At 63.2% G+C, this 57,042-nt stretch carries 50 protein-coding genes (1 of these 50 only partly in view); 22 read left to right on the forward strand and 28 right to left on the reverse strand.

Annotated elements, in window-relative coordinates; genetic code table 11:
* Positions 1–32 precede the first annotated feature (32 nt).
* The 6 genes from ACB030_RS08520 to ACB030_RS08545 form a co-directional block, all read right to left on the reverse strand.
* Positions 33–1,157: a restriction endonuclease subunit S gene (locus tag ACB030_RS08520; protein WP_371159042.1), complete on the reverse strand. Its 1,125-nt coding sequence runs from the start codon at positions 1,155–1,157 to the stop codon at positions 33–35.
* Positions 1,157–2,731: an N-6 DNA methylase gene (locus tag ACB030_RS08525; RefSeq protein ID WP_371159044.1), complete on the reverse strand. Its 1,575-nt coding sequence runs from the start codon at positions 2,729–2,731 to the stop codon at positions 1,157–1,159. The genes ACB030_RS08520 and ACB030_RS08525 overlap by 1 nt, the downstream gene beginning before the upstream one ends.
* Positions 2,732–2,745: 14 nt before the next feature.
* A complete protein-coding gene (locus ACB030_RS08530) occupies positions 2,746–3,816 on the reverse strand; it encodes a Fic family protein (protein ID WP_371159046.1) in 1,071 nt (356 codons plus the stop codon).
* 125 nt (positions 3,817–3,941) lie between these two features.
* Positions 3,942–7,457 (reverse strand): type I restriction-modification system endonuclease, encoded by a 3,516-nt coding sequence (gene hsdR, locus ACB030_RS08535; RefSeq protein ID WP_371159048.1) that lies wholly within the window; start codon positions 7,455–7,457, stop codon positions 3,942–3,944.
* A 2-nt stretch (positions 7,458–7,459) separates the two neighbouring features.
* Positions 7,460–7,831: a winged helix-turn-helix domain-containing protein gene (locus tag ACB030_RS08540; protein ID WP_371159050.1), complete on the reverse strand. Its 372-nt coding sequence runs from the start codon at positions 7,829–7,831 to the stop codon at positions 7,460–7,462.
* Positions 7,832–7,941: 110 nt separating this feature from the next.
* Positions 7,942–8,805, reverse strand: coding sequence for a YicC/YloC family endoribonuclease (locus ACB030_RS08545; RefSeq protein WP_319913881.1), 864 nt, complete (start codon positions 8,803–8,805; stop codon positions 7,942–7,944).
* Positions 8,806–8,951: 146 nt separating this feature from the next.
* Here ACB030_RS08545 and rph point away from each other — a divergent pair, with 146 nt between their 5' ends.
* From rph to ACB030_RS08590, 9 genes are all read left to right on the forward strand, one after another.
* The gene (gene rph / locus ACB030_RS08550) at positions 8,952–9,668 is read left to right on the forward strand and encodes a ribonuclease PH (RefSeq protein WP_025328763.1); all 717 of its coding nucleotides are present in this window, start codon (positions 8,952–8,954) and stop codon (positions 9,666–9,668) included.
* An 83-nt stretch (positions 9,669–9,751) separates the two neighbouring features.
* Complete coding sequence (pyrE, locus tag ACB030_RS08555) at positions 9,752–10,405, forward strand: orotate phosphoribosyltransferase (RefSeq protein WP_265421894.1); 654 nt, start codon at positions 9,752–9,754, stop codon at positions 10,403–10,405.
* Positions 10,406–10,631: 226 nt separating this feature from the next.
* A complete protein-coding gene (locus ACB030_RS08560; protein ID WP_371159053.1) occupies positions 10,632–13,061 on the forward strand; it encodes a heavy metal translocating P-type ATPase in 2,430 nt (809 codons plus the stop codon).
* Positions 13,058–13,447 (forward strand): Cu(I)-responsive transcriptional regulator, encoded by a 390-nt coding sequence (gene cueR / locus ACB030_RS08565; RefSeq protein WP_005323722.1) that lies wholly within the window; start codon positions 13,058–13,060, stop codon positions 13,445–13,447. Before ACB030_RS08560 ends, cueR begins: the two co-directional genes overlap by 4 nt.
* Positions 13,448–13,582: 135 nt before the next feature.
* On the forward strand, positions 13,583–14,737 hold the full coding sequence (locus tag ACB030_RS08570) for a diguanylate cyclase domain-containing protein (protein WP_371159056.1): 1,155 nt from the start codon (positions 13,583–13,585) through the stop codon (positions 14,735–14,737).
* 30 nt (positions 14,738–14,767) lie between these two features.
* A complete protein-coding gene (locus tag ACB030_RS08575; RefSeq protein WP_025328759.1) occupies positions 14,768–15,031 on the forward strand; it encodes a YihD family protein in 264 nt (87 codons plus the stop codon).
* Positions 15,032–15,228: 197 nt separating this feature from the next.
* Entirely contained in the window at positions 15,229–16,677 is a 1,449-nt protein-coding gene (gene ccoG, locus ACB030_RS08580) for a cytochrome c oxidase accessory protein CcoG (protein WP_371159058.1), read from the forward strand.
* Between the two features lie 85 nt (positions 16,678–16,762).
* A complete protein-coding gene (locus tag ACB030_RS08585; RefSeq protein WP_371159060.1) occupies positions 16,763–17,752 on the forward strand; it encodes a serine/threonine protein kinase in 990 nt (329 codons plus the stop codon).
* A 188-nt stretch (positions 17,753–17,940) separates the two neighbouring features.
* Positions 17,941–18,549 carry a thiol:disulfide interchange protein DsbA/DsbL gene (locus ACB030_RS08590; protein ID WP_371159062.1) on the forward strand — a complete coding sequence of 203 codons (609 nt, stop codon included), beginning with the start codon at positions 17,941–17,943 and terminating at the stop codon, positions 18,547–18,549.
* A 91-nt stretch (positions 18,550–18,640) separates the two neighbouring features.
* On the opposite strand, the gene phnE is transcribed toward ACB030_RS08590, so the two are convergent.
* From phnE to ACB030_RS08615, 5 genes are all read right to left on the reverse strand, one after another.
* On the reverse strand, positions 18,641–20,176 hold the full coding sequence (phnE, locus tag ACB030_RS08595; RefSeq protein ID WP_371159262.1) for a phosphonate ABC transporter, permease protein PhnE: 1,536 nt from the start codon (positions 20,174–20,176) through the stop codon (positions 18,641–18,643).
* Positions 20,176–20,937, reverse strand: coding sequence for a phosphonate ABC transporter ATP-binding protein (locus ACB030_RS08600; protein WP_371159064.1), 762 nt, complete (start codon positions 20,935–20,937; stop codon positions 20,176–20,178). Before ACB030_RS08600 ends, phnE begins: the two co-directional genes overlap by 1 nt.
* The gene (locus ACB030_RS08605; RefSeq protein ID WP_371159066.1) at positions 20,934–21,779 is read right to left on the reverse strand and encodes a putative selenate ABC transporter substrate-binding protein; all 846 of its coding nucleotides are present in this window, start codon (positions 21,777–21,779) and stop codon (positions 20,934–20,936) included. Before ACB030_RS08605 ends, ACB030_RS08600 begins: the two co-directional genes overlap by 4 nt.
* Before the next feature lie 124 nt (positions 21,780–21,903).
* On the reverse strand, positions 21,904–23,082 hold the full coding sequence (gene pncB, locus ACB030_RS08610) for a nicotinate phosphoribosyltransferase (protein ID WP_371159068.1): 1,179 nt from the start codon (positions 23,080–23,082) through the stop codon (positions 21,904–21,906).
* An 89-nt stretch (positions 23,083–23,171) separates the two neighbouring features.
* The gene (locus tag ACB030_RS08615) at positions 23,172–23,807 is read right to left on the reverse strand and encodes a nicotinamidase (protein ID WP_371159070.1); all 636 of its coding nucleotides are present in this window, start codon (positions 23,805–23,807) and stop codon (positions 23,172–23,174) included.
* 74 nt (positions 23,808–23,881) lie between these two features.
* On the opposite strand from ACB030_RS08615, the gene ACB030_RS08620 reads away from it, so the two are divergent.
* Both ACB030_RS08620 and ACB030_RS08625 read left to right on the forward strand, forming a co-directional pair.
* Positions 23,882–24,532, forward strand: coding sequence for a DNA mismatch repair protein MutT (locus tag ACB030_RS08620; protein WP_371159072.1), 651 nt, complete (start codon positions 23,882–23,884; stop codon positions 24,530–24,532).
* A gap of 77 nt (positions 24,533–24,609) precedes the next feature.
* Positions 24,610–25,110 (forward strand): DUF523 domain-containing protein, encoded by a 501-nt coding sequence (locus ACB030_RS08625; RefSeq protein ID WP_371159074.1) that lies wholly within the window; start codon positions 24,610–24,612, stop codon positions 25,108–25,110.
* Here ACB030_RS08625 and ACB030_RS08630 read toward each other — a convergent pair.
* The 3 genes from ACB030_RS08630 to ACB030_RS08640 all read right to left on the reverse strand — a co-directional run bounded on the left by ACB030_RS08630 (position 25,041) and on the right by ACB030_RS08640 (position 28,559).
* On the reverse strand, positions 25,041–26,000 hold the full coding sequence (locus tag ACB030_RS08630; protein WP_371159076.1) for an acyltransferase: 960 nt from the start codon (positions 25,998–26,000) through the stop codon (positions 25,041–25,043). The genes ACB030_RS08625 and ACB030_RS08630 overlap by 70 nt on opposite strands.
* A 9-nt stretch (positions 26,001–26,009) precedes the next feature.
* The gene (locus tag ACB030_RS08635) at positions 26,010–26,909 is read right to left on the reverse strand and encodes an acyltransferase (protein WP_371159078.1); all 900 of its coding nucleotides are present in this window, start codon (positions 26,907–26,909) and stop codon (positions 26,010–26,012) included.
* Between the two features lie 132 nt (positions 26,910–27,041).
* A complete protein-coding gene (locus ACB030_RS08640; RefSeq protein WP_371159080.1) occupies positions 27,042–28,559 on the reverse strand; it encodes a YifB family Mg chelatase-like AAA ATPase in 1,518 nt (505 codons plus the stop codon).
* A gap of 383 nt (positions 28,560–28,942) precedes the next feature.
* On the opposite strand from ACB030_RS08640, the gene ilvG reads away from it, so the two are divergent.
* From ilvG to ompA, 6 genes are all read left to right on the forward strand, one after another.
* Positions 28,943–30,589 carry an acetolactate synthase 2 catalytic subunit gene (gene ilvG, locus ACB030_RS08645; RefSeq protein ID WP_371159082.1) on the forward strand — a complete coding sequence of 549 codons (1,647 nt, stop codon included), beginning with the start codon at positions 28,943–28,945 and terminating at the stop codon, positions 30,587–30,589.
* A complete protein-coding gene (gene ilvM / locus ACB030_RS08650; protein ID WP_307765715.1) occupies positions 30,586–30,864 on the forward strand; it encodes an acetolactate synthase 2 small subunit in 279 nt (92 codons plus the stop codon). The genes ilvG and ilvM overlap by 4 nt, the downstream gene beginning before the upstream one ends.
* A 12-nt stretch (positions 30,865–30,876) precedes the next feature.
* Positions 30,877–31,809: a branched-chain amino acid transaminase gene (locus tag ACB030_RS08655; protein ID WP_371159084.1), complete on the forward strand. Its 933-nt coding sequence runs from the start codon at positions 30,877–30,879 to the stop codon at positions 31,807–31,809.
* A 147-nt stretch (positions 31,810–31,956) separates the two neighbouring features.
* Positions 31,957–33,798 (forward strand): dihydroxy-acid dehydratase, encoded by a 1,842-nt coding sequence (gene ilvD, locus ACB030_RS08660; RefSeq protein ID WP_371159086.1) that lies wholly within the window; start codon positions 31,957–31,959, stop codon positions 33,796–33,798.
* A gap of 101 nt (positions 33,799–33,899) precedes the next feature.
* Positions 33,900–35,432, forward strand: coding sequence for a threonine ammonia-lyase, biosynthetic (ilvA, locus tag ACB030_RS08665; protein ID WP_371159088.1), 1,533 nt, complete (start codon positions 33,900–33,902; stop codon positions 35,430–35,432).
* 235 nt (positions 35,433–35,667) lie between these two features.
* A complete protein-coding gene (gene ompA / locus ACB030_RS08670) occupies positions 35,668–36,807 on the forward strand; it encodes a porin OmpA (RefSeq protein ID WP_371159090.1) in 1,140 nt (379 codons plus the stop codon).
* Between the two features lie 223 nt (positions 36,808–37,030).
* Here ompA and priA read toward each other — a convergent pair whose 3' ends face one another.
* Positions 37,031–39,238, reverse strand: a complete 2,208-nt coding sequence (gene priA / locus ACB030_RS08675) for a primosomal protein N' (RefSeq protein ID WP_371159092.1) — start codon at positions 39,236–39,238, stop codon at positions 37,031–37,033.
* Between the two features lie 147 nt (positions 39,239–39,385).
* Here priA and rpmE point away from each other — a divergent pair, with 147 nt between their 5' ends.
* The 3 genes from rpmE (at position 39,386) to ACB030_RS08690 (ending at position 42,586) form a co-directional block, all read left to right on the forward strand.
* Positions 39,386–39,601, forward strand: coding sequence for a 50S ribosomal protein L31 (gene rpmE, locus ACB030_RS08680; RefSeq protein ID WP_041998072.1), 216 nt, complete (start codon positions 39,386–39,388; stop codon positions 39,599–39,601).
* A gap of 116 nt (positions 39,602–39,717) precedes the next feature.
* The gene (locus ACB030_RS08685) at positions 39,718–41,151 is read left to right on the forward strand and encodes a DUF2867 domain-containing protein (protein WP_371159094.1); all 1,434 of its coding nucleotides are present in this window, start codon (positions 39,718–39,720) and stop codon (positions 41,149–41,151) included.
* Between the two features lie 178 nt (positions 41,152–41,329).
* Positions 41,330–42,586 carry a malic enzyme-like NAD(P)-binding protein gene (locus ACB030_RS08690; RefSeq protein ID WP_371159096.1) on the forward strand — a complete coding sequence of 419 codons (1,257 nt, stop codon included), beginning with the start codon at positions 41,330–41,332 and terminating at the stop codon, positions 42,584–42,586.
* Positions 42,587–42,665: 79 nt separating this feature from the next.
* Here ACB030_RS08690 and ACB030_RS08695 read toward each other — a convergent pair whose 3' ends face one another.
* The 4 genes from ACB030_RS08695 to trmA all read right to left on the reverse strand — a co-directional run bounded on the left by ACB030_RS08695 (position 42,666) and on the right by trmA (position 46,672).
* The gene (locus ACB030_RS08695; RefSeq protein ID WP_166541505.1) at positions 42,666–42,848 is read right to left on the reverse strand and encodes a hypothetical protein; all 183 of its coding nucleotides are present in this window, start codon (positions 42,846–42,848) and stop codon (positions 42,666–42,668) included.
* Between the two features lie 54 nt (positions 42,849–42,902).
* Entirely contained in the window at positions 42,903–44,228 is a 1,326-nt protein-coding gene (rstB, locus tag ACB030_RS08700; protein WP_371159099.1) for a two-component system sensor histidine kinase RstB, read from the reverse strand.
* A gap of 118 nt (positions 44,229–44,346) precedes the next feature.
* Positions 44,347–45,054: a two-component system response regulator RstA gene (rstA, locus tag ACB030_RS08705; protein WP_371159101.1), complete on the reverse strand. Its 708-nt coding sequence runs from the start codon at positions 45,052–45,054 to the stop codon at positions 44,347–44,349.
* A 511-nt stretch (positions 45,055–45,565) separates the two neighbouring features.
* Positions 45,566–46,672 carry a tRNA (uridine(54)-C5)-methyltransferase TrmA gene (gene trmA / locus ACB030_RS08710; protein WP_371159103.1) on the reverse strand — a complete coding sequence of 369 codons (1,107 nt, stop codon included), beginning with the start codon at positions 46,670–46,672 and terminating at the stop codon, positions 45,566–45,568.
* A gap of 169 nt (positions 46,673–46,841) precedes the next feature.
* Between trmA and ACB030_RS08715 the strand changes: the two genes are divergently transcribed.
* A complete protein-coding gene (locus ACB030_RS08715; protein ID WP_371159264.1) occupies positions 46,842–47,978 on the forward strand; it encodes a DUF5610 domain-containing protein in 1,137 nt (378 codons plus the stop codon).
* A gap of 85 nt (positions 47,979–48,063) precedes the next feature.
* Positions 48,064–48,597, forward strand: a complete 534-nt coding sequence (locus ACB030_RS08720; RefSeq protein ID WP_371159105.1) for an ATP--cob(I)alamin adenosyltransferase — start codon at positions 48,064–48,066, stop codon at positions 48,595–48,597.
* Between the two features lie 96 nt (positions 48,598–48,693).
* Here ACB030_RS08720 and malZ read toward each other — a convergent pair whose 3' ends face one another.
* The 9 genes from malZ to ACB030_RS08765 all read right to left on the reverse strand — a co-directional run.
* The gene (gene malZ, locus ACB030_RS08725) at positions 48,694–50,523 is read right to left on the reverse strand and encodes a maltodextrin glucosidase (protein WP_371159107.1); all 1,830 of its coding nucleotides are present in this window, start codon (positions 50,521–50,523) and stop codon (positions 48,694–48,696) included.
* A gap of 31 nt (positions 50,524–50,554) precedes the next feature.
* Positions 50,555–51,403: an HDOD domain-containing protein gene (locus ACB030_RS08730; RefSeq protein ID WP_303808810.1), complete on the reverse strand. Its 849-nt coding sequence runs from the start codon at positions 51,401–51,403 to the stop codon at positions 50,555–50,557.
* Between the two features lie 69 nt (positions 51,404–51,472).
* The gene (locus tag ACB030_RS08735) at positions 51,473–51,892 is read right to left on the reverse strand and encodes an META domain-containing protein (RefSeq protein WP_025328730.1); all 420 of its coding nucleotides are present in this window, start codon (positions 51,890–51,892) and stop codon (positions 51,473–51,475) included.
* 204 nt (positions 51,893–52,096) lie between these two features.
* Positions 52,097–53,461 (reverse strand): molecular chaperone, encoded by a 1,365-nt coding sequence (gene yegD / locus ACB030_RS08740; protein ID WP_371159110.1) that lies wholly within the window; start codon positions 53,459–53,461, stop codon positions 52,097–52,099.
* Positions 53,462–53,728: 267 nt separating this feature from the next.
* Positions 53,729–54,718 carry a 2-hydroxyacid dehydrogenase gene (locus ACB030_RS08745; protein ID WP_025328728.1) on the reverse strand — a complete coding sequence of 330 codons (990 nt, stop codon included), beginning with the start codon at positions 54,716–54,718 and terminating at the stop codon, positions 53,729–53,731.
* Positions 54,719–54,795: 77 nt separating this feature from the next.
* Positions 54,796–55,275: a CreA family protein gene (locus tag ACB030_RS08750; RefSeq protein WP_371159112.1), complete on the reverse strand. Its 480-nt coding sequence runs from the start codon at positions 55,273–55,275 to the stop codon at positions 54,796–54,798.
* Between the two features lie 20 nt (positions 55,276–55,295).
* Complete coding sequence (locus ACB030_RS08755) at positions 55,296–55,742, reverse strand: DUF962 domain-containing protein (protein WP_371159114.1); 447 nt, start codon at positions 55,740–55,742, stop codon at positions 55,296–55,298.
* 114 nt (positions 55,743–55,856) lie between these two features.
* Positions 55,857–56,711 (reverse strand): hypothetical protein, encoded by an 855-nt coding sequence (locus ACB030_RS08760; RefSeq protein ID WP_371159116.1) that lies wholly within the window; start codon positions 56,709–56,711, stop codon positions 55,857–55,859.
* A gap of 187 nt (positions 56,712–56,898) precedes the next feature.
* A protein-coding gene (locus ACB030_RS08765) for a TraR/DksA C4-type zinc finger protein (RefSeq protein WP_025328724.1) crosses the window boundary here: on the reverse strand, positions 56,899–57,042 show its end. Its footprint extends 243 nt past the window's final position; the window shows 144 of its 387 coding nt (coding positions 244–387); the start codon falls outside the window, past its right edge; it ends in the stop codon at positions 56,899–56,901.

Raw genomic sequence — 57,042 nt, forward strand, 5'->3', positions numbered from 1 at the left:
AAGGCGATCCTGACTATAAAGTTAACTGCATATCACAGGCCTATAAGTATTTGTTTTGTAGGCAAAAAACTATTTTTAATTTTTAACAAAATGTTCACGATCTCGCCCTGATTTACCCCCCCAGTTTCTCCCTCAAAGAATTGGCTCCTAAATTCATCTGAACGAACAAAAATATTTAAATATGCTGGCAATACGACTTTACGATTAGGAATAAATCTTCCTACTCGCTGGTTGATTAATAGGTTTTTTTCATTAATTATCAAGCAGCCAAACCCATAATCTTTCTTAAGGCGTGTTCCAGTCATACTCAAAAGTGTATCGCCAGTGCTTGGTGTGAATTTTGAGAATTCCTTTGCAACGGTAGTAGATACATATGCTGGCGAATTATCTAAAGCCAAAAATCCATCTCTAATATTTCCCAATTTTATTACTTGGTACTTCCCCGTTTTTTCAAACCATTCACTTTTGAACGCAAAACCATTCTGAAATTCAGCAACTTCAGTTAATGATGATTGAGTTACAAGCCACTCTGCAGTTAGCTTTCCACTCACCGCAGCAGCGAGCACGGATTGACGGAATTGCTTGATAATATCAGGGATTCTGGCCAGACGGGCTTGAGTGGCCTCCACCTGAGCCAGCAATGTATCAAGTCGGTCAGCAATCTCCTTTTGCTCTGCTTGTGACGGAATATTTAAAGGTAAACATTCAATATCACCTTTTCTAATTGATGGCACTGTTGTAGACCTAGAAGCATCAGTCAAATCCACAGTGTGCATGAAGTGATATATAAATCGCTTTGATATGATCTTTTCAGGTATTACCGCCATCACATTATTATCGGCCAATCCTGCCCTCATAACAAATGATCTGCGATTTAATTTTATTGCTTCCCCTATTTTTGCGAATAGCGTGACCCCTTCACTGAAGACTTCTCCCTTAAGTTCCTTAGCCTCCAGCTCTCCCACGTAACTCCCTGCGAGAAATGCATTTCCTTTGTGGTTGATAACAGCGTTGGATATATCGCCAACTTTATAAACAGGATATATCCCTTCTTGCTTACCCTGATATTTGTGAGGGAAACCCATACCGCTACTCACTCGAGCAACATCGCCAAGAGTAATATGCAACCAAGTTTCTGGGATTGTGGAGGCTGTCATTATTCCATCCCCTCCAGCGCCTTAACCAATTCCTGCAACTCGGCCAGCGCCGCTTCCAACTCTTCTTTGGCCTCATTGGCCAGTTCCAGCGGCTCGGGCAGATCGGCGGTATCGACGCTGTCTTTATCCTTGAGCCAGCTGATATCCAGCGAATCCCCCTTGTGGTCACGGATCCACTCCCGGTCAAAGCAGCGCCAGCGGCTGCGAGCCAGCTCGGGGTCTGTGTTCTGGTTCGCGGCATCCTCGGCCAGCTCGACTTTTTCTACGCCGAAACTGTATTCCCCTTCCGTGCGCAGACCGGTGCCATTGGGGTTGGCACCAAATACCTGCTCAAAGGGGCCCAGATGGGGATCTGTGCCGAACTCGGCATCGGTAAAGCCAATGGCGGCATTGCCAAAGGGGGTGCGCTTGCCAAAGCTCGGCATATTGGTGCGCAGGTCATAGACCCAGACTGCCTGGGTGCAGCCCTCCTGCTGATAGGGGTCGCTGGCGCTGCCCTTCTGGAAGAAGAGCACATTGGTCTTGACCCCCGGGGCGTAGAAGATGCCGGTGGGCAGACGCAAGAGGGTGTGCAGGTTGCACTTGTCCATCAGGTCACGGCGCACCTCGGTGCCGACCCCGGCTTCAAACAGCACGTTGTCGGGCAGCACCACGGCGGCGCGGCCACCGGGCTTGAGGCCACGATAGATATGCTGCAAGAAGGCGAGCTGCTTGTTGCTGGTCTTGTAGGTGAGATCGTCGCGGGTATTGCTGGCCTCGCCCCCCTTGCTGGTGCCAAAGGGCGGGTTGGCGAGGATGATATCGACCTTGGGCAGCGCGGCACCCGCCTGTCCCAGGGCGTTGCCAAGGTGCACCACCCCCTCTTCATCCCCTTCCATGCCGTGCAGCAGGCAGTTCATCAGGGCGAGGCGGCGGGTATTGGGCACCAGCTCGACCCCGATAAAGGCTTTCTGCTTCTGGAAGCGTACCTGTTGCAGCGTCAAGTCGTCATAGTCCGGCTGGCTCTTGATGTACTGGTCGGCCGCGATGAGAAAACCGGCGGTGCCGGCGGCCGGATCCTGAATCACTTCCCCCGCCTTGGGCTGGAGGCAGCGCACCATGCTGTTGATCAGGGCGCGCGGAGTGAAGTATTGGCCGGCGCCGGATTTGGTTTCGCCGGCGTTTTTCTCCAGCAGCCCTTCATAGAGATCCCCCAGGCCATCCTGCTTGGCGCTGAACCAGTCGATCTGATCGAGGGTCTTGATCATCTGCTCCAGATGGCGCGGCTCGCGCAGCCGGGTCTGGGCATCGGCATAGATGGCGGCGATCAGGGGATCCTGGTCTTTGGAGAGATCCACCAGCATCTGGCGATAGTGGTTGAGCAGGTTGAGGCCGGAGCGATTGGCAAGCTCTGGCCAGCGGCAATGCTCGGGCAGGGTGTGGGCGGCCAGAATGCCCGCCTCCTCGTTCTCGTGCACCATCTTGATAAAGAGCAGCAGCACCAGCTCGGTGACATAGTCGGAGTAGTTGATGCCGTCGTCACGCAGGACGTCGCACAGGTTCCACAGTTTTTGAACGATATCGTTGTTGCGCATGGGTATTCCGGTGATCAGCTGTGGGCGGCCAGGAGGGCGCACAGGGGCTGGTTGATGTAGTAGTTGCCGCGACCAATCTTCTGTTTTTGCAAGAATTGCTGTTCGACCAGCAGATCCAGATAGCGGGTGGCGGTGATGCGGGTCACCCCGAGATCGCCCATGACAAAGTCGATCTTGGTGTAGGGGTGGTTGAAGAGGTTGTTGAGCAGATCCTGACTGTAGATCTTGGGCAGTTGTTCGCGGATGCCCTGCTTGTAGCTGGCCATCAGCTCCTTGATGCCGGTGATGAGCGCCATGGTGCTCTGGGCCGTGTCGATCACCGCGTCGAGCATGTAGAGCAGCCAGGGCTCCCAGTCACCGGTATCGCGCACCGCTTGCAGTTCGCGGTAGTAGCGCCCCTTGTCCTGGATAAAGTAACGACTCAGGTAGAGCACCGGCAGGTTGAGCAGCCCCTGAGCCACCAGGTAGAGCAGGTTGAGGATGCGGCCGGTGCGGCCATTGCCGTCATAGAAGGGGTGAATGCTCTCGAACTGGTGGTGGATGATGGCCATCTTGACCAGGGGGTCGGCATCACACAGCTGGTCGTCATTGATATAGCGCACCAGATTGTCCATCAGGGCTGCTATCTCGTCTGCATGCTGGGGCGGGGTATAGATCACCTCGCCGGTACGGGCATTCTTGAGATCGGTGCCGGGCAGACGACGCAAGCCGGCGCGGTTTCTTTCCAAGAATTGCTGCACCGCCAGAATGTCGGCCAGCCGGATCAGCTGCTGATGGCGCACGGTGGCAAAGCCCTGCTTGAGGGCGGCGGCATAATCCTGCACCTCTTTGGTGGCTGGATTGACCGCCTCTTCAAACAGGTTGGCGCGGTAGAGATCATCCTGGGTGGTGATGATGTTCTCGATCTCCGAGCTGTTTTTTGCCTCTTGCAGGGACAGGGTATTGATGAGGATCCCCTCGTTGGGGATGCTGGCCGCTACCCCTTTGAGTTCGGCAAGATAGCGGTGAGCCTCGGCGCTCTTCTTGAGCACGGCGCGGCTCTCGAGCTCGGCGATATTGACCAGCGGCAGCGGGGTGATGGGCATAGAAAGTCCCCTTTTCTGTGTATGGCGGCGATTGTATGTATAGAAATTTTAATTTTCTATACATATCACGACCAACATAGATAAAAGGAGCCCTTTTCTATATCTGTCGGGGCTGCTGCCGTTTGTCAGGCAACTTGCCAGAGCGCGTCACCAAGCTGGTCCAGCAGTTGATCGAGCTGCTTGCCGAGCAGACCGTCTAACCGCTTGGCGCCGCCATCATCGGCGAAGCGCTCGTTGATAAAGTCGCGATCGACGATCACCTCGTGCACCAGCTGCCTGGCTAGCCTGTCCAGCCACTTGCGCTGGATGGGCGTCCAGCCCTGGCTGCGGTAGATCTGCTCCATCGCCAGCCGTACCCGTTCGCTATAGGGGATGAGCGGCTCACCAAGGGCGGCGCGGCGAATATGGCCTATGATGCTGGCGGCAATGTCCTGATTGGTCTGGCTGCGCCAGGCACTCTGCAGGTTGGCCTCCTTGAAACCGGCGCCGTCGAGCAGCAGCTTGACCTCCTTGAGCTGGGCCCGGGAGAGGTTGCGCGGGGCATTGACCACCGCCATCAGCGCGGCATTGCTGTTGACCTGCTGACGGATAAAGTCGGCGAAGCCATCCAGATAATCCTCTGGCCTGCCATAGGCGCCGTAGCTCTGCTCGCGCAGGGTGAGCCTGTCTTGATGATCTGAAATCACCGGCCGATATTCGCTGCCGATCAACTCCTCCACCTGCGCCAGTTCGCCCAGCAGGGTGGCGTGCTGGCGCAAAAAGTGGCTGGCCTGCCTTGGCCCTAGCTGATGGAGGTGCTGATGCAGCTTACCCGGCTCAATACCCCATTCTTCCCCCAGTTCGGCCAGCTTCTGCTTCAAGGCCGGGTAGCGATCCGCCTTGCCTTCGGCCTTGCGCAGCACCCGCATCACCTTCTGGCTGAGCTGACTCAAGATGGTGTCAGCCTGACTCTGGCCCGGCTCGTCTCCCGCCACGTTGAGGGCTTGCTCCAGACACTGTTCATCGCACAGCTCACCGACCAGCTGTGCCAGGGTGATATCGGGGTTCTTGACCAGGGGTTGCATGGTATTGACCTCGGCCAGCGCGGCATAGATATCCACCGGGTCATAGATGCGAAACACCGTCTTGCCTATGTCGTCGCAGCGACGGGTGGCCCGCCCCATCATCTGCTCATAGAGGATCCGTGACTTGACCCGACGCATAAAGACCAGGTTGCAGATGCGCGGCACGTCGATGCCGGTGGTAAGCAGGTCCACCGTGATGGCGATATTGGGGTAGCGTTCGTTCTTGTAGCGGCTGATCAGAGTGCTCACCTTGTCACTCTTGCCGGTGATCTTGGCGACCGCCTCCTGGTTATAGTTTTCGCCGTAGAGGGCTTTGAACTCGGCATCCAGCAGCCGCTTGACCATGTCGGCATGGTTGTCGGTGGCGCAGAAGATCATGGTCTTCTCTTCGCCAAGAGGATCCAGCTCACTGGCCAGCGCCTGACAGATGACCTGATTGAAGGATTCGTTGATTACCCGCTTGTTGAAGGCATCCACCTCGAAATTGAGATCGTCTTCCAGCTCCGCGGTCTCAATCTCGCCGGTACGGGTGTCAATGGCGGTCACCCTCTCGCCCTTGCTGAAGTTGATGCCATGCTCGGTCAGCTCGGTCTGGAATCGGATCGGCGATTCGTGGTCGATCAGCCAGTCATCGGCCACCGCCTCGCGGTAGGAGTAGAGGTAGACCGGCTTGCCGAAAATCTCGCTGGTGTGTTTTGCCGGGGTGGCGGTGAGGCCAATCTTGACCGCATCGAAGTAGTCGAGCACCCGGCGGTAGCTCGACAGATATTGCGCCGCATCGCGGGTGGAGAGCTCCCCTTCGGTCATCTCCTGATCCAGGGCGTAACCCCGGTGGGCTTCGTCCACTATGATGCAGTCGAACTCATCGATCGGCGGTCGGTTATCACTGGCGAAGATACGTTTGACCATGGCCTGCACGGTGGCGACCTGAATGCGAGTCTCGGCTTGCGCCGCCATGTCTCCGAGCTCTGCGATGGTGTAGGCAGACCACAGGGTCTGGTTTTGTTCGAGGCGAGCATCTTTGAACGCATCCAGGGCTTGGCCGCCGAGTGCTGTCCTGTCCACCAGAAAGAGGATGCGGCGAAAACGCTCTGCCTTGAGGAAGCGATACATCAGACCAATGATGGTGCGGGTCTTGCCCGTCCCCGTCGCCATGGCCAGCAGACAGTTGCGTTGATCGCGCTCCAGCGCAGATTCCACCGCCTCGATGGCTTTCTGCTGATAGGGTCTCACTTTGAGGTAACCAAAACCCTCTTGCTTGAGTGTCTGCTCCGCTTGTTCGCGGCTGCGTTTGAGCAGATCCAGCAGCCCCTCCGGCGAGTGGAACTCTTGCAGTGCGCGGGCGAGATTGCTCGGGTGGCGGGCATCGCGAAACCAGATGCCGGATTGCTCGGCCAGCTGTTTGACAAAGGGGCGACCGTTGCAGGAGTAGAGGTAGGGGAGCTGATACTGTTCACCTTGACCATCGGGCCAGGGGGATGCGCGCCCCTCCAGCGCCCAGGGGCTGGCCATCAAACCTGACAGGGCAAACCCCTTGCTGTAGCGCCCCGCCTGAGGGATCTTGCCTGCCACATTGGTGTTCATCTTTTTCGCCTCTACGGCGGCGACCGGCATCAGGCCGATAAAGAGCACGTAATCGGCACGGCCCCTCTCCCCATTATGCTCGGTTGGCCATTCGGCAATGGCCATGTTGCGCCCCTTTTGTGGATGCACACCCTTGCGGTAATCGAGTTGCTCGGAGTCAGCCTCCCAGCCCGCATCCTGCAATTGAAGGTCGATATAAAGGCGGGTGCTGGCTTCGTCGAGCACTAGGGTATCTGTGATCCGTCTGGCCTTGCTGGCAAACCCTTGCAGAGCAAGGGCCGCCTGCTTCCTGGCCTCTTCGCTCTGCTGCTGCAATTGATGTTGCAACTCGGCAAGGCGGCGTTCGAACTCCTGCTGCTGGGCAGCGAGCGCCTGTTGGTGAGTCTTGGCCTGGGAGGCAAGCTCTCTGGCCTCACTGTCCATCAGTTCAGCCAGCTCCTGATACTCCCTTTTCTCCCGCGTCAGCAACTCGGCCAGCTCCTGATTCTGGTCGAGCTGGCTGCTGGTGTTGGTGAGCTCGTCCTTGAGTCTGGCTATCTGCTCCTGCAATTGACGCAGTTCGGCGCTGGGATCTTTGGGGACGATAAAGGGCTCTGGTTTGAAATGCTCGCTCCCCTTGCCAAAGAAACGGTGGTACCAGACCGCCAGGTCTCGAGCGACTTTGAGCCCGGCCAGGGCCTCCTTGTGACGGGTCTTGAACTGATGCACCGCATGATTACCCGCCTTGCGCAGCCCATGGAACAGGTTCATCACTATCGGATCCAGCGACAACTCACGGCCAACCAGATAGAGCAGTTCGGCCTGTGTGGTCTGCGGCTGGGCGGCAATGCCACAGCGCATTGCAATATCTTGGGCCAAGGCTTCACTCAGTTGACGCAACTTGACCAGGGTCGTGTTGGGATCACCGGCGAATGCCCGTTCAGCACCCTGTGCCAGCTCAAGCAGAATGGGGGCATGGGCTTGAAGGAAATAGAAGTTGCTGCTCTCGGTCATGGTCAATCTTCCAGAAAGTAATCCGAATCCAGGGTCTTGATGGTGAGGGGCTGGCGGGTGGTGACGCCGACCCCGTATTCGATCATCAGGGCGGCGAGACGTGGGCCGTCGATCAGGGCGATGGGCTTCTCAATCAGTCCAGCCTTGACCAGATAGGTCTTGGCCCAGCCTACCCGGCTACGAACCTTGGTCTGGCGGCCGCCTGGCAGGGTCGCGGCCAGCTGTTCCGAGGTGAAGGCATAGTGTTGGCAAACCCGCTCGAACACTTCCCTGAGGGGGCGGGAATGGCCATCGGCCAGCACCTTGAGCATCGCAGGCATCATGGCTTCATAACTGGGTTGATTCATGGCGAGCAGGGACTCGGTGAAAGGCAATCACCTATCTTGCCACAAGCGGCCCGACTGGGGCCATGCCGTTGATCACACTGGGGATATGACATAAAAAAGCCCCCGCATGGCGGGGGCTGGTGCATCGATGAGGGGGATCACTCGATGTTTTGAATTTGCTCGCGCATCTGCTCGATGAGGACCTTCAGCTCGACGGCGGACTGGGTCACCTCGGCGTTGATGGACTTGGAACCCAGGGTGTTCGACTCGCGGTTGAACTCCTGCATCATGAAGTCGAGACGACGGCCGCAGGCGCCCCCCTTCTTCATGATCTTGATGGTCTCGCCGATGTGCATCTCCAGGCGATCCAGCTCTTCGGCCACGTCGATCTTCTGGGCCAGCAGCACGATCTCCTGCTCGATGCGGGCGGGATCCAGCTCCACCTTGGCTTCGGCCAGGCGGTCGGTGAGCTTCTGGCGCTGCCACTCGATGATCTGCGGGAGGTGCTCGCGCACCTTCTTCACTTCCACCTGGATGCCGTCCAGACGCTGCTGGATCAGTGCCTTGAGGTTGGCCCCTTCGCTGGCGCGGGAGGCGAGGAAATCTTCCATGGTCAGATCGAAACCGCCGAGCAGCTCGGTGGCGACCGCGTCCATGTCCTGCTCGGCGGCGGCCATGACACCCGGCCAGCGCAGCACGTCCACCGGGTTGAGTTGGCCCTGGCCCGCCTCTTTCATCACCCAGTTGGCGCTGTCGATGATGAGCCTGGCCAGCTCTTCATTGATATGCAGCTGGCTGGCGGCGGCTTGGGCCGCCTCGAACCTCAGGTTGCACTCCACCTTGCCGCGCTGCAGCTTGGCACGGAAACGCTCACGCAGGACCGGCTCCAGGCTGCGCAGTTGCTCCGGCAGGCGGATATAGGTTTCCAGATAGCGCTGGTTGACCGAACGAATTTCCCAAACGGCTGTGCCCCAGTCGCCCTTGAATTCCTTGCGGGCGTAGGCGGTCATGCTGTGAATCATTGATTGTTCCGGGCTTGATGAAGTGTGCGGCCAGTATACTCAGCCAGGCTTGCCCCGTCAGCCGACAGCGTGGTTTTAGCGGCTGATATTTGAGTGGTGATCGCTTATACTCCTGCGCCAATTCAGCCAGCCCAGAGGTCAGTCCCATGTCCCGTCCCAGCGATCGCAGTGCCGCGCAAGTGCGCCCGGTTACCATCACCCGCAACTTCACCAAGCATGCGGAAGGCTCTGTGCTGGTGGAGTTCGGCCACACCCGCGTGCTGTGCACCGCCAGCGTCGACACCAGCGTGCCGCGCTTCCTGAAAGGCAAGGGCCAGGGCTGGGTCACCGCCGAGTACGGCATGCTGCCGCGCTCCACCCATTCGCGCATGAACCGCGAGGCGGCCGCCGGCAAGCAGAGCGGTCGCACCCTGGAGATCTCCCGACTGATAGCCCGCTCCCTGCGTGCCGCCGTGGACCTGACCGCCCTGGGCGAACACTCCATCACTGTGGATTGTGACGTGCTGCAGGCCGACGGCGGCACCCGCACCGCCGCCATCACCGGTGCCTGCGTGGCCCTGGTGGATGCGCTGAACTGGATGGTCGAGAAGGGCATGCTCAAGCAGAGCCCGCTCAAGCAGATGATCGCGGCGGTCTCCGTCGGTATGTATCAGGGCGAAGCCATCTGCGATCTGGAGTATGTGGAAGATTCCGCCGCCGAGACCGACATGAACGTGGTGATGACCGAAGACGGCCGCATCATAGAGGTGCAGGGCACCGCCGAGGCCGAGCCTTTCACCCACGAGGAGCTGCTGGCGATGCTGGCGCTCGCCAAGGGCGGCATCGACGACATCATAGCGCTGCAGAAGCAGGCGCTCTCTTGAATTTCTGATTTGAAAAACGCGGCATTGACCGCGTTTTTTTATACCCACAGACCAGTAAACGACAAGCCAAGCAAGGAGCCAGAATGAAAGCCTACCAGCGTCAATTTATCGAGTTCGCCCTGGAGAAACAGGTTCTCAAATTCGGTGAGTTCACCCTGAAATCCGGCCGCAAGAGCCCCTACTTCTTCAACGCCGGCCTGTTCAACAGCGGCCGCGATCTGGCCCGCCTCGGCCGCTTCTATGCCGCCGCCCTGATGGATGCCGGCATCGAATTCGACGTGCTGTTTGGCCCGGCCTACAAGGGGATCCCCATCGCCTCCGCCACCGCGGTGCAGCTGGTGGAGCAGCACGACGTGGACGTGCCCTGGTGCTTCAACCGCAAGGAGGCCAAGGATCACGGCGAAGGCGGCAATCTGGTGGGTAGCCCGCTCAAGGGACGCATCATGCTGGTGGACGACGTCATCACCGCCGGGACCGCCATCCGCGAATCCATGGATCTGATCCAGGCCAATGGCGCCTCCCTGGCTGGGGTGCTGATCGCTCTGGACCGTCAGGAGAAGGGCAAGGGTGAGCTCTCCGCCATCCAGGAAGTGGAGCGTGACTACGGCGCCCACATCATTGCCATCATCCAGATGAGCGATCTGATCCAGTATCTGGAAGAGAAGCAGGCAGAGCAGCCCGCGCTGGCCGAGCAACTGGCGGCCATGCAGGCTTATCGCGCCCAGTACGGCATCTGACGACCCGGTTCCCTCATCCCCGGCCCTTCTCCCGCGAGGGGAGAAGGGAGCAGATCGGCATGCTGCCAACTGCATCAACTGCATCAACTGCATCAACGGCGCCAATAGGCGCCGTTTTTTTATTTGCACAAAAGTCGGTGTGCCCGCTTGAGCTTGCCCTTACAGTAAAGGTTAGGGTTTAGCGGTCGGCAGCCAGTTTGGCCGATGGGTTCCGAGGAGGAACAGCATGACTACCCAGATTCAAGATCCCATTCATCTTCAGTTGCCGCTCAGCGGCATGAGCTGTGCCAACTGCGCCAGCCGCATCACCGCCGCCCTCAATCAGCTCGACGGGGTGCAGGCCAGCGTCAACTTCGCGCTGGAGCAGGCGGCCATCGAGCTTGCCAGCAGCGATCGCCTGCCCGCTGTGCTGGACAGCATAGCCGCGCAGGGCTATGGCTACGGCCATGAGACGATCTCCTTCCAGATCAGCGGCATGACCTGCGCCGGTTGTTCGGCGCGGCTGAACAAGATGCTGGCTGCGCTGCCCGGCGTGCTCTCGGCCGAGGTGAATTTTTCCCTCGAGCAGGCCCGCATCCTGCTGGTGCCGGGGATGCAGACCCCGGCCTCGTTGCGTGAGCATATAGAAGCCCTTGGCTTCGGTGCCCAGCTGGCGCAAGGCTCTGCCAGTGCTCGCCGCCAACAGTTGCTGGCCCGTGAGGCGCAGGAGGCCGCCGCCGCCCGCCAGGCGCTGACTCAGGTTGTTATTTCGGCCCTGCTCACCCTGCCGCTGCTGGTGGGCATGGTCGCCATGGCCGGCCTGTTGCCCTGGCATCTACCCGCCTGGCTGGAGCTGGTGCTCGCCACCCCGGTGCAGTTCTGGATCGGGGCCCGCTTCTATCGCGGCGCCTGGCTCGCCCTCAAGAACCGCGCCGCCAACATGGATGTGCTGGTGGTGACCGGCACCAGTGCCGCCTACTTCTACAGCCTCTATCTGTTGCTGACCTTAGGCGTGGCCGCCAGCGGTCAGCTCTATTTCGAGGCGAGCGCCATCATCATCACGCTCATTTCACTCGGGAAATTGTTGGAGGCGAGAGCCCGGCGCAGTACCCAGTCCGCCATTCGCGAGCTGATGGCGCTGCGGCCGGACACCGCCACCGTCTGGCGCGGCCAGGCCTGGCAGAGCGTCGCCATCGACGAGGTGCTGCGCGGCGACAGGCTGCGGGTGCTGGTGGGGGAGCGGGTGCCGGTGGACGGCAAGATCCTGAGTGGTGAGAGCGAGCTGGATGAATCCATTCTCACCGGCGAGAGCCTGCCGGTGCCGCGTGCGCTGGGGGATGCCGTGCTGGGCGGTGCCATCAATCGCTCCGGTGTGCTGGAGATCGAGGCCACCACCGTGGGGGAGGACTCCAGCCTCAACAAGATCATCGCCCTGGTGGAGCGCGCCCAGATGGGCAAGGCACCATTGCAGCAGCTGGTGGACAGGGTCTCCGCCATCTTCGTGCCGGTGGTGATGGCCATCGCCCTGTTCACCCTGCTGGCCTGGTATGCCTACAGCAACGACTTCGGTCAGGCGCTGCTGGCCGCCGTCGCCGTGCTGGTGATCGCCTGCCCCTGCGCCCTGGGGCTGGCGACCCCGGCCGCCATCGTCACCGGCACCGGGGTGGCGGCTCGCCACGGCATTCTGATCAAGGATGTGGATACCCTGCAGAAGGCCCACGCCATCAAGGCGCTGATTTTTGACAAGACAGGCACCCTCACCCAGGGCAGGCCCGTGCTGGCGAGCTGGAGCGGCACCGACGAACAGCTGCGCCTCGCCGCCGCCCTGCAACAGGCGAGCGAGCACCCGCTGGCGCTGGCCATGCGCGAGGCGGTCGGCAAGGAGGTCGCGTTGCCCCAGCCCGAAGCCGTGGAGGTGCGGGTCGGTGCCGGCATAGTCGGTCAGGTGGCGGGTCACAGGGTGGCCATCGGCAATGGATCCCTGCTGGCCCAACTGGGCATTGATCAGCCGCAACAGGATGAACAAGCCGCCGATGGGGCGACCCGGGTCTGGGTCGCCATCGACGGCGTGGCGGTGGCTATCGCCGCCCTGGCCGATACCCTGAGGCCCGAGAGCCCGGAAGCCATCGCCACCCTGCGCCAGCGCGGCATCGCCAGCTGGCTGGTGAGCGGCGATGCCCCGGCGCCCGTGGCCCATATCGCCGCCAAGCTGGGGCTGGACGGGGCCTTTGACTCCGTGCTGCCCGCCGGCAAGGTGGAGAAAGTGGAGGCGCTGCGGGCGCAAACCAGCGGGCTGGTGGCCATGGTGGGGGACGGGGTGAACGACGCCCCGGCACTGGCGGCGGCGGATGTGGGGATCGCCATGGGCTCAGGCTCGGATGTGGCGATGGAAACCGCCTCCATCACTCTCATGCGATCTGACCCTCGCTTGGTGGCCGATGCCATCGACATCTCGGCGGCCACCTGGCGCACCATACAGCAGAACCTGTTCTGGGCCTTCGTGTTCAACATCATCGGCATTCCGCTGGCGGCGCTGGGTTACCTCAGCCCCGAGCTGGCGGGGGCGGCCATGGCCCTGAGCAGCATCACGGTATTGAGCAATTCCCTGTTATTGAAACGCTGGCGGCCCAGGGCGGGCAGCCAGCGCCAATCTGAATCGAAAAGGAGTCACCCATGAACATCAGCAAGGTTGCCAAGGCCACTGGGCTGTCCGCCAAGACCATCCGCTACTACGAGAGCATCGGCCTCATCTCGGCCCCGGTGCGCAGCGACAACGGCTATCGCAGCTATACAGACGGCGCCCTGCGGGAGCTGCGTTTCGTCAAGCGGGCGCGGGAGACCGGCTTCAACCTGGAGGAGTGTCAGGAGCTGCTGGCGCTCTATCGGGACGAGCACAGGACCAGCGCCCAGGTGAAGAAGCTGGCCCAGGAGAAGATCGTCGATCTGCGGGCCCGCATTGCCGGTCTGCAGGCCATGCTCAGCTCCCTGGAGGAGGTGGTGGGGTGCTGCCATGGGGACGCGAATCCCCAGTGCCCCATACTCGACGAGCTCGAGAAGGGCTGAGTGAGCCCGGGCAGGCTGGAGCGGCACGGCGCACGGCGGATCAGGGGCTGAGTGGCTGCTTAATAGCGGGCGATTGATTGTTGAGCAGGAAAAGTGAGTGTTAAACTGTGCGGCTCTTGTACAGGGAGTACCCAGTTGACCCAGAGTGTGAATCACCAGGTGCGGCGGGCCATCATGGTCCAGCTCTATACCCACGCCTCCTTCAGCCTGCCTTGTCTGGCGCTGCTGGCGATCAGCTGGAGCCTGCTGTTCCACGACTACCTGCCCGTCGGAGAAGCGCTCGGCTGGCTTGGTCTGGTCTTCCTGCTGTTGCTGGGACGCTGGTGGCACCAGCGCTGGCGTCAGCCCCGGCTGGCAGAGCTCCCGCTGCCGGTGCTGGAGCGGGAGCTCTTCATCGGGGTGACCATCACCTCCATCATCTGGGCCCTCGGCGTGCTGCTCTACATGGACAGGCTGCCGGACACTTACCGCGCCGCCATGATGATGCTCACCAGCCTGATCCTCACCGGCAGCGCCATCATGCTGTTCGGCAGTCGCCGCACCCTCTACGGGGCCGTGCTGCCCCTCGGGTTTGCCATGCTGTTCGAACTCAGCGGCGGCAACGAGCAGGAGCGGATCGTCTCCTGCATGCTGGCGGGTTACCTGTTCGTGTTCTTGCCGACCCTGCTGCGCCGGTTGCGCCGGGATCAGGTGGCCTCCCTCTACCACAGTTTTTCCAACGCCGATCTGGTGGCCGAACTCAAGGCGGTCTCCGAGCACCTCAAGCTCACCTCCCGTCTGGACGGCCTGACCGGCATCGCCAACCGGGCTCACCTGGACGACACCCTGGCGCGGGCCTGGCGCCGCTGTCACAGGGCCAGGGCGCCCCTCTCTCTGGTGCTGGTGGATGTGGACTACTTCAAGCAGTTCAACGATCACTATGGCCATCAGCTGGGGGACCAGTGCCTGCAGCAGGTGGCGAGCCTGCTGGCCGAGGTGCTGCGGCGGGAGGACGATCTGGCCGCCCGTTACGGCGGGGAGGAGTTCGCCCTGCTGCTGCCCTGTACCACCTTGCAGGGGGCCATGCAGATCGCCGAGCAGGTGCAAACGGCCCTGCGCACCCTGGGCATTCCCCACCACAAGTCCCGGGTATCCGGCCGGGTCAGCTGCAGCTTCGGGGTGGCGACCCTGGTGCCGGATCAGCACCACTCCATCGCCGAGCTCATCCAAAAAGCGGATGCGGCCCTCTATCAGGCCAAGCATAATGGCCGGGATCGTATCGAAGTAGCCTTGATGGGTAAGGTTGCCTGAGTTTCACATGACAGATTAAAGAGGTCGTCTATGCAATGTCATCGTATCGAAGAGCTGCTTGAGCTGCTGCAGCCCGCCTGGATCAAGGAGCAGGATCTCAGCCTGGTGCAATTCATCGCCAAACTGGCGGCGGAGGCCGGCTATGAGGGCGCCCTGTCCGAGCTGACCGACGACATGCTGATCTATCACCTCAAGATGCGCGAATCCGACAAGCAGGCGATGATCCCGGGTCTGGCCAAGGATCATGTTCCTGACTTCAAGGAAGCCCTGCTCAAGGCCCGCGGCATCAAGTAACCCGACCACCGGGTTGCCGCAAGAGGAAGGTTTCAAGAGAATCTCCAAAAAGGCCCATAGTCAACTGGCTATGGGCCTTTTTTGTTGCCTGAAATTGCGACGGCACTCGAACTATAGATACATTTAACCCACACAATTAGCAGGTTGTTTAAGATATAATCGCCTTCATAACAATATGAGTGGAGCTATGTGCTGCAATGGCCGACCAGGACAAGATCGATATCAAGGATGTGACCGGCGACGTCACCGGGACCTTCAATCCCAACACGTTCAAGGCGGGCGATGACAGGTTCAATCCCGGCAACCGCATCTACGTCAGGTCCCAGACCGGCTACTGGCAGCGGGTGCGCAAGGTCATGGGCTGGTTCTTCGTCGTCCTCTTCGTCGCCTTGCCCTGGCTGCGTTACGACGGCCGCCAGGCGGTGCTGTTCGATCTGGAGCACCAGCAGTTCCATGTCTTCGGCGCCACCATCTGGCCGCAGGATCTGACCCTGCTGGCCTGGGTCTTCATGATCGCCGCCTTCGCCCTCTTCTTCGTCACCACCTTCCTCGGCCGGGTCTGGTGCGGCTATCTCTGCCCCCAGACGGTGTGGACCTTCATGTTCATCTGGTTCGAGGAGAAGCTGGAAGGCGCCGCCAACAAGCGCCGCAAGCTGGATGCCGCCCCCTGGAGTGGCGAGAAGCTGGCTCGCAAGGGGACCAAGCACCTGGCCTGGCTCCTGCTGTCGCTCGGCACCGGCCTCACCTTCGTCGCCTACTTCCAGGATGTGTTCCAGCTGGTGCCTGACTTCTTCACCCTGCAGGCGAGTGGCTGGGTCATCTTCTGGGTGATCTTCTTCGCCGCCTGTACCTACGGCAACGCCGGCTGGATGCGCGCCATCATGTGCATCCACATGTGCCCCTATGCCCGCTTCCAGTCCGCCATGTTCGACAAGGACACCTACATAGTCGGCTACGACACCAAGCGCGGCGAGACCCGTGGTGCCCGTGGCCGCAAGGCCGATCCCAAGGCGCTGGGGCTGGGGGACTGCATCGACTGCGATCTCTGCGTGCAGGTCTGCCCGACCGGCATCGACATCCGCGACGGCCTGCAGTACGAGTGCATCAACTGCGGCGCCTGCGTCGATGCCTGCGATCAGACCATGGATCGGATGGGTTATCCGAAGGGGCTGATCAGCTACACCACCGAGCACAAGCTGGCCCACAACCAGACCCATGTGGCCAGACCCAAGCTGCTCGGCTATGGCCTGGTGATGGTCATCATGCTGGGGGTCTTCGTCTACAACGCCATGTCCATCATGCCCATGGGGCTCGACATACTGCGGGATCGCAACCAGCTGTTCCGGGAGAACAGCGAGGGGCTCATCGAGAACACCTATACCCTGAAGATCCTCAACAAGACCTTGCAATCCCAGACCTATCAGCTGGATGTGGAAGGGTTGCCGGAGCACCAGTGGTTCGGCCCGCGGGAAGTGACTCTCAAACCAGGGGAGATCTTCACCCTGCCGGTGAGCCTGGCGGTGGATCCCTTCAACCTGAAGCGGCCGACCCTGGATGTCCAGTTCGTACTCAAGCGGGAAGGGGCCGCGCCGGACGACAGCAAGGGCACCCTGCGCCAGCCCAGCAAGTTTATCAGCCGGTTATGATGACAGACGCGACAAATGGCGGGGAGCATTGACCCGCCATGGGGGCGAGTAGTGATAGAATGGGGCGCAACAGCGCCCCTTTCTCATGGTGGATGACATGCGTTTCAACTATTCCGACCTCAATCCCGACCTCATCATGGATGCGATCGATCTCAGCGGCCTGCGCATCGACTCCGGCCTCATCGAGCTCAACAGTTACGAAAACCGGGTCTACCAGTTTCAGGATGAAGAGCGTCGCCGCTACGTGGTGAAGTTCTACCGCCCAGGTCGCTGGAGCCGGGCCCAGATCCTCGAGGAGCATGAGTTTGCCGCTCGCCTGTGTGAGACGGAGATCCCGGTTGCCGCCCCCATCGCGTTTGATGGCGAAACCCTGCTGGAACATCAGGGCTATCCCTTCGCCATCTGGCAGAGCGTGGGTGGCCGTCAGTTCGAGGTGGACAACCTCGACCAGCTGGAGTGGGTGGGGCGCTATCTCGGTCGCATCCACAGGGTCGGGGCCAGTCACTCCTTCCACCATCGCGTTCCGCTGGATGTGGAGAGCATGCTGCACGAGCCGCGTCAGCTGCTGGCGGCCGGAGAGTGGGTGCCGAGTGGCCTGGCCAAGCCCTTCTTCGGGGTGCTTGACGAGCTGATCCGGCACGTGTGCGATGCCATGAGCCTGGACGTGGCGCGGATCTCCCTGCACGGTGACTGTCACCCCGGCAACATACTGTGGCGTGATGGCCCCATGTTCGTCGATCTCGACGACTGCCGCACCGGCCCCGCCATCCAGGATCTCTGGATGATGCTGAGCGGCGAGCGCCACGAGCAGTTAATCCAGCTCGACACCCTGCTGGCCGGCTATGAGGAGTTCATGGAGTTCGACCCGCGCGAACTGGCCTTGATTGAGCCGCTGCGGGCCATGCGCATCGTCCACTACATGGCCTGGCTGGCAAGGCGCTGGGAGGATCCCGCCTTCCCCCGTCACTTCCCCTGGTTCAATACCGACCACTACTGGCGCCAGCAGATAGCGACCCTGCACGACCAGCTGGAGGCGCTCAAGGCCCCGCCGTTGACGCTGATGCCGAACTGGTAAGGCAAACGGATAGCGATACCCGGGTCGCTGATGTCGGCTGGACAAGCCCCAACCACCGGGCCCAGGATGCCGCGACGAGGTGCTCGCCCACCCGCCTTTGCCATTGACGCCGGCATGGCGACACAATAGGCTTGGACTGCTTCGGTTCGCCGGGCGTGCCTCACAGTGATCCCTTAACAGGAAACGTCATGAAAAAAGTACTATTTTTCCTCGCTGCCATGCTGATGCTCCCCATGGTTCACGCCGCCCCGCAATTCAAGGAAGGCGTCAACTATGACGTGGTCACCCAGACCGGCAGCGCCCAACCTGAAGTGCTGGAGTTCTTCTCCTATTTCTGCCCGCACTGCGCCAAGTTCGAGCCAATCGCCGCGGATCTGAAGAAGAGCCTGCCGGAAGGCGTGCCGATGAAGAAGAACCCGGTGGCCTTCCTGGGCCGCGAGATGGGCCCGGAGATGCAACGCGCCTATGCCGTCGCCAACCTGCTGAACGTCGAAGGCAAGCTGACCCCGGTCATCTTCGACAAGATCCACACCCAGCGTCAGGTGCCGCAGAGCCGTGCCGACGTGAAGCAGATCTTCGTGGACAACGGCGTGCCGGCTGAAGAGTTTGACGGTGCCGTCGACAGCTTTGCCGTCTCCGGCATGGTTTCCCAGTTTGATCGCAACACCGAGAGCTACAACATTCGCGGTGTGCCGGCCTTCCTGGTCAACGGCAAGTACCTGGTGAAGATCGAATCCATCACCTCCCAGGAGCAGTTCAACCTGCTGGTGCAATTCCTGCTGGCCAAGAAAGACTGATCTCTCCTGAGTCGATAAAAAGCCCGCCAGTGCGAACCGGCGGGCTTTTTGTTTATCGGGGTCGGCCCGATGCTGGCAGCTTGCTCTTGATTCAGATCTGGCAGTCCCGCTGGGACGGTGCGGGGCGCGGCAACCGGGTGCGGCGGCTGATCCCCTCCGCCAGCCAGACCAGCAGCAAGATGGCCAGGATCAGGGTGGCCGCCTGATCGTAACGGAACAGGCTGAGCGACACATAGAGCTGCTGCCCCAGCCCGCCAGCGCCCACCACCCCGAGTATGGTGGCGGCCCTCAGGTTCATCTCGCCGCGATAGAGGCTGTAGGCCAGCCACTGGCGTGACACCAGTGGAAACAGACCGTACCAGAAGCTGGCGGTGGGGCTGGCGCCGCTCAATTGCAGGGCGAGGCGGGGGGTCTGATCCGCGTTCTCCAGCGTCTCCACGAACAGCCGGGCCAGCACGCCTGTGGTGTGCAGGGTGAGCGCCAGTATGCCCGCCACCGGCCCCAGCCCGACCGCGATCACCAACAGGCTGGCGAAGATGAGCTCCGGCACCGATCGCAGCAGGTTGAACAACAGCCTCAGCGGCCAGCAGTGGCGGGCGAGGCAGGCCAGCGGCAGCGCCAGCAGGGCGCTCAACAGGGTACTCAGCATCGCCATCTGCACCGTATCGAGCAGGCCGGTGCCCACAGCCTTGAGGAAGGGCCATGACCAGTCCGGTTGCAGAAACTCGCCGATGAACTGGCCCAGCCCGCCGAAGGAAAAACTCAGCATGCGCCAGTCGAGCTGGTGGAACGCCATGGCGCTGGCCAGCCCCAGGCAGGCAAGCAGTTGCAGGCCGGGGGAGCGGGTGTGGCGCAGCCAGGCGCTGAGGCCGTCCGCCAGGGTCACCAGCAGGATGAAGGCCAGCAGCAGGGTCACCACCTCGCCGCCGGCAAACATGCGCAGGGAGAGTTCGAGCTGCTGGCCGAGCCCACCGGCGCCGACGAAGCCCATGATGACGGAGGCGCGCAGGGCACACTCCCAGCGATAGACGGTGTAGGAGAGCAGCTCCTGGCGCACCGCGGGCAGCACGCCGTACCAGAGCGCCTGCAGCCGGCCGCTGCCGCCGAGCAGCAGGGCACGGGCCGGTTGCAGGGCGCCGCTCTCCATGATCTCGTTGTAGACCTTGGCCAGCATGCCGCCGTAGCTGACGGCGATGGCCAGGATGGCGGCCAGGGGACCGAGCCCGGAGAGGCGCACGAACAGCAGCGCCCAGATGAGCTCGGGCAGACTGCGCAACAGGATGGCGACGAGGCGCGAGAGGGCCCGCAAGGCGCCGCGCAACGGGCTGGGGATGGGACCCAGCTCGGCCAGCGACAGGGCGCGGGAGCCGAGCAAGGCGAACGGAATGCCGAGCAGCAGGGCGCCAGCCAGCCCTAGGGTCGCCACGGCCAGACTCTCCAGGGTGGCGGTCAGGGTCAGGGCCAGAAAGTCCTGATCCACGCGAGGTGGCCAGCTGGTGGCGAGAAAGTTGCCCATCTGCCGCCAGCTCTGGCCATCGAGCAGGCCGAGCCAGCCGTCGGCCTGCTGCCACAGGCTGTAGCCGACCAGGGCCAGCAGCCAGGGCAGAGGATGGCGCCAGCGGCTCATCAGCCGACGCACGGCAGGGCCTCCTGCTCGCCGGCGTAGAGGGCGGCCAGCATGGCCGGGGTGACGGCGGCGGCGGGGCAGTCGAACTGCACCCGTCCCTCGCGCAAACCTATGATGCGGGGGAAGCGTTCGAGGGCCAGTTCGACCGCGTGCAGGCTGGCGATCAGGGTGCTGCCGCGGGTGCGGGCTTGCGCCAGCAGGGCATCCAGGCTGCTTTGGGCGAGCACGGGATCGAGGGCGGAGACGGGCTCATCGGCCAGCATCAGGTCCGGCTGCTGATAGAGCACCCGGGCGATGCCGACCCGCTGTAGCTGGCCGCCGGAGAGCTCGCCACAGCGCTGCTGCCACTTGTCGGCGAGGCCGAGGCGGGCCAGTTCGGCCCGTGCACCGTCCGGGTCGCAGGGGCGCAGCAGCGAGAGCAGGGCGCGAGCGAGGGACCACTGGCCGAGTCTGCCGGCCAGCACGGCGGTCAGCACCGGCTGGGAGGCGGGCAGCGGAGGCTGCTGCCAGACCATGCCGATCCGGCTGCGCAGCCGCTGGCGGGCCCGGGTGGAGAGGGCCCAGGGATCCTCCCCCCACAGGGAGAGTGCCAGCTCACCGCGCAGCTCTGTGCCGATCAGCCGCAGCAGGCTGGTCTTGCCCGCGCCGCTCGGCCCTATGATGGCGACACACTCCCCCGCCGCGATCTGCAGGCGAAGCGGATGCAGGATGCGACTCTCGCCGAGCCGCAGCCCTGCTCCGTCCAGCGCGACGGCGATCACTTCAGCAGACCGGCCTGGGTCGCTGCCGCTTCTATGCCCTGGTAGTTCTCGGGTTTGGTCTCGATGAAACGGCTGGCCCGCTGCAGCTTGAGGATCTCGGCCTGTGCGGGCACTGCCGGGTCCAGGTTGAGGAAGGCCTGCTTGATCTTCTCCTGCAGCGCCGGGTCCAGGTCGCCGCGCACCGTCCAGTTGTAGTCAAAGTAGGTCGGCGTGGTCCAGATCACCTTTACCTTGGCGGTATCGACCTTGCCCTCTTCCACCAGCTTGTCCCACACGGAGGCGTTGAGCGCGCCGGCCGGCACCTTGCCGGAGGCGACCCAGGCGACGGTGGCGTCGTGGGCGCCGGAGAAGGCGACATGGGCGAAGTCACGCTCCGGATTGATGCCCTGCTCGGCCAGGAAGTGGCGCGGCATCAGGTGGCCCGAGGTGGAGGAGGGGGAACCGAAGGCGAAGTCCTTGCCCCTGGTGTCGGCCAGGGTCTTGATGCCGCTGTCGGCATTGGCGATGAACTTGGAGGTGAACTGGGCATCTTCCTGGCGCTGTACCAGCGGCACTACCTTGTCGGCACGGCGATGGGCCTGCACATAGGTGAAGCCCCCGAGCCAGGCCATGTCGAGCTTGCCGGCGGCCAGCGCCTCGACCACGGCGGCGTAATCGTTGACCGGCACGAACACTACCTCGCGCCCCGTCTGCTCGGCCAGGTATTCGCCCAGCGGGGCAAACTTGCGTTGCAGCTCGGTGGGGGCTTCATCCGGGATGGCGGAAACCCGCAGCGGCTCGGCGGCGGTGGCGCCCAGGCTGGCCAGCAGGGTGGTGAGGGCAAATATCCATTTAGGGGTCATGGGCAGTTCCTTGTGGTCTGTCGTTCGGGCAAGAGAAAGGCCCGACACCAGTCGGACCTTGCAAGAGGGTCATGGTAGGGGGCCACCGGCGCTCTGCGCAAGATGGGCTCCTCAAAAAGGCGCGTTACACCCCGACGTGAAAGGCCTGCTTGAGGTTGCGGATGAAGTCCGCATCCCGGCACAGTGTCTTGCCCGGGCTGTCGGAGATCTTGGCGACCGGGCCGCCGTTGCACTCCATCAGCTTGAAGACGATGTTCATCGGGCTGACGCCGGGCAGATCGCAGGTGAGCTTGGTGCCGATGCCGAAGCTGGTGTTGATGCGGCCCCGGAAGTGACGCAGCAGCTGCACCGCCTTGTCGAGGTTGAGCCCATCGGAGAAGACCAGGGTCTTGTCTCTGGGATCGATGCCGAGGCGCTGGTAGTGGCTGATGGCCTTCTCGCCCCACACCACGGGGTCACCGGAATCGTGGCGCAGCCCCTGATAGCGGCTGGCAAGCTCGAAATCGAAGTCCCGCAGGAAGGCATCCATGGTGATGCAGTCGGTCAGGGCTATGCCCAGGTGGTTGGTGAATTCGTCCAGCCAGCTGGTGAGGGCCGCGCGCTGGCTGTGTTCCAGCGGGAAGCCGAGCTGCTGGTGTGCCTGGAACCACTCGTGGGCCTGGGTGCCCACCGCCGGCAGCCTGTACTTCTGGGCCAACTGGTAGTTGCTGGTACCGCGAAATGCCGGCAGCCGCTCCTTGAGGCGACCCACCACCGCATCCTGCACGGCGTGGGAGAAGCGGCGGCGGGTACCGAAGTCGATGAGGTTGAAATCCTGCATCTCCTCGGGGCTGAGCTCCCGCTCCAGCTTGTCGATCTTCTGATCCAGCCGTTCCAGGGCATGACTCACCCCGAACTGGGGATAGCGGAAGCGGTTGCGCATCTCGCTGATGATGGCGAGCACCGGGATCTCCCACAGGATCACGTCCTGCCAGGGCCCCTCTACCCGCACATTGATGCGGCCATCCTGCTCGAACACCTTGAGCAGGGAGGCATCCAGCGGCTTGCGGCGCAGGTGATCGAGATAGTCGGCGGTGAAGAAGGGGCGCTCGGCCAGGAAATCGAGCTCGGGTTCGGTCAGGCGCAGGGAGCCGGCGAGGCGCAGCTGCTCCTCGATCTCGCCCATCATGGGCAGCAGATCTTCCTCGTTGCGGCTGTGGAACTCGGCCACCACCTCGGCATCCGGGTAGCGGTGGAACACCGCCTGCTGCATATGCAGCTTGTAGGCATCGGTGTCGAGCAGGCTGGTGAGAATCGGCGGCATATCAGGCTCCTCGCAGACGGGCGAACGCCAGCCGCATATGTAACGTGCAGGCATCGGTGTCGAGCAGGCTGGTGAGAATGGGTGGCATATCAGGCGTCCAGCAGGCGTTGTACATCGACCAGGGTCTGGGCCAGTTCGGCGCCGGCCTCGGTCATCCGGGTGCGGGCCTGGGCCACCGTCTCGGGGGCTATGCCACGGCAGGCATCGAGATGGACGATCACCCGGAAACCGGCGCGGCGCAGCTGCAGCACGCTGGTTTTGACACAGTAGTCGGTGGCGAGGCCACCCACCAGCACTGTGCTGACGCCCCGTGCTTGCAGGAATTCGATAAGCCCGGTGCTGCGCCGCTCGGCCAGGTCATGGTAACAGGCGCCATAGGGATGCAGATCCGGTTCGACTCCCTTCCAGACGAAGAAGTCATAGTCGATGGGGGCGGGCAGGCCATCGAGCAGTTCGAAGCCCGGGGTGCCCGGTACGCAATGGGCCGGCCAGGTGAGATCGGTGTTGGGTAGGTCCAGCGGTTGCAGCATGTCTGCGGGGTCCGTCACCACCCAGGCGGCGTTCGCTGGGTGGGCGTCCTTGCTGCCGACTCGCAGGCTGGCGAGGGCGGCTTGCGCGTTGAGAGCGGCCACTATGTCAGCCCCGCCCGCGACGGGCAGCTCGTTCGGGCAGAGGGGGGTAAAGCCCTTCTGCGCATCTATATCCAGGCTGGCGATGGTTCCCATGGGTGGCTCCTGCACATAATATTCTTGTGATATTATCTACCAAACATTATTAGAAGGCGAGCAGGTCGACCAGGATGCCGAGAATGAGTCTGGATATGGTGGTGCTGCGGTTGAACGAGGAGCGACTCGAGCTGCTCCTCGAGACCCGGGATCGCCCTCCCTTTAGCCACTGCTGGCAGTTGCCGGCCCTGCGCATCGACGAGACCCGGGATCGGGATCTGGATGCCGCCCGTCACCGTCTGCTGGGGGAGTGGGGGCTGGGTCATTGCTACAGCGAGCAGGTCTGCACCCTCGGCAATCTGGAACGGGATCCCCGTGGCTGGTCCACAACCCTGGTTTATCTCTGTCTGGTGGAGCCGGAAGCGGAAGCCGTGCGAGGTCATTGGCACCCGCTTGCCGACCTGCCCGACCTGAATCTTGCCTTCGATCACGGCCAGCTGGTCGCCATAGGGCTGGAGCGGCTGCGCATCAAGAGCCGCTACAGCACACTGCCGCTGCAACTGCTGGGGGCCGAGTTCACCCTCTCCGAGGTGCAGCGGGCGTTCGAGATAGTCCTGCAGACCCCCATGAACACGGCGGCGTTTCGCAAGCGGATCCATCGCGCCGACATCCTGGTGGATACCGGCCGCAAGCGCACCGGCAAGCAGAGGCCCGCCATTCTCTACCGGCTGGAGAACCCCTGCTGCGTGATGTTCGATCAGGTGATGAACGGAGCGGAAGCATAAGCCGGTGCCTGCGAAAACCGGATTGTCGCCCTCTAGCGGGCCTGGTGCGCGAGCACCCTCACACAGGGAGTGAAAGCATGGGAGAGACGGAAATGCACAAGGTACTGGTGAGTGCTTGCCTGCTGGGCCAGCCGGTACGTTACGACGGCCAGAGCAAGGGGATCGTCAGCGACTGGTTGGATGCGCTGGGGGCCGAGGGGAGGGCGCTGGCGTTCTGCCCCGAGGTGGCGGGCGGTCTGCCGACCCCGCGCCCCCCTGCCGAGCGGCAGGGTGAGCATGTGGTGACGATAAGCGGGCTGGATGTGACGGCCGAGTTCGATCACGGCGCCGAGCTGGCGCTCGGGCTCTGCCTGGCGCAGGGCATTCGCTTTGCCCTGCTCAAGGAGGGGAGCCCCTCCTGCGGCAGTGGCCGCATCTACAACGGCCGCTTCGAAGGCGTCTCCATGGCGGGAGAGGGCAAGACCACGGCCCTGCTGCGCCGCCACGGTATTGCGGTCTTTTCCGAAGATCAGTTGGCCGAGCTGGCCGCTGCACTCTCTCTGGATCCCTCTTTGGCGGCAACCGGCAGCGGTTCCTGATCCCGCTGCCAGCCGTCCAGCACGGCGTCCTTCTCCTGCCAGCGCTGGTTCAGCCACGCCTGAAAACCGCGCTTGAACTGCTTGTTGTTGAAGTAGTCACCCACCAGCGCTTCGTCCACCGGCAACTCCTCGATGCGCACCCGGATGCGCTTCATCCGCCCCATCAGAAAGTCCTTGAACGGGGTCTCTGCGTTGTCCGGATAACTGATGGTGACGTTGATCAGGCTGTCGAACTGCTCCCCCATGGCCGCCAGGGTGAAGGCCAGTCCCGCCGCCTTGGGGGGCATCAGGTGGCGGTAGCGGGAATGGGTCGCCTCTCGCTTCGCCTCGGTGAAGCGGGTCCCCTCCACGAAGTTGATGACGGTGGTGGGGATGTGGCGAAACTTCTCGCAGGCGTGGCGGGTGGTCTCGATATCCTTGCCCCTCAGGTGCGGGTTGCGCAGCAGAAATTCCCGTGAGTAGCGGCGCATAAAGGGCATATCCAGCCCCCAGCAGGCGAGCCCCAGCAGCGGGATGTAGATGAGCTCGTGCTTCATGAAGAACTTGGGCACCGGCAGCCTGTCGCGGAACAGATGGCCCAGCACCACTATGTCGGTCCAGCTCATGTGGTTGCTGATGACGAGATACCAGCCATCCTTGCGCAGCCGGGTGTCGTCCTCCACCTGCCAGTCGATGCGCATGGTGAGACGGATCACCAGCGCATTGCAGGCCAGCCACAGGCGCATGAAGCGGTTGTTGAGGCGGCTGCAGGCACGGCCAAAGGCCGGGATGGGTAACAGCAGTTTCGCCAGCGACACCAGCAGGATCAGGCTGGCGCACAGGGCGGTGAACAATATGGTCAGGCCGGCGCTGATGATCAGCACCAGGGGGCCCGGGAGCAGGGTTAGCATGGGTGTCGTTTACTGCGTCTTGTCCGCCAGCAGCTGACCCAGGGTCTGGTCTTTCTCGCGCCAGATCCCGTTCAGCCACTGTTGAAACTCTTGTTGGAACTCGGGGTCATTGAAGTAATCCCCCACCAGATTGCGTTCGATCGGCAGAAAGCGGACCCGAACCTTGATCTCCTTGACCCGACCGCACATGAAGTCCCAGTAGCTTGGGATGCCGCCCGGATAGGCGATGGTTACATCCACCAGCTTGTGCAGTTGATCCCCCATGGCCGCCAGGGTGAAGGCGATGCCGCCAGCCCTCGGGTGCAGGAGGTGGCGATAGGGGGCGCCCTGTTTGTCGTGCTTGTGGGCGGTGAAGCGGGTGCCCTCCACGAAGTTCATCACACTCACCGGAATGTGGCGGAACTTGGCACAGGCCTTGCGCGTCGTTTCTATGTCTTTTCCCTTCAGATGCGGCTTCTTTTCCAGCAAGCTGCGTGAATATCGCCGCATGAAAGGGAAGTCCAGCGCCCACCATGCCAGACCGAGAAAAGGTACCCAAATCAGCTCTTTCTTGAGGAAAAACTTCAGGAAGGGAATTTTTTGATTAAAAATCCGCTGCAGTACCAGTATGTCGACCCAGGATTGATGGTTGGCAACCACCATATACCACTCATTCCGGCGCCCTTTGTCCACTCCGACCACCTCGAAAGGGGTCCTGATGATGGTTTTCTGGATCAGGTTGTTGAAACCTATCCAGCAGCTGGCACAGCCGTCCAGCAGGGCATTGCAGAGGGTGCGCCAGCCCTTGAGCGGCAGCAGCAGCTTGACGAGGCCGAGCAGCAGTATGGGAACAAACCAGAAGAGGGTGTTGAGGAAATAGAGCAGGGTCGAGAGGCAGCCGCGCAGCCGCTCTATCAGCTTGTTGTGCATGAATCGGATCCGTTTTCGTGTCTGTGGGTGGCAACCAAGTGGTCAGATCTGTGGCCATAATATCAGCCGATCCGGCGCTAGACCATGAATGCACCGCATTGACGCCGGGATCTCCTCCCCATCATGTCGCGATCACTGGCCGCTGCGCAGCCGTGACAGCAGCCTGTCCATGGCCCTGTAACCGAGCGCCTCGATGAGATGCTCCTTCTCGATGGCGGGACGTCCCGCCAGATCCGCTATGGTGCGCGACACCCGCAGTATGCGGTGCCAGGCGCGGATGCTGAGCCCCAGCTTCTGGATGGCGTTCTCCAAAAACTCGGCATCCTGCTGCGATAATCGGCAAATATCCTCTATCTCGCGACTATCAAGCAGGTTGTTGAGCTTGCCGTTGCGGTTTTGCATTCGCTCCCGCGCCCCTAGCACCCGATCGCGGATCTGCCGGCTAGACTCCCCCCGTTCCGCCTTGCCGGTCAGGCTCCCCTTGGGCAGCAGCGGCACCTCCACCGTCAGATCGAATCTGTCGAGGAAGGGGCCGGAGAGCTTGCCGAGGTAGCGCAGTATCTGATCCGGGCTGGAGCGGGTCTGGCCGTCCCCGTAGTGGCCGCAGGGGCTGGGGTTCATGGCGCCCACCAGCTGGAAGCGGGCGGGGAAGTCCACCTGGCGGGCGGCGCGGCTGATGGTGATGTGGCCGGTCTCCAGCGGCTCGCGCAGTGAGTCCAGCACCTTGCGTTCGAACTCGGGCAACTCGTCGAGAAACAGCACCCCGTTGTGGGCCAGGGAGATTTCCCCTGGCCTCGGGTGGCTGCCACCCCCCACCAGGGCCACCGCCGAGGCGCTGTGGTGTGGCGTGCGATAGGGTCTGTGGTGCCAGTGACCGGCGCGCGGGGTGAGGCCGCCGATGGAGTGGATGGCGGCGGTCTGCTGCGCCTCCTGTTCGCTGAGCGGCGGCAGAATGCCGGGCAAACGGCTGGCCAGCATGCTCTTGCCGGTACCGGGCGGGCCGATGAACAGCAGATTGTGGCTGCCGGCGGCAGCGATCTCCAGCGCCCGCTTGGCCTGTGACTGGCCGATCACATCCTGCAGATCCGGCACATCGGGCAGGGAGTCCGTGGTCTGGGGATCCGGCAGGGGCAGCTCGTACTGACCCGCGAGCCAGGCGGTGACGGCCAGCAGCTGGTGGGCGGTGCGCACCTCGGCATCCTGGATGAGAGAGGCCTCGGGGCCGTTCTCTCGCGGCACCAGCAGGGTACGCCCGGCGTCGCGGCAGGCGAGCACGGCGGGCAGCACCCCGAGCACGGGACGGATCTCGCCGGTCAGGGCCAATTCCCCTAAAAATTCGTGATCGAGCAGGTATGTTGCCGGTATCTGCTTGGAAGCGGCGAGAATACCGATGGCGATGGCCAGATCGAAACGGCCTCCCTCCTTGGGCAGATCGGCAGGGGCCAGGTTGACCGTGATGTGTTTACTTGGGAACTCGAAGTTGCCGTTGAGCAGGGCGCTGCGCACCCGATCCCGCGACTCCTTCACCGAGGTTTCCGGCAGGCCCACCATGTTGAAGGCGGGCAGCCCGTTGGATAAATGGACTTCTACCGTGACTTGCGGCGCCGCTATTCCTAAGCTGGCACGGCTATAAACCACAGCTAATGACATAAATCCCGTCCTTGGTTTGATGTATGTGCTGGTTAACCGTTTTTTATTAGTTTTTTGTTCCAGAGAGCAGCTTGCAGATCAGTCAAAATCAGAGTCTTGTCAGGTAAAAAATGCTTGCCCAATAAAAATCACCGTGCTAGTTCTAATAGCCATTCGCGGTGCAAACCGCCCCCATTTCACAGGATTTCCGGTTGTAACTATGAACATGGCCTCCCGTTTCGTCAGCATTATTGTGGTCCTAGTGGTGATTATTATCTCACCGCTCGGGGCTCGTTTAGCTGCACGGAACAAGGGATAGACCCACCACCGGACAGAACGAAACAAGCGACCCCCGAGCCTCACGGCCCGGGGGTTTTTTTTCGACCAAAGGACAGGATTTCCACATGAACGGCGCGCAGTTTTTGGTACAGGCTCTCAAGAAACAGGGTGTGACCCAAGTGTTTGGTTACCCGGGCGGGGCCATCATGCCGGTCTATGACGCCCTGTATGACGGTGGCCTGGCCCATCAGCTCTGCCGCCACGAGCAGGGTGCCGCCATGGCCGCCGTGGGTTATGCCCGCGCCTCCGGCCAGGTGGGGGTCTGCATCGCCACTTCGGGCCCGGGAGCCACCAATCTGGTGACTGGCCTGGCGGAGGCGCTGCTCGATTCCGTGCCCCTGGTCGCCATCAGCGGTCAGGTGCCTTGCGCCGCCGTGGGCACCGATGCGTTTCAGGAGGTCGACGTGCTCGGCATGTCCCTCTCATGCACCAAGCACTCCTTTATGGTGACGGACGTAGCTGATCTGCCGCAGGTCATCGCGGAAGCCTTCGCCATCGCCACCGAGGGGCGTCCGGGTCCTGTGCTTATCGACTTTCCCAAGGATGTGCAGCTGGCCGCCGTGCCGGCCCAGAGCCCGCTGTTTGCGGTGGAGGAGCCAGAGGCCCTCAATCCGGCCGAGCTGACCCTGGCCCGCACCCTGCTGGCCGCCGCCGAGCGCCCGGTGCTCTACGTCGGTGGCGGGGTGGGCATGGCCAATGCGGAGCAGCAGCTGCGTGACTTTGCCGCCGTCACCGGCATGCCGGCGGTCACCACTCTCAAGGGGATAGGTGCGCTCGACCCTGACAGCGCCGTTTATCTGGGCATGCTCGGCATGCACGGCACCAAGGCTGCCAACTACGCGGTGCAGCAGTGCGATCTGCTGGTAGTGGTGGGCGCCCGTTTCGATGATCGGGTGACCGGCAAGCTGGAGGAGTTCGCCCCCGAGGCCAAGGTGATCCATCTGGATGTGGATGCTGCCGAGTTCGGCAAGCGCCGCGCCGCCGATGTGGGCATCACCACGGATCTTAAGCGGGTGTTGCCCGCCCTGGCCATGGCGCTGGCGATCGATCCTTGGCGTGAGCACTGCGCCGCCATGGCCCGTGAGTATGCCTTCCGCTACGACCATCCCGGCCAACCCATCTATGCCCCGGCCCTGCTCAAGCAGCTCTCCGAGCGCTTGCCCGAGAGCAGCGTAGTGGCCTGCGACGTGGGTCAGCACCAGATGTGGGTGGCCCAGCACATGCGCTTCACCAGCCCGCGCAATCACCTCTCCAGCGCCGGCCTCGGCACCATGGGCTTCGGTTTGCCCGCCGCCATCGGCGCCAAGATGTCGCGCCCGGATGACGAGGTGGTGCTGGTGAGCGGTGACGGCTCCTTCATGATGAACGTGCAGGAGCTCGGCACCATACGCCGGGCCCAGCTCAAGGTTAAAATGGTGCTGATCGACAACCAGCGTCTCGGCATGGTGCGCCAGTGGCAGGAGCTGTTCTTCGACGGCCGCTACAGCGAGACCATACTCTCCGACAACCCGGATTTCATCGCCCTGGCCGCCGCGTTCGGCATCCCGGGCGAAACCATCACATGCAAGGAGCAGATAGCCGGTGCACTCGATCGCCTGCTGGCGAGCGAGAGTGCCTACCTGCTGCATGTGGCCATTTCAGAGGAAGAAAACGTCTGGCCCCTGGTTCCGCCGGGAGTCGCCAACCACAAGATGATGGAGCAACGCCCATGAAGCAGCACAGCTTTCACCAACCCGGATGTGCGCAGCACACCCTGCATATCCACGCCCAGCCCAGACCCGAAGTGATGGAGCGGGTGCTGCGGGTGGTGCGTCACCGTGGCTTCGCTCTCTGCGCTCTGAACATGGAGCAGGATTGCCAACAGCTGCGGATCACGGTTACTGTCGAGTCGGAGCGTCCCATCCAGCAGTTGTGGAGCCAGTTGGTGAAGCTGGTGGATGTCTCCCGGGTCGATGCACTGGAACAGCAACCCCGGATCAGCGCTTAAGGAGCCAAGCCAATGTCACAGCCTTCACACCCGCAATTCATCTGGTTTAACGGCAAGATGGTGCCCTGGCAGGATGCCCAGGTGCACGTCATGAGCCACGCCCTGCACTACGGCTCCTCGGTGTTCGAGGGGGTGCGCGCCTATGACACCCCCAAGGGGACCTGCATCTTCCGCCTGCAGGAGCACACCCGCCGCCTGTTCGACTCCGCCAAAATCTACTGGATGGACGTTCCCTACAGCGAGGCCGAGGTGAATGAAGCCTGCCGCACCGTGGTGCGCGAGAACGGCCTGAAAAGCGGCTACCTGCGCCCGCTGGCCTTTGTCGGCAACGTGGGGCTGGGGCTGCACCCGCCGCTGGATGCCAAGGCAGACCTCATGGTCGCCGCCCTGCCGTGGGGCGCTTATCTGGGGGAAGAGGGGCTGAAGAACGGGGTGGATGTCTGTGTCACCTCCTGGAGCCGGCTCGCTCCCAACACCATTCCCACCGGCGCCAAGGCCGGGGGCAACTACCTCTCCTCCCAGCTCATCAGCCGGGAGGCCAAGCGCAACGGCTTCGCCGAGGGACTGGCGCTGGACGTGAACGGCTACCTGAGCGAAGGGGCGGGGGAGAACCTCTTCCTGGTGAAAAATGGCGTGCTCTTCACCCCGCCCGCCACCGCCGCCATCCTGCCCGGCATCACCCGCGACACCATCATGACCCTCGCTCGTGACCTGGGGTATGAGGTGCGCGAGCAGGCACTGCCGCGCGAGGCGCTCTACGTGGCGGACGAGATCTTCATGACGGGCACGGCGGCCGAGGTGACCCCGGTACGCTCGGTGGATCGGATGAAGGTGGGCACCGGCAGCCGTGGCCCGGTGACCGAGCAGTTGCAGAACGCCTTCTTCGGTCTGTTCAATGGCCAGACCGAGGACAAGTGGGGCTGGCTGACGCCGGTCAACGACTGATGAGAGAGGGGAGGCGTCACGCCTCCCCGAGTCGCTTCCGGTGAAGGCTCCCTCGCAGCGCCTTCACCAGGATCGATTCCCGATCCGCGAATCACACATTCATGTTGAAAGACAATGCGCCCCAGGGGCATTCAGGGAGTAGAGACAATGCCGAAGTTGAGATCCGCCACCACCACCCACGGACGTAACATGGCCGGGGCCCGCGCCCTCTGGCGTGCCACCGGCATGACAGATCAGGATTTCGGCAAGCCCATCATCGCCGTGGTCAACTCCTTCACCCAGTTCGTACCCGGTCACGTCCACCTCAAGGATCTCGGCCAGCTGGTGGCCCGGGAGATCGAGGCCGCCGGCGGCGTCGCCAAGGAGTTCAACACCATCGCCGTGGATGACGGCATCGCCATGGGCCATGGCGGCATGCTCTATTCCCTGCCGTCCCGGGAACTGATCGCCGACTCGGTGGAGTACATGGTCAACGCCCACTGCGCCGACGCCATGGTCTGCATCTCCAACTGCGACAAGATCACCCCGGGGATGCTGATGGCCGCCCTGCGCATCAACATTCCGGTGATCTTCGTCTCCGGCGGCCCCATGGAGGCGGGCAAGACCAAGCTCTCCGATCAGATCATCAAGCTGGATCTGGTGGACGCCATGATCCAGGGGGCCGACCCCAAGGTCTCCGATGCCCAGAGCGATCAGATAGAGCGCAGCGCCTGCCCCACCTGCGGCTCCTGCTCCGGCATGTTCACCGCCAACTCCATGAACTGTCTGACCGAGGCGCTGGGTCTCTCCCAGCCGGGCAACGGCTCCCTGCTGGCGACCCATGCCGATCGGGAGCAGCTGTTCAAGCTGGCGGGTCAGCGCATCGTCGCTCTGGCCAATCGCTACTACCAGCAGGATGACGAGAGCGCCCTGCCGCGCAACATCGCCACCAAGGCGGCGTTCGAGAACGCCATGGCCCTGGACATCGCCATGGGCGGCTCCACCAATACGGTGCTGCACCTGCTGGCGGCGGCCCAGGAGGCCGGGGTGGACTTCACCATGGCCGACATCGACCGCATGTCCCGCAAGGTGCCCCAGCTCTGCAAGGTGGCGCCCTCCACCCAGAAGTACCATATGGAAGATGTGCACCGCGCCGGCGGCGTGGTCGCCATCCTGGGTCAGCTGGAAAAGGCGGGCTTGGTGCACGGCGATACCCGCAACGTGCTCGGCACCAGCTTGCACGAGCTGCTGGAGCAGTACGACGTCAGCCGCTGCGATGACAAGGCGGTGCACGACTTCTACCGCGCCGGCCCGGCCGGGATCCGCACCACCAAGGCATTCAGCCAGAACTGCCGCTGGCCAGAGCTGGATCTGGACCGGGCAGAAGGCTGCATCCGCTCCCTGGACAACGCCTACAGCCTGGAAGGGGGGCTGGCCGTGCTCTCCGGCAACCTGGCCCTCGATGGCGCCATCGTCAAGACCGCCGGGGTGGATGACGAGAACCTCCGCTTCCGCGGCCCGGCCCGGGTGTTCGAGAGCCAGGACACGGCGGTCGCCGGCATCCTGGACGGCACCGTGCAGGCCGGTGAGGTGGTGGTGATCCGCTACGAAGGCCCGAAAGGGGGCCCCGGCATGCAGGAGATGCTCTATCCCACCACCTATCTGAAATCCATGGGGCTCGGCAAGGCCTGCGCCCTGATCACAGACGGCCGCTTCTCCGGTGGCACCTCTGGCCTCTCCATCGGTCACGTCTCTCCCGAGGCGGCCTCCGGCGGCACCATAGGGCTGGTGGAGGATGGGGACATCATCAACATCGACATCCCGGCCCGCAGCATGGTGCTGGAGGTGGCTGACAGCGTGCTGGCCGCTCGCCGCGTGGCAGCCTCGGCCCGTGGCTGGAAGCCGCTCAATCGCCAGCGCCAGGTCTCCTACGCCCTGCGTGCCTACGCCATGCTCGCCACCAGCGCAGATAAAGGCGCGGTGCGCGATTTAAGCAAGCTGGAGGAGTGATGATGAAAGGAATGACAAATCATCTATGCAAAGAGCTGCTCGCCTCCTCCTGTGCCGACAAGGGTGCGGTGCGCGACCTTAGCAAGCTGGAGGAGTAAGCCATGGTTTCTGCCGCAGATTATCTACGCAAGGTGTTGCTCTCCCCCGTCTACGAGGCGGCGCGGGTGACACCCTTGCAGACTCTTAAAAAATTGTCCGAACGGCTTGGCAACCATGTGGCGCTCAAGCGTGAAGACTTGCAACCCGTGCACTCCTTCAAGCTGCGCGGCGCCTATCACAAGATCGCCACCCTGAGCGCCGAGCAGAAGTCCCATGGCGTGGTGGCGGCCTCGGCCGGCAACCATGCCCAGGGGGTGGCGCTGTCGGCGGCCAAGCTCGGCATCAAGGCCATCATAGTGATGCCCAAGACCACGCCGGACATCAAGATCGATGCGGTGCGCCGCCTGGGCGGCAACGTGCTGCTGTTTGGCAACAGCTTCGACGAGGCCTATGCCGAGAGCCGCCGCCTCGCCGAACTGGAGGGCTACACCCTGATACCGCCGTTCGACGACGTCGAGGTGATCGCGGGTCAGGGCACCATAGGCAAGGAGCTGCTGGAGCAGGACACCCACCTCACTCACGTCTTCGTGCCCGTGGGGGGCGGCGGCCTGGCCGCCGGGGTGGCTGTCTACATCAAGCAGCTGCTGCCGGATGTGAAGGTGATCGGGGTGGAAGCCGAGGGCTCCGCCTGCCTGAAGGCAGCCATGGAGGCCGGGGAGCCGGTCAACCTGGAGCGGGTCTCCCTGTTTGCGGACGGGGTGGCGGTCAAGCGCATCGGCGAGGAGACCTTCCGCCTGTGCAACCAGTATCTGGACGAGGTGGTGACCGTCTCCAACGACCAGATCTGCGCCGCGCTGAAAGACATCTTCGACGACTGCCGCGCCATCGCCGAGCCGTCGGGTGCCCTGTCCCTGGCGGGCCTCAAGGCCTACAGCGAGCGGGAGCAGGTCAAGGGGGGGCGGATGGCGGCCATACTGTCGGGCGCCAACGTCAACTTCCACAGCCTGCGTTATGTCTCCGAGCGCTGCGAGATCGGCGAGAAGCGCGAGGGCATGCTGGCGGTGACCATACCAGAGCGCAAGGGGGCCTTCCTCGACTTCTGCCGCCAGCTTGGGCCCCGCATGGTGACCGAGTTCAACTACCGCTACGCGGATGCGGCCCAGGCGTCGCTGTTCGTCTCGGTGCGCCTGACCGGGGGCGACGAGGAGCTCGGCCAGATCATCGATCAGCTCGGTGGCAACGGTTACCCCGTGGTCAACATGACAGAGAGCGAGCTGGCCAAGAACCACGTGCGCTACATGATTGGCGGCCGCCCGGCCCGGCCCCTAGGTGAGCGTCTCTACAGCTTCAAGTTCCCGGAGCAGCCGGGCGCCCTGATGCGCTTCCTGGAGACCCTGGGTTGCCGCTGGAACATCAGCCTGTTCCACTACCGCAACCACGGTGCCGACTACGGCCGGGTGCTGTGCGCCTTCGAGCTGCCGGACGAGGACGTGGCCGCCTTCCACGATTATCTGCGCGAGATTGGCTACGGCTGGAAGGAGGTGAGCGAGGATCCCGCCTACTGCCTGTTCCTGGCGAGCCAAGGCAGTCAGTGACGGCGGCTTGACCATCCAGCCCCGAGATGAAAACGAAGAGCCTGGCTCTTCGTTTTTTTATGGGCGCTCCAGGGCGCGCATCTACCGATAATGTCGCCAATATCACACTCCTGAGTCCCTGGTCGTTTGAGGCTGGTTGCAGATGGGATAATCTGAGGGCGGGGCTTGGGTTCAGGGCCCCGTCAGGGAAGAGAGGCGCAGTCGCGTCATAACAATTCATTGCAGGGGCTCATCCATGAACAGATCTATGCTCGCCGTCTTCGTCGGCGCTCTGATGGCAACGGGGACGGTGCAGGCAGCCGCCCAGGACAACACCTGGTATGTCGGCGGCAAGGCCGGCTGGTCCAATTTTTACGGGGTGGATTACAACTCCCAAGTGAAGGAGGTCGTCGATTTTATCGAGCCGGACGAGAAGAGTAATGACCTCGGGTTGGGAGCCTTTGTGGGATATCAGATTAACCGGAATTTGGCTGTTGAACTGGGTTATGACTGGCTTGGCAAGTTCAAGCTGGATAGATCGGAGTCGCTTGGGGTTCACTCTGTCGGTGTCAATGGCGAAGCTGAAGCTCAGATGGTGCAGGCAACCATGAGGATTATCCTGCCCGCGACCTCCGCATTGGATATTTATGGCCGATTGGGTGGGGCTTACGCGTGGACGGAGAGTTCCTATTCAGAGTGGTATCAGAACTCCGCTAATCCTGGATTAAATGACGCCTTTACCGATACAGGGCATAAGTACCACGGCGCCGCCTTTGTGGGGGCGCTGGGGATCGAATACGCCATCGACAGGGATTGGGCCGCCCGCCTCGAGTACCAGTACACCACGCCGCTTGGCAAGACCTCGCTGGAGGAGTCCGGCATTGAGATGGACAACGGCCTGTTGTCGGTGGGCATGCTCTATCGCTTCGGTCAGGTCGGTGACGAGCCGGTGGCGCCGACGCCGGCTCCCGTGCCTGAGCCTGCACCGGCTCCCGTGCTGGTGGAGAAGCAGTTCAGCCTGGACTCGGACGTCTTGTTTGAATTCAACAAGGCGACCCTGAAGCCGGCTGCGAGCCAGGCGCTGGACAACCTGTTTGCCCAGATCCTGGCGGCCAACCCGAAAGACGGGGTGGCGACGGTGATCGGTCATACCGACCGCATCGGCTCGGAGGCCTACAACCAGGCCCTCTCGGAGCAGCGTGCCCGCACCGTGGCCGACTACCTGATTGCCAAGGGACTGTTTGCCGACAAGGTGCGTGCCGAAGGGCAGGGCGAGTCTTCACCCGTGACGGGGGGCAGCTGCCCGGACGGTGCCAAGGCGCAGATGATCGCCTGTCTGGCCCCAGATCGCCGGGTCGAGGTGCGCCTGACCGGGGTCTCCCAGGTCGCCGAATAAGCCATCTTTGCCTTGCTATTAAACAACGAGGGGGCCCAGGCCCCCTCGTCGCGTTCTGGCTCTCCCCCTCATCCCCAACCCTTCTCCCGCGAGGGGAGAAGGGGGCAAAGACGCTATGGCGGGTGCGCACTATCGCAAGATCCGTCGGTTTGATTAGCCGCTAAGCGGCGTAGTCAGAGACACGATAAGGGAAACGCCACTGGCGGCTCGTGATGGCGGCGGTTTAATTCAACTCCGTGGGGTCTATGTCCAGGCTCCAGCGCACCTTCCTGGTCTCCGGCCAGCCGTCCAGCTCCTTCACTGCCCAATCCAGCAGCTGCGCCAGCGGGGCCCTGTTCGGCCCCTGCACCAGCAGCTGCATGCGAAACTTGCCTGCCTTGCGCTCCATAAAGCCGCTGATGGGCCCCAGCACTTGCACCTGGGGATAACGGGCGCTGCGCAGGGTATCGGCGAGCCGGCTGAGGAACAGCTGCACCTCATCACGGCCGTTGGCCTCGGCCCGAAACAGTCCCTGATAGCTGAACGGTGGCAACCCCAACAGACGGCGCTCTTTCAGCGCCGTGTCGGCAAAGTGGCCATAACCGTTCTGGGTCAGATCCTGTAGCAGGGCATGCTCGGGGTGGTGGCTCTGCAGCACCACCAGCCCTGGCTTGCTGGCGCGACCGGCCCGGCCCGCTACCTGGGTGTAGAGCTGGGCCAGTTTCTCGGCGGCGCGAAAATCGGCGGAAAACAGGGCGCCATCCACATCCAGCAACCCCACCAGCGTCACATCCGGGAAGTGGTGGCCTTTAGCCAGCATCTGGGTGCCGATCAGGATCTTGTACTTGCCCGCCTTGATGTCGCCGAGGTGGGTCTCCAGCTCCCCCTTGCGGCGGGTGTTGTCCCGATCGATGCGCACCACAGGATATTGAGGGAACACAGTGGTGAGCAACTGCTCCAGCTGCTCTGTGCCGACTCCTGAGCCAATCAGTTCGTTGCTGCCGCACTCGGGGCAGCTGTGGGGCAGGGGGCGCACGCTGTCGCAGTGGTGGCAGTGCAGCCGCCGCCCCGCCTGATGCCAGGTGTACCAGGCGTCGCAACGCTCGCAGGCGGCGCTCCAGCCGCACTGGTGGCAGATGAGGGCCGGGGCATAGCCACGGCGGTTGAGAAACAGCATCACCTGATTGCCCGCCGCCAGATGCTCCGCCATCAATTGCTCCAGCTGGGGGGAGAGCCCGGCCTGCAGCCGCACGCTCTTGATGTCCAGGATCACCTGACGGGCGGTCTGGGCGTTGCCGGCGCGCCGCGTCAGGCTGAGGTGGTGATACTTGCCGCTGCGGGCGTTGTGCAGCGTCTCCAGCGAGGGGGTGGCGGAGCCAAGCAGTATGGGGATACCGGCACGATGGGCCCGCATCACCGCCAGATCCCGCGCGTGGTAGCGAAAACCGTCCTGCTGCTTGAAGGAGCCGTCGTGCTCCTCGTCGATGATGATGATGCCGAGGTTCTTGAACGGGGTGAAGACGGCGGAGCGGGTGCCGATCAGGATGGCGGCGCCACCGTCGCGGCAGGCGAGCCAGGCATCGAGCCGCTCCCTGTCGTTCATGGCGGAGTTCATCGCCACCACCGGCACCTTGAAGCGACGGCGGAAGCGGTTGATGGTCTGGGGGGTGAGGCCTATTTCCGGCACCATCACCAGGGCCTGCTTGCCCGCCTTGAGCAGGGGCTCGAGGATACTTAAGTAAACCTCGGTCTTGCCGGATCCCGTGATGCCGTCCAGCAGGAAGGCACCGAACTTGTCGCTCTGGCTGGTGACGGCAGCCACCGCCAGCGCCTGCTCGCCGTTAAGGCGCAGCCCTTCTCCCGCGTCAAAATGGGTTGCCCAGTCGCCGTCATGGCTCGGCTCCAGGCTGCGCTTCTCCAGCAGCCCCTTCTTCTCCAGGGCGGTGAGGGCGGCGCTCTGAATCTCCTCCTGCTTGAGGGCAGAGGGGGTCTGGGGCCCCTTGCGCAGCAGGGCGAGGGCCTGTTGCTGCTTGGCCGCCCGCTTGAGTTCGTTGAGATCGATTGCCATGCCGGCTTCTGTGGCAAACCAGAACTCCAGCTCCCGGTAGGCGGCGGGCTCCCCTTTGCGCACCAGCACCGGCAGGGCGTGCGGCAGCACCTCACCCAGCGGATGCTGGTAGTAGCTGGCGCTCCAGGCCATCAGCGCCAGGATATCCGGCCCCAGCACGGGGGCGCTGTCGAGCACGCGCTTGATGGGTTTGAGCTTGTTGCGGGGCACCTGACTCTCGGTCGGGTGATCCACCACCAGACCGACCAGAGTCTGGGGGCCGAACGGGATCTCGACCCGGCAACCGGGCTCAGGCAAGGGCAAGGGGGAGAGATAGTCGAAGTGACGGCGCAAGGGCACCGGGACAGCGACACGAACCAGATCCAGCGTTTGGGAAGAATTCACCAGGGGTTGCCTATTTTTTCTGCGAAGCCACTTGCCTGAACTCAGGCATTTCCTATATTATTCGCAGCCTTTGAAACTGTGTTCAACAATCGTGTGGTGTCCGACAAGAGATCGGATGGCGACACGGCCTGATAATCGAGGTTGTCCATGAAAGCTGGTATCCATCCTGAGTACGTAGCCATCACCGCCAAGTGCTCTTGCGGTAACGTCATCAATACCTTCTCTACCCTGGGTAAAGATCTGAACCTGGACGTGTGCTCTGCATGCCACCCGTTCTATACCGGCAAGCAGAAAGAAGTTTCTAGCGGCGGCCGCGTAGACAAGTTCAACAAGCGTTTCGGTGGTCTGACTGCCAAGAAGTAATCTTACTTCTGAAGAATTCTGAAAAAGGCGCCCATCGGGCGCCTTTTTTATTGGCTGGCGTTCTGTATTGCCCCGCTTTGCCCTATGGTGTTGGCTCAATCATGGGAGAAGAACAGATGCGCACATGTCTGGTGATGGGGGCGGCCGGTTACATCGGATCTTACCTGGTGCCCCACCTGCAAACGCTGGGCTACAGGGTGATCGCCGGGGCTCGCCGCCCCTGCCGCCTGCCGGAGGGGGTGGAGTTTCGTCTCGCCGACAGCCTCAAGCCCATCACTCTGCTGCCGGCCCTTGCCGGGGTGGATACCGTCTTCTATCTGGTGCACGCCATGGGGGCAGGCGCCGGTTTTCACCGGCTGGAGCAGCAGGGGGTGAAGAACTTCGCCGCCGCCGCCCGCGCCGCCGGGGTGCGCCGCATCGTCTATCTGGGAGCCATACAACCGATCCCCTGCAACAGCCGCCACCTCAACTCCCGCCGCCACTGCGGCGAGCTGTTTCGGGACGCGGGGGTGCCCACGGTGGAGCTGCGGGCCGGCATCATCATAGGGCCGGGCTCGGCCGCCTTCGAGGTGATGCGGGATCTGGTGTTCAACCTGCCCATGATGGTCACCCCCAAGTGGGTGCGCTCCCGCACGCCCCCCATCGCCCTCTCCAACCTGCTGCACTATCTGGGCGGGCTGGTGGAGGCGCCAGGGGTGGATGGCCAGATCTTCAACGCGGCGGGCCCCGAGCTGCTCAGCTACCAGCAGCAGTTGCAGCGGTTTGCCGCCCACATCGGCAAGCGCTGCCCCATCATCCCCATCCCCTTCCTGAGCCCGCGCCTCTCCGCCTGGTGGCTGCAGTTTGCCACCTCTGTGCCCCAACCCATTGCCAAGGCGCTGGTGGGCGGCCTCAAGCACGACATACCGGCCGACGATGGCCCACTGCGGGCCCTGCTGCCCCAGCACCTGCTCAGCTTCGACGAGGCGCTGACCGAGGCCCTGGCGCTGGAGCAGAAGCTCGGCGCCGAGCAGCAGGGGGAGGAGACGCCGCTCGGCCTGCGCTGGCGCCATCCCGAGTACGGCTTCTACGACCGCACCGCCAGCGGGGAGGCCGAGTGCCTCGCCTCCCCCGAGGCGGTGTGGCAGGTGCTGCAGCAGCTGGGGGGCGAGCAGCGCTACTTCTACATGAACGAGCTGTGGGTGGTGCGCGAATGGATGGATCACCTGATCGGGGGCCCGGCCCTCACCCGGGGTCGCACCAATCCGGATCGCTTCGTGAAGGGGGATATGCTGGACTCCTGGCAGATCCTCGGGGTGGACGAGGGGCGCAGGCTGGATCTGCTGTTCAACATGAAGGCCCCCGGCGTCGGGCGGCTGGAGTTCAACATCCAGCCCCAGGAGTCCGGCCTGACCCGGCTGCGGGTGACCGCCCACTGGCACCCCCAGGGGGCCTGGGGGCTTGCCTACTGGCTCGCCATGCTGCCGTTTCATCTGTTCATCTTCCAGGGGATGACGGAGGCCATCGCCCGTCAGGCGGAGGCGAGGGCCGGCATTCCCGTGATGGACTGAAATCGCATCTATAACTAAATAGGTATTTCTGTGCGGCAGGAGATGCTGCTGAGTCGGCTATCAGTGCGATTAGGCGATATTTTCTGCTGTGAAAGCCCGGTGGTTTTCTTTATGATCTCGAGCCCTCGCCTGTGGCGAGTCAATGCATCACTCATTCACTTCCGTATCGGGGTCCCCCATGTCCGATCTGCGTCACGATCTTCGTCAACAAGCGCTCGATTACCACGCCCAGCCCATTCCCGGCAAGATAGCCATCGCCCTCACCAAGCCCGCCGAGACCGCCCTGGATCTGGCCCTGGCCTACAGTCCGGGCGTTGCCGAGCCGGTGCGCGAGATCGCCGCCAATCCCGATGATGCCTACCGCTACACCGGCAAGGGCAACCTGGTGGCCGTCATCTCCAACGGCACCGCCATCCTGGGGCTGGGCAATCTGGGGCCGCTGGCCTCCAAGCCGGTGATGGAGGGCAAGGCCCTGCTGTTCAAGCGCTTTGCCGGCATCGACGCCATCGACATCGAGGTGAAGCACGAGACCAGCCAGCAGTTCATCGACACCGTCGCCGCCATCGCCGACACCTTCGGTGGCATCAACCTGGAAGATATCAAGGCCCCCGAGTGCTTCGAGATAGAGCAGGCGCTGATCGCGCGCTGCGACATCCCGGTGTTCCACGATGATCAGCACGGCACCGCCATCGTCACCGCCGCCGGTCTGCTCAACGCGCTGGAAGTGCAGGGCAAGCGCATCGAACAGAGCCGCATCGTCTGCATGGGGGCGGGGGCTGCGGCCACTGCCTGCATGGATCTGCTGATCAAGTGCGGCGCCGCGCCACAGAACATCTTCATGCTGGACCGTCAGGGGGTGATCCACAGTGGTCGCACCGATCTCAACCAGTACAAGCAGCGCTTCGCCAACGACACGTCCCTGCGCACCCTGATGGATGTGATTGAAGGGGCGGATGTGTTTGTCGGTGTGTCCGGTCCGGATGTGCTGCCCGCCGAAGCGGTGGCACTGATGGCGCAGCGTCCGGTCATCTTTGCCTGCTCCAACCCGGATCCCGAGATCAAGCCGGCACTGGCGCACTCGGTGCGTGATGACCTCATCATGGGTACGGGCCGCTCCGATTATCCGAACCAGATCAACAATGTGCTCTGCTTCCCCTTCATCTTCCGCGGCGCGCTGGACGCCCGCGCCAGCCGCATCAACGACGCCATGAAGATAGCCGCGGTCGAGGCGATCCGCGGTCTGGTGAAGGAGCCCGTACCGGCCGAGGTGCTGACCGCCGCAGGGGTGAGCGCGCTGGCCTTCGGCAAGGATTACGTCATTCCCAAGCCGATGGATGCCCGTCTGCTGCCACGGGTGGCCCGTGCCGTGGCGCTGGCGGCGGTAGCCTCCGGCGTGGCGCGTGTCGCTCTGTCGGCAGACTACATGCTGGAATAAATCTGCGGCGCCATGCCGACCACGACAGAAGGGGCCCCATGATGGGGCCCCTTTTTGTTACGGGAAGCTTGATGCGTCGTTATTTGGTCTTGGGAGCGACCTTGGCGGCCGGTGCCTTGGCATGAGTGGCCTTGTGATGCTTTTTCACCACCTTGGTCTGGGTCGCCTGAGGGGCGGCTGCCTTGGTGGGGGTGGCTGCCATGGTGAAGCCGGAGGTCAGGGCGAAGACAGCGGCCAGGCTCAGGGGGATCAGCTTGTTCATATTCCAGTTCCTCATTCGGGTTGATGACATGGAGCCTTTCTCCATGACGTCATCCTAGGGCCGTTCCGCTGGCGGTTCAGTGAGTGGCTGGTGACGGTTTGTATCCAAATGTACAGGCAGCCTGAGGCAGAAGCGGGCGCCGACTGCACTGGGCAGCAACTGCACCTCACCACAGTGGTGGCGCGCTATGCTGCGCACTATGGCGAGGCCGAGACCGGCGCCGCCGGTGCGGCGATCCCGGCTCTGATCCAGCCGCATGAAGGGCTCGAAGATCTGGGGCGCCAGCGCCGGATCTATGCCGGGACCGTCGTCGGCCACCTCCAGCAGATAGTGATCCTGCTGCCGACTCATGGTGAGGCTCACCCGGCTGGTGGCGTGGCGCAGGGCGTTGCCGATGAGGTTCTCCAGCGCCCGATCCAGCAGGCGGGGATCGCCGCGCCAGGGCAGGGGATGGGCGGGCAGCTGGAGGGCGAGTCGTCTGTCCGGGCGCAGCGCCTGCCAGTCCGGGAGCCGCTCCCCGGCCCAGCGACCCAGCTCGAGATCGCCGCACTGCAGCGGCAGCTCGGGACGATCCAGCCTGGCGTAGGTGAGCATCTCCTCGATGAGAGCGTCCAGTGCCCCCAGATCGCGCTCCAGCCCCTGTTGTTCCGCTGCCGATGGTTGCGGGTCCAGCATGGCGAGCCGGTAGCGCAACCTGACCAGGGGGGTGCGCAGCTCGTGGGCGATGGCATCGGTCAGCTGTTTGCGACTGGCCAGCATGGCTTGCAGCTGTTCCGTCATCTGATCGAAGGTGCGTCCCACCCGGCCCAGGCTGCTGCCGGGCGGCAGGCCGGTGCGGCTGGAGAGATCCCCGTCACCCACCCGGCGGGCGGTTTGTTCGAGCCGTTGCAGACCACGCCAGTGCGGGCGCAGCCAGAGCAGGATCGGCAGACCGAGGGAGAGACCTATGGCCAGCAGCAGCCCCACATCCACCCAGTGCAGCTCGTGCAGATAGGAGAGATAGGGCACGGGGCCGACGATCAGCACCTGATCGGTGCCCGGGATGCGCTGCAGGAAGGTGTCATCCCCTTCGACGATGACTATGTTGCCCGCCTCGAGAAAGGCTTGATCCTCCCTGGCCAGGGGCTGGTTGGCGAGGGCGCCGAGTTGCAGTGGCAGGTTGAGCTGCTGGCTCTGCTCGCCGGTGCGGGTGGCCCAGTGTTCCGGCGGCAGCCGGGTCAGCTCGCCAGTGAGCAGGCCGAGGGAGCCTTGCATCATGTGCTCCAGATAGCGGTCTCCCGCCCGCTCTGCACTGACCTGATAGACCAGCCCGATGAGCAGAATGGCGAGGGTGAAGCAGCCTATCAGCAACAGATAGAACTGGATAAACAGGCGGCGCATGGGGGCTCTCCTCTTGCCTGGATTGCATCTGGGCGTTGCTTTGTTGCCCCCCTCATCCCCAACCCTTCTCCCGCAAGGGGAGAAGGGAGCGGAGAGCAGCAAGGTCATTCGGCGGGGCTTATTCCCAGGCCTGGGGCACCAGCAGATAACCCTTCTGGCGCACCGTCTTGATCCGGGTCGGGTTGGTGCTGTCATCCCCAAGCCGACGGCGCAGGCGGGAGATGGCCACGTCCATGCAGCGGTCCTGGCCGTCGTAGTCGCGGCCCCGCAGGCTGCGAAACAGCGCCTCCCGTCCCAGGATCTGGCCGGCGTGGCAGGCCAGCTCCCACAGGAGGTCGAAATCGGCGGTGGAGAGGGGGACGCTGTTGCCGTCGAGGCGCACATCCCTCCCCGGGCCATCGATCCGCAGGCGGCCGAACTGTAGGCGCTGGGGGGGCGCGCTGGGAGCGGCCGGTTGCGACGCCGGCCCCTGCTGGCGGAACTGGACCCGCAGCCGGGCCAGCAGCACCGGGGGCGGCGTGGTCTTGAGGATGTAGTCGTTGGCGCCCAGCTCCAGGCTGAGGATCTGGTTCATGTCGCTGTCCAGCGAGGTGAGCATGACGATGGGGCCGGCAAAGCGCGGGCGCAGATCCCGGCACAGGGAGAGGCCGTCCTGTCCCGGCAGCATGATGTCGAGCAGCACCAGGTCGGGCTGTTCGGCCTCCACCCTGGCGAGCGCCAGATCCCCCCGGCTCTCCAGCAGCACTTCGATGTCGTGGCGGCCGAGCCAGCTGCTGATGAGCTGGCCTATCTCGGGATCATCTTCAACAAACAGAACGCGTGGCATGATGGCGTGGCCCCGGCTATGGTGCGAATGCGCGTGTCGCCAGCATAACGGCTGCGCCCGCGCTCTGCACCGGGATAACTAATCAAACCGGACCAGAGGGCCTTTTCCCCCTTCTCCCCTGGCGGGAGAAGGGCGGGGATGAGGGGGGAGAGTTAGGTCTGTCTCGCGGCCCAGATAGCCCCCGGTTTCCATGTGATGGACTCGGGGGAATGGTTCGAATCAGCCCGCCTTGCGGTGCAGATAGCCCCGGCTTCCATGTGATGGGCTCGGGGGAATGGCTCGAATCAGTTCGTGTCGCGGTGCAGATAGCCCCCGGCTTCCAGATGATGGACTCGGGGGAATGGTTCGAATCAGTTCGTCTCGCGGTGCAGATGTCCCCCGGCTTCCAGATGATGGACTCGGGGGAATGGCTCGAATCAGCCCGCCTTGCGCTTCAAGTAGACCCCGGCTTCCATATGGTGGGTCCAGGGGGAAGTGGCTCGGACAGGGCGAAGCGGTCTCCCCGGCGGCATCAGCTCACTTTGCGTTTGAGATAGACCCCGGCTTCCATGTGGTGGGTCCAGGGGAACTGGTCGAACAGGGCGAAGCGGGCGATCTCGTGGGTCTCCCCCAGCACCGCCATGTTGGCCTGCAGGGTCTCGGGGTTGCAGGAGATGTAGAGGATGTTGTCGTACTCCTGCACCAGCCGGACCGTGGCGTCGTCGAGACCGGCACGGGGCGGGTCGACGAAGATGGTGTTGCACTGGTAGGCGCCCAGATCGACCCCCTTGAGGCGGTTGAACTCCCGCTCGCCGCGCATCGCCATGGTGAACTCCTCCGCCGACATGCGAAGAATGATCAGGTTGTCGACGCCGTTGGCGGCGATGTTGAACTGGGCGGAATCCACGCTCGGCTTGGCGATCTCGGTGGCCAGCACCTTGCGGAAGTTCTGGGCCAGGGCGATGGAGAAGTTGCCGTTGCCGCAGTAAAGCTCCAGCAGGTCCCCCTCGCTGCCGCGGGTCACATCCAGCGCCCAGCCCAGCATCTGCTCGTTGATGGCGGCGTTGGGCTGGGTGAAGCTGTTCTCCACCTGCTTGTAGACCAGCTCGCGCCCCTGCACATTCAACCGCTCGATGACGAACTCCTCCCCCAGGCAGATCTTCTGCTTGTGGGCGCGGCCAATCAGCTGCAGATCGAATCCCTGGGCCCGCAGATCGGCTTGCAGTGCCGCTGCGGCCTGCTGCCACTCCGCCTCCAGCTTGCGATGGTAGAGCAGGCTGACGCACAGCTGGCCGGACTGGGTGGAGAGGTAGTCTATCTGGAACAGCTTGCGGCGCAGTACCGGGTGCGGGCGCAGCCCTGCCAGCAGCACCGGCATCAGCCGGTTGATGAGCAGGCTGGCGGTGGGGAAGCTGTCGACCCGGATGATCTCCTTGGTGGCCTGGGCATACATGCAGTGGAAGAGGTCATCCCCCTCGTGCCAGATGCGGAACTCGGCGCGCATCCGGTAGTGCTCGGCGGGGGAGGCATGGACCTCAAGCGCGGGCGGATTGAAGTCGGCGAACAGCTGGGTGAGGCGATCGCGCTTCTCGTCGAGCTGGGCCTGGTAGTCGGCGGGGGTCCGCTGGGATTGGGTCATAGATACCTCAGATGCACACCGGCAGGGCCGGGCAGAAACCGGGGGAAGGCCGCAGCCAACCAAAGGGTGGGGATTTTAAAAGGCCATCGCGGATTGTCCAAGTTTTTTGTGGTCAAGAAGTGGTCAGTCGGGCCGATAACCGATCCACCAGTATGGCGGGAGAGTGATGATGCAGATCGATGGCATGGGCGCAGCCCAACCCAAGGGAGTGGGCATTGCTCCCAAATCGCCTCAACAGGCAGAGTCGAAAACGGCGGACAAGGGGGATGAGGTCTCCCTGAACAAGCCCCCGAAGTGGGCCCAGGTGCTGATCCAGCAGGCGCTGCAATTCGCGCTGGAGATCAACGGCCAGCACTATCAGGCCCCCAGGAGTCAGGAGTTCAAGCTGGATCCGCCAGAGGCGATCACCCCGGAGACCCTGTTCGATTACGAGACGGTGGCGGACAACGTGCTGCAGTTCGTCACCGGGCGGCTGGGGGCGGCCCGTGCCGACGGCAAGTCGGATGAGGATCTGGCCAAGATGATGGAGCAGGCCCGCAAGGGCGTGGAGATGGGCTTCGGCGACGCCAGAAAGCAGCTCGGGGACTGGGCGGACAACGAGGACATCAAGACCGGCATGGATCAGAGCTACAAGCTGATCCAGGAGGGGCTGGAGTCCTTCGAACAAGAGTTCTTCGGCGAGGTCTCGACCACGGATCTCGGGGCGGCCAAGATGGCAAGCCGGCAGCAGGCCTTCCTCGAGATCGAGACCCGGGACGGGGACAAGGTGATGCTGAGGTTCAGCGACAGCTGGCAGTTCAAGTCCCGTAACGACGGGAGCGGCAGTCAGTTCAGCCTCAAGTCGAGCCAGAGCTTCGACTTCTCCCTGGAGGGGGATCTCGACAGTGGCGAGATGGAGGCCATCGGCAAGCTGGTCAAGGGGCTGGACGAGCTGGCCGGCCAGTTCTTCGGCAGCGGGGAGGGCAAGACCCTGGCCGACAGGCTGGATGGGTTGCAACTGGACGACAGCCAGCTGGCCTCCTACTCCCTCAAGCTCAAGCAGTCGGCCCGCTTGAGCCAGACCTATCAGGGGGCCCATTCGCTGCAGGAGGGGCTCAAGCCGCTGGCGGACTACCTGCCGAAGCTGAGCCAGCTGCAGCAGCAGGCCGATACCCTGTTGCCCCCTGCCCAGCAGCAGGCCTTGACCCCTGCGGTACTGGCGGCGCGAGGCCAGGGCGAGGGGGCCGAGGGCGCCGGTTTCATGGGTTTCAACCAGCGGATGCTGGAGGCCATGAGGCTGCTCGACCAGCAGATGGCGACCACCTGATCCCGGTTTGTCACCTCTCTGATGCGGCGTTTGCCAGCCCGGGCCCGGGCTGGCAAACTGCCTTTTTCTCCAGCCAGACGATGCCATGAACCCCAAGAAGCCAAGAGACAAGCGCGAGCTCTGCTACCCCTTCATCTTCGAAACCCAGTTCCAGTGCGACTACGAGATCGCCACCGACGAGCTCTGCTGCCAGGTGGGGGCCGTGCTCTCCCATCTGGTGCCGGATGAGGATACCCGGCCCGTGCTGGGGGATCTCGCGGCGCTGCAGCGACTCATCTACAACCTCAACGGCTCGGTGCGCGGCAGGCTCGGGATCTTCGAGGAGGATCTGGACTGGCTGAAGGGGCGTTACGATCACTACAACGAGGCGAGCCGAGGCCGGGTCACCGGTTTCGTGCTGCCCCAGGGACCCCAGCCCATCCCCACCCTGCACCTGTGCCGCTGCGGCAGCAAGAAGGTGGTGCGGCTGCTGGTGCGCCTCGAAGAGAGTGGCGTGCGCTTCGACTCCATCCTCTATCGTTTCGCCAACCTGCTGGCCAACTTCTTCTTCGTGCTGACCGTCTACCTCAAGCAGGCGTGGAATGTGCCGGAAGTGCCCTACGTCAGCATCAACTACTGAGGTCGCCTGGGGTTGCCACAAGGTTTGCCCAAGCGACATAAAGAAAAACCGGAGCCTTGGGCTCCGGTTTTGCTTCTCTGCGCGCCAACAGCGCATTCAGCTCGACAGCAGCACCCTGGCCGAGTTGGCCGGTATGGTGAGCTGTACCTCCCCCTGCACCACCTCGAACTTGTCGCCGTTGAAGGCGTCGGTGAAGCGGCTGGCGGGGCTGGCGGTCTGCCACAGGGGCAGGCTGATGGTGCGCGGCTCCGTGGGGTGGCGGTTGCAGGCCACCACCACCTGATCGCTTTGCAGGGTGCGGGCGAACACATAGCTGTGAGGGCCGGCGTAGAGGGTCTGGATGTCCCCCCGGCGCAGGGCCGGACGCTGGCGGCGCAGCTGGATCAGGCGGCGGTAGTGATCGTGCAGCACATGATCCCAGTCTGTGGTGTCCCAGGGGAAGCAGCGACGGCAGTCCGGATCGTTGCCGCCGGAGAGCCCCACCTCGTCGCCGTAGTAGATGGAGGGCACGCCGATATAGGTGATGAGCAGGGTGGCGGCGAGCCGCATCCGCTGCTTGTCCTCCCCCAGCAGGTGCAGGAAGCGGGCGGTGTCGTGGCTGTCCAGCAGGTTGAACTGGGCCAGCTGGTTCTTGAAGGGGATATGGGCCCGGGCCAGCTTGAGCCACCTGTCCAGCTCCTCGGCGCTGATCCGGATGGGGTGATAGGCGATGTCCTGCCCCGCCAGGAAGGCGCGTATGGGGTGGGCGAAGCCGTAGTAGTTCATGGCGCCGTCCTCCTGATCCCCCTGCAGCCACTGGCTCGCCTCGAAGAAGTGTTCGCCCAGCACGTAGGCGTCCGGGTTCTCCTGCTTCACCGCGCCGCGAATGGCGCGCACATGACCGCTGTTGCCCATGGCCGAACCCCGCTCCCCCAGCATGTGGATGACGTCGAAGCGCCAGCCATCGATCTGGTAGGGGGCGCGCATCCAGTAGCGCAGAATGGCGTTGTCTGCTCGATATACGGCGTCCTGCACCTGTTCGCTGGAGAAATCCAGCTTGGGCAGGCTGCGGATGCCCTTCCAGCTGACATAATCCCCTTCCTTGTCGAAGGTGTAGAAGTTGCGCCAGGGGGAGTCCGGGTTGCTCTGGGCCCCCAGCGGCGGGCAGAACCAGGGGTGATCGGTGGAGGTGTGGTTGACCACGGCGTCCAGGATGATCTTCATGCCGCGCTGGTGCAGGTTGCGGGTCAGCTCGGCAAACTGGGCGTTGGTGCCGAGGTGCGCATCCACCTTGAAGTAGTCCTGGGTGTCGTACTTGTGGTTGCTCGGTGAATCGAAAATGGGGTTGAGATAGAGCGCCGTCACCCCGAGGGATTGCAGGTAGTGCAACTTGGCGTCGATGCCCGCCAGATCCCCGCCGTAGAACTCGCAGGCGCCGTGCCCCTCTTCGTGGCGGCTGACCGGCTCCCCCCAGGCCTTGCTGATGACCGCCTTGCCGCGGTACTCGTACTCGTGATGCTTGACGCTGAGGGACGGATCGCCGTTGCAGAAGCGGTCGGGGAAGATCTGGTAGAAGACCTGATCCTGTACCCAGGTCGGCGGCTGATGATGGCTGTTGAAGCGGAAATGCTGCTCCCGCGGCGGCATGGCGGCGCTGACGCCCGCCCCGTGCAACCACCACTGCTCCTGGTCGGTGAGGCACTTGAAGCAGTAGAGGTGGATCTCCTGCCCCCTGGCCAGCGGCAGCTCGACCTGCCAGACCTGCAGCCTGTCCCGGGTCGAGACCGGGCGCATGGTCACCAGGTACTCCTCGTTGTCCGGCTCGTGACGCAGCCACACCTCGCGGATGGGGGCGTCCAGCTCGCTGAACAGGGTGAGCAACAGGGTATCGGCACTCTCTTTGAACCAGGGTGCCACCTGGGGATGAAACAGGAAGGGATGGGTCATGGTATCTACTGCATCAGAGGGTGGCCAGAGGCTACTGGGTCAGGAGGTCGGCGAGGGCATTGCCCTGCTCGTGGAGTTGCTCCAGCTGATCCGCCAGGGTGGCGGGATCCAGCCCGAGCTGGTCGGCCAGCGGCTTGGGGAAGCGCGCTATGATGGCCTGGGCCGGTACCCCGGCGTGCCAGGCGAAGGAGACGAAGACGGAGAGCCGGATCAGCACCGCCTCCTTGCTGACCGGATCGTGGGAGAGGGGATCCAGCTGCTGGGCGATGGCATCGACGAAGGAGGCCGACAGGTTCCAGCGCTTCGCCAGCTCGGCGCCGAGCTGGGCATAGTCGTACCCCAGCATCTCCCGCTGGGCCTCGACCCTGCTGCTCCCCTTCTCGATGGCCAGGTTGATGAGCCCGGCCTCCTCCGGCAAGGTGCTCTGGATCAGCAGCTCGCCGATGTTGTGAATGAGGGCGCAGGTGAAGGCGCTCTCCGGATCCACCGCCCTGGTCTGCTGGGCCAGGGTGCGGGCTATGGTGGCGACCTGGAAGGTCTGGGTCCAGAAGCGGTGCTTGTCAAAGCCCGGGGGGGCCTTGAAGCTGCTGATGATGCCGGAGGCGACCACCACGGAGCGCAAGCGGTTGAAGCCGAGGCGGATCACCGCCTGCTCGATGGAGGTCACCTCGTTGCCCCGGCGCAGGGCGGCGGAGTTGGCCATCCGCAGCACCTTGACGCTGATCACCTGATCCATGGCGATCTTGGCCGCGATCTCGTCGATGCGGGCATTCTCATCGTTGAAACTCTGCATCAGCTCGTGCAGCAGCTGCGGGATTGTGGGCAGTTGTTTGATCTTGCCAAACAGGCGATCCATCGACATGGCTGAGGCAGCCTCCATTGCGAACAGTGCCTCATATTGTGCCACAGCCTGGCCAGTTGTTCCTGTCGGCGAGTTGTTTTGTGAGCCCTAGTACACCCAGTCTCGCAGTCTGTATTCCAAACGGTGCCGTTTTCCGGTCAGGATCAGGGTCTGTGGCGTGCCGCTCAGGGTCGCGCCCTCCATCAGGGTAGCGAGTACCGCCTGTTCGATCTGGTCGAGCCGGGGCGGGCAGGCCATGGCCGTGCTGCCGAGGCTGGTGACCCAGAGCCTGTCATCCTCGAGATGGCCCTGGCCGAAGTAGCGGTTGCACCCGGCGATGCCATTGACGGTGAAGTGCTCCCCTATCTCGATGTCGGGGGGATTGACGCGGCTGCTGGGGATGGCCTGGCCATCCAGCTTGTCGAGCACCCAGTGGTGGTGCTGCAGATCTTGCGAGGCGAAGCGGGGAGTACTGCTGCAGGCGCTGAGCAGGAGCAGGGCGAGCAGCAGTAGCAGAAATCTGGGCATGGAAGGGGCTCCGGTGATGGGAGCGACAAGCATACCTGTGCCATGGCCCGGGAGGCAGGGCGAGGGTGGGGCGGCCCGACCGCTTCTGTCGCCCTCAGGGGCAGGGGGGTGTCGGCAAATGGCAACACCAGCCCCGGGCGAGTCTGATTGCACGCAAAAGGGGCCACAATGTGACCCCTTTTGCGTGTCTATCGGTGAGCCGACTTATGCATCGGCAAACAGCCGCTCGGCGTAACGGGCCAGGCCCGAGGCCACAGAACCGAAGTCATCCCCTCCCTCCAGAGGCACTGCGGGCAGCTTCTGGCGAATGAAGGCCTTGATGAGGGGGGAGCGGGCGCTGCCACCTGTGACGAAGATCCGGTCCGGCGTTACGCCGGCGGCGGCGATCGCCTCGTCCATCAGCTCGCCAATCTTCTCCAGCAGCGGGGCCGAGGCGCTGGCCAGCTGAGGGTGAGTAAGTTCCGCTTCCAGCCCCTTCTCCAGCTCGTTCAGGGTCTGGTGATTGAGCTCGTGGTCGGACAGGGCGATCTTGCCCTGCTCGGCGCGCCACACCAGCTGGTGGCTCAGCTTGTGGGCCCGCAGGCTGGCGAGCCGTGAGAGCTTGCTGCCGGGCTGGCTGTCGAGCTGCAGATCCTGCAGCTGGCGGGCGGTATCCAGGCTGTAGAAGCGGCTCTGGGCGCTGACGTCGTTGATGGCGGCCGCGTCCCAGAACAGCGGGTGGGGCAGCGGCTTGCCGGTCTTGAGGGTCTCGTGCATGCCGAGCAGCGGCATCATGCCCTCCACCGTCAGCCGGATGTCGAAGTCGTTGCCGCCGATGCGCTGGCCGCTGTGGCCGAGCAGATCACCGTCGCGGTCCAGCCGGTCGCGGTGGCTCGGGCCCATCCGCAGCATGGAGCAGTCCGTGGTGCCGCCGCCTATGTCCACCACCAGCACCACGGCATCCTCGGTGAGGCGCGCCTCGAACTCGAAGCCGGCGGCCACCGGCTCGTAGAGAAACTCCACCCGCTCGAAGCCGGCGAGACGGGCCGCCTCACCCAGGATGGCGATGGCCTGGCGGTTGCTCTCCTCCCCGGCCAGCCCCTGGAAGTTGACCGGGCGACCTATCACCGCCTGGCGCACGGGGGCGCCGGTCTGCTGCTCCGCCTCGTGGCGGACGTGCAGCATCATGGCGCAGACGATGTCCTCGAACAGGGCAATCTGGGGCGCCTTGAGGCCGTAGGCCCCGAGGAAGGATTTCGGCGACTTGATGTAGTAGCCGTCATCCGGCTCCTCCAGGTAGCGCTCCAGCGCCGCGCCGCCGAAGCTGAGCTCGTCGATGAGCCCCTCTTCGCGCATCTGGCGACGCACCGCCTGGGCCCGGGTCACCACGGGGCCCCGCAGCTTGAGGTATTCCGCCTGCTGGGGGCTGGCCAGCCGTTCGGCCAGCAGGCCGGCGATGGCATCCCGGTGCGGGGCGTGCAGGGTGGAGGGGAGGTAGTGGGAGCCGGAGAGGGTCAGCAGCCTGGGGCTGCCCTGTTCCATCACGGCGACGGCACAGTTGGAGGTACCGTAATCAAATCCGATAAACATGGGTGCCAGACTCCAGAGTAAAAAAGGAGGACTGGCCTACCCGAAGGTGCCGGGTCTTACAACCCGGCGCACAGTCGGAGGTACAGTGAGCAGATCTGATGAACATGCTTGCCAGACTCCTGTACAAAAAAGGGCTGGTAGCCTACCTGATGACGTCGGGTCTCACAACCCGGCGCCATGGTTATTGCGCTCGCAGGGGGCAACAGGAGGAGCGGTGCGCCTGTCGGCGGGAGTGGCTCCCTCTGTCTTTGATTGCCGGGGGAGGAGTTACTCCACCTCGTTGTCGCTGCGGCCCTGGCTCTCGATGGCCTGGATGTTGCCGAGGGTGGTGTCGGCGATGGCGTGCAGCGCCTCCCGGGTCAGGAAGGCCTGGTGACCGGTGAACAGCACGTTGTGGCAGGCTGAGAGGCGGCGGAAGACGTCATCGGTGATCACCTCGTTGGACTTGTCCTCGAAGAAGAGATCTTCCTCCTCCTCGTAGACGTCCAGCCCCAGGGCACCGATGCGGGAGGTCTTGAGGGCCTCGATGGCGGCGTTGGAGTCGAGCAGGCCGCCCCGGCTGGTGTTGATGATCATCACCCCGTCCTTCATCTTGGCGAAGGCCTCCTTGTTCAGCAGGTGGTAGTTCTCCTTGAACAGGGGGCAGTGCAGGCTGATGACGTCGGACTGGCGCAGCAGGGTGTCGATGTCCACGTACTCGGCCCCCAGATCGATGGCCGCCTGGCTCGGGTAGGGGTCGCTCACCAGCAGGCGCATGCCGAAGCCCTTGAGGATGCGCAGGGTGGCGATGCCGATCTTGCCGGTGCCTATGATGCCAGCGGTGCGGCCGTGCATGTTGAAGCCGACCAGCCCTTCCAGGGAGAAGTTGGCGTCGCGGGTGCGCTGGTAGGCCTTATGGATGCGGCGGTTGAGGGTCATCATCAGACCCACCGCATGTTCGGCGACGGCTTCGGGGGAGTAGGCGGGCACCCGCACCACTTTCAGCCCCAGCTCCTTGGCGGCCACCAGATCCACGTTGTTGTAACCGGCGCAGCGCAGGGCGATGACCTTGGTGCCGTTGGCGGCCAGCTCGGTCAGCACCTCCCGGTCGGCGTCATCGTTGACGAACAGGCAGACCACGGGGAAATGATGGGCGAGGCGGGCGGTCTTGGCCTCCAGCCGCACGTCGAAGAACTCCAGCTCGAAGCCGTACTGGCTGTTGGCCTGATTGAAGTGTTCCTTGTCGTAGCTCTTGGTACTGAAAACGGCGACTCTCATGGGGCGCTCTCCGCAGATAATGATGTGGTTAAATTACAACAAATGGTGACCGTCATCACGGGATAAATGGTGGGGATTCAGCCCCAGGGCATGATGGGAACGGCGCTCACAGCACTCTTGTACGAACCATCCACCAACTTGGTGCTGTAAGTCAGATAGACAAGGGCATTGCGCTTCTCGTCGTAAAAACGCACCACCTTCTGCTCCTTGAATACCAGGGAGGTGCTGACGTCGAACACCTCTTCCCCGGCTTTGAGCTTGGTGGGCAGGGTGATGGGGCCTATCTGGTGGCACGACAGTGAGGCGTGGGAGGGATCTTCCGCCAGCCCGAGGCCGCCCTTGACGCCCCCGGTCTTGGGGCGCGCCAGATAGCAGGCAACGCCGGCGATTTTCGGGTCGTCGAACGCCTCCACCAGGATCTTGTGATTGGGGCCGACCAGCTTGAAGGCGGTGCTCACCTCGCCGACGAGATCGGCCTTGTCGGCCAGCGCCGGACCGGCAAACAGCGTGCCCAGCAGCAGAGGCAGGGCGCGGGTGAGGGGGAAATAGTGTGTCATGGTTTCTCCTTTGGCCTCCCTCAGTAGGGGATGCCCAAGCGACGATAGAGGCTGGCCAGCACCCAGGCGGGGCCTATCAGCAGAAATTGCAGGTCGGTGAGGAAGGAGGGACGCTTCCCCTCTATCCGGTGGCCGACGAATTGGGCCACCCAGAGCAGCGCGAAGGCGCACAGGGCGGGCCACAGCAAGGGTCCTTGCCAGCTGTGGCAGAAGGCCAGCCCCAGCGCGGTCAGCGCCGCCATTCCCACGAACAGGGCAAACGACAGCTGCAGGTAGAAGGCCAGCACCGGAATGGCAACCAGCGCCGCCCAGTTGAGGGAGGGCGGCAGCGGGCCGGCCGGCAGGCACCAGAGCAGAGCCAGCGAGCAGAGGTAGATGCCGGGCACGGCCACCTTGTGGATCGCCACATTGACCGGGTGTCGGTGGCTCTGGCCGTAGTCGCTGAACCAGTCGTCGAGTCGTTTCATGGCACCTCCCTGGTGCGGCGGGTTGACACCTCTGCGGGCTGGCGTGGCCCGTGCCTGCCCTGGCCTCTGCATTTCTCTGTCCGGGCTGAATAATCTCTACAACCCCGGATCCCATTATTGGGGCGGATAGTCCCAATATTGGGCTGGAATGCTCCTGAGCAAGGGGGTCATGTCCGGGTTGGGCAGGGAGATGGTGACTCGCTGTTCCAGATTCGCGCTGGCCAGGGCCTCGCGGATCCTGGGATTCTCGTGGAAGAACTTCATGAAGCTGCCGTCGGCATAGGCCCGCTCCAGTCCGGTCTGGATCGCCTTGGCCAGCTTGGGGGACTCTGGGCTGACGAAGAAGAACTCGGCGAAGGGGTAGCGGATCAGCAGGTGCTGCTCTATGGCAAGATTGGGGTACTGGGCCGCCAGCTCACGGCGTTCCGCGAAGATCTCCACCAGACCGCGGGGGAAGAAGTCGAGCTTGTCGCCGTCGTTGATGAGGCGGAACAGGTTGCTGTAGCGCCCCGCATAGGTCGCAATGCCCGCCTGCTCCAGGATCTTGTTGTCGGCCCAGCCGACCCCCTGGGCCGCCTTCAGCTGCTTGAGATCTGCCAGGGTGTTGACCTGGTTGAACTTCTCCTGGGCGTCGCCGTGAATGAACGACAGCCGCAGCCCTTCCAGACCGCGGAACAGCGGAATGGGGACGGGGATCAGGGCGGATTCGAGGGCGCTGGAGGTCCCCATCCAGAACACGTTGATGGTTTTGCCCTTGCGCAGCTCCTGCTGCAGGGTGAACTGATTGAGATTGAGATCGACCCGCTTCAGCTTGTAGGGCTGTCCGGCACGGTTGAGTGCCAGCTCCAGCAGCTTGAGCTGGTATTCGCTGTCGAGGTCGTTGATCGGTCGGCTGGGGACCTTGACGGTGAGAGTCTGCGCCTGTGCCAGCAGCGGCAGGCACAAACACAGCCTGATGAGCCATTTCACGCTCTGATCTCCTGTAGAGTCCGGGACTTGCCCGGAGTCTAACAGAAGTTGTCACGCTCTTGCTGTGAAGCCGCAAACAAGGTTCATGTGCAGCCCGGCATGCTCGTCTGTCTGCACGGACGCCGGTGCCTGCACACTGCCTTGCCGGCGGCCTCGTGCGACAAGGGGGTGACGGTTCACTGGCGCATCAGGCGACGCGGCGGAACACGTGGGTGTCGTTGAATTCCTTGGTGCTCTGGCACTCGACGCAGAAGCGGGACTCAGGGCGAGCCTGCAGCCGCTTGAGGGAGATCTCGTCACCGCAGGATTCGCAGTAGCCAAAGTCCCCTTC

It is taken from the genome of Aeromonas sp. S16(2024) (genome assembly GCF_041403065.1).
In the GTDB taxonomy this organism is placed as follows: domain Bacteria; phylum Pseudomonadota; class Gammaproteobacteria; order Enterobacterales; family Aeromonadaceae; genus Aeromonas.

Excerpts from the sequence above, each read along its gene's own strand:
- ACB030_RS08530 (WP_371159046.1), bottom strand. The coding sequence starts at position 3,816 with ATGCCCATCACCCCGCTGCCGCTGGTCAATATCGCCGAGCTCGAGAGC.
- ACB030_RS08635 (WP_371159078.1), bottom strand. The coding sequence starts at position 26,909 with ATGCACAACAAGCTGATAGAGCGGCTGCGCGGCTGCCTCTCGACCCTG.
- ACB030_RS08630 (WP_371159076.1), bottom strand. The coding sequence starts at position 26,000 with ATGCTAACCCTGCTCCCGGGCCCCCTGGTGCTGATCATCAGCGCCGGC.
- ACB030_RS08720 (WP_371159105.1), top strand. The coding sequence starts at position 48,064 with ATGAACCCCAAGAAGCCAAGAGACAAGCGCGAGCTCTGCTACCCCTTC.
- ACB030_RS08615 (WP_371159070.1), bottom strand. The coding sequence starts at position 23,807 with ATGGGAACCATCGCCAGCCTGGATATAGATGCGCAGAAGGGCTTTACC.
- ACB030_RS08560 (WP_371159053.1), top strand. The coding sequence starts at position 10,632 with ATGACTACCCAGATTCAAGATCCCATTCATCTTCAGTTGCCGCTCAGC.
- yegD (WP_371159110.1), bottom strand. The coding sequence starts at position 53,461 with ATGTTTATCGGATTTGATTACGGTACCTCCAACTGTGCCGTCGCCGTG.
- ACB030_RS08640 (WP_371159080.1), bottom strand. The coding sequence starts at position 28,559 with ATGTCATTAGCTGTGGTTTATAGCCGTGCCAGCTTAGGAATAGCGGCG.
- pncB (WP_371159068.1), bottom strand. The coding sequence starts at position 23,082 with ATGCCGCCGATTCTCACCAGCCTGCTCGACACCGATGCCTACAAGCTG.
- ACB030_RS08620 (WP_371159072.1), top strand. The coding sequence starts at position 23,882 with ATGCCGAGAATGAGTCTGGATATGGTGGTGCTGCGGTTGAACGAGGAG.
- ilvG (WP_371159082.1), top strand. The coding sequence starts at position 28,943 with ATGAACGGCGCGCAGTTTTTGGTACAGGCTCTCAAGAAACAGGGTGTG.
- rph (WP_025328763.1), top strand. The coding sequence starts at position 8,952 with ATGTCCCGTCCCAGCGATCGCAGTGCCGCGCAAGTGCGCCCGGTTACC.
- ACB030_RS08695 (WP_166541505.1), bottom strand. The coding sequence starts at position 42,848 with ATGAACAAGCTGATCCCCCTGAGCCTGGCCGCTGTCTTCGCCCTGACC.
- phnE (WP_371159262.1), bottom strand. The coding sequence starts at position 20,176 with ATGAGCCGCTGGCGCCATCCTCTGCCCTGGCTGCTGGCCCTGGTCGGC.
- ccoG (WP_371159058.1), top strand. The coding sequence starts at position 15,229 with ATGGCCGACCAGGACAAGATCGATATCAAGGATGTGACCGGCGACGTC.
- ACB030_RS08745 (WP_025328728.1), bottom strand. The coding sequence starts at position 54,718 with ATGAGAGTCGCCGTTTTCAGTACCAAGAGCTACGACAAGGAACACTTC.
- ACB030_RS08730 (WP_303808810.1), bottom strand. The coding sequence starts at position 51,403 with ATGGAGGCTGCCTCAGCCATGTCGATGGATCGCCTGTTTGGCAAGATC.
- ilvD (WP_371159086.1), top strand. The coding sequence starts at position 31,957 with ATGCCGAAGTTGAGATCCGCCACCACCACCCACGGACGTAACATGGCC.
- trmA (WP_371159103.1), bottom strand. The coding sequence starts at position 46,672 with ATGACCCAATCCCAGCGGACCCCCGCCGACTACCAGGCCCAGCTCGAC.
- malZ (WP_371159107.1), bottom strand. The coding sequence starts at position 50,523 with ATGACCCATCCCTTCCTGTTTCATCCCCAGGTGGCACCCTGGTTCAAA.
- ACB030_RS08520 (WP_371159042.1), bottom strand. The coding sequence starts at position 1,157 with ATGACAGCCTCCACAATCCCAGAAACTTGGTTGCATATTACTCTTGGC.
- ilvA (WP_371159088.1), top strand. The coding sequence starts at position 33,900 with ATGGTTTCTGCCGCAGATTATCTACGCAAGGTGTTGCTCTCCCCCGTC.
- ACB030_RS08590 (WP_371159062.1), top strand. The coding sequence starts at position 17,941 with ATGAAAAAAGTACTATTTTTCCTCGCTGCCATGCTGATGCTCCCCATG.
- ACB030_RS08575 (WP_025328759.1), top strand. The coding sequence starts at position 14,768 with ATGCAATGTCATCGTATCGAAGAGCTGCTTGAGCTGCTGCAGCCCGCC.
- ACB030_RS08605 (WP_371159066.1), bottom strand. The coding sequence starts at position 21,779 with ATGACCCCTAAATGGATATTTGCCCTCACCACCCTGCTGGCCAGCCTG.
- ACB030_RS08655 (WP_371159084.1), top strand. The coding sequence starts at position 30,877 with ATGTCACAGCCTTCACACCCGCAATTCATCTGGTTTAACGGCAAGATG.
- cueR (WP_005323722.1), top strand. The coding sequence starts at position 13,058 with ATGAACATCAGCAAGGTTGCCAAGGCCACTGGGCTGTCCGCCAAGACC.
- rpmE (WP_041998072.1), top strand. The coding sequence starts at position 39,386 with ATGAAAGCTGGTATCCATCCTGAGTACGTAGCCATCACCGCCAAGTGC.
- hsdR (WP_371159048.1), bottom strand. The coding sequence starts at position 7,457 with ATGACCGAGAGCAGCAACTTCTATTTCCTTCAAGCCCATGCCCCCATT.
- rstA (WP_371159101.1), bottom strand. The coding sequence starts at position 45,054 with ATGCCACGCGTTCTGTTTGTTGAAGATGATCCCGAGATAGGCCAGCTC.
- ilvM (WP_307765715.1), top strand. The coding sequence starts at position 30,586 with ATGAAGCAGCACAGCTTTCACCAACCCGGATGTGCGCAGCACACCCTG.
- ACB030_RS08755 (WP_371159114.1), bottom strand. The coding sequence starts at position 55,742 with ATGAAACGACTCGACGACTGGTTCAGCGACTACGGCCAGAGCCACCGA.
- ACB030_RS08625 (WP_371159074.1), top strand. The coding sequence starts at position 24,610 with ATGGGAGAGACGGAAATGCACAAGGTACTGGTGAGTGCTTGCCTGCTG.
- ACB030_RS08525 (WP_371159044.1), bottom strand. The coding sequence starts at position 2,731 with ATGCGCAACAACGATATCGTTCAAAAACTGTGGAACCTGTGCGACGTC.
- ACB030_RS08545 (WP_319913881.1), bottom strand. The coding sequence starts at position 8,805 with ATGATTCACAGCATGACCGCCTACGCCCGCAAGGAATTCAAGGGCGAC.
- ACB030_RS08750 (WP_371159112.1), bottom strand. The coding sequence starts at position 55,275 with ATGACACACTATTTCCCCCTCACCCGCGCCCTGCCTCTGCTGCTGGGC.
- ACB030_RS08685 (WP_371159094.1), top strand. The coding sequence starts at position 39,718 with ATGCGCACATGTCTGGTGATGGGGGCGGCCGGTTACATCGGATCTTAC.
- ACB030_RS08715 (WP_371159264.1), top strand. The coding sequence starts at position 46,842 with ATGCAGATCGATGGCATGGGCGCAGCCCAACCCAAGGGAGTGGGCATT.
- rstB (WP_371159099.1), bottom strand. The coding sequence starts at position 44,228 with ATGCGCCGCCTGTTTATCCAGTTCTATCTGTTGCTGATAGGCTGCTTC.
- ACB030_RS08585 (WP_371159060.1), top strand. The coding sequence starts at position 16,763 with ATGGTGGATGACATGCGTTTCAACTATTCCGACCTCAATCCCGACCTC.
- ompA (WP_371159090.1), top strand. The coding sequence starts at position 35,668 with ATGAACAGATCTATGCTCGCCGTCTTCGTCGGCGCTCTGATGGCAACG.
- ACB030_RS08735 (WP_025328730.1), bottom strand. The coding sequence starts at position 51,892 with ATGCCCAGATTTCTGCTACTGCTGCTCGCCCTGCTCCTGCTCAGCGCC.
- pyrE (WP_265421894.1), top strand. The coding sequence starts at position 9,752 with ATGAAAGCCTACCAGCGTCAATTTATCGAGTTCGCCCTGGAGAAACAG.
- ACB030_RS08690 (WP_371159096.1), top strand. The coding sequence starts at position 41,330 with ATGTCCGATCTGCGTCACGATCTTCGTCAACAAGCGCTCGATTACCAC.